This is a genomic window from Micromonospora sp. SD19, assembly GCF_054462275.1.
Window position 1 is genome coordinate 228699 of the sequence record NZ_JBTLMN010000010.1, and the last position, 43589, is coordinate 272287.

The window sequence follows — 43589 nt, forward strand, 5'->3', positions numbered from 1 at the left end:
CCGGCCGTCGCGGTGTAGAACGGCCGAGCCGCCGGGGCGCGCCAGTCCACCAGCAGTGGCTCACCGCCCTCGTCGCGGAGACCGATCCGGCCGACGTGCCGCACCGTGCCGTCAAGGCTGTCGAGGCGACCGAAGACCAGCCCGTCCTCTGCTCGCCGTAGCTCGTCGTACTGTTGGCGGAGCATGCGCTGCCGGGCCTGCTCCATCGGGTCCACTGCCGCTGTCGAAAGCTCGACCCGCAGGTGGTCGGCCAGCCTGTCCCGCCGGGCCGTGGCCAGGTCCAGAAACGTCTGTTCCTCGGCGACCGCGGATCGCAGCGCGGCACCCTCTGCGGCGGCGGTCAGGTGGCCGTCCGGCGTCTCGTCGTTGACGCCGGCGGTGCTGTTGCTCGGAGCAGACTTGCGGCGCATTCGCGAATCCCCGTATCGGTCCCCCTCGGCCCGGACGGGCCGCCGTGCATTCGGCGGCAAGCATAGAGTCGATGGCCATCACCGCCCAGGAACTCCGCCCGCAGAGACGGGAATCTCAATCCCTTGCGGGTCCCGGGGCTCAGGTGGCCTCCGTCAATAACCACCCCGCTCTGGAGACGGTGGACTGGCCCGCCCGAGCGAGGTGAGTCGATCAGCGTTCGCCGCTGTGGTCAGCCCAACGTGAAGGTCACGTCGTCGACGTCGAAGGCGGTGACGCCGTTGCCGGCCGTCTCGCTGCTGAGGAAGCTGACCGTCGCGGTGCGCTCGGTCGTCGCCGTCCCACTCGACATGGTGTACTGCCGCCACAGCGCCCCGCCGTCGAAGGCCAGCGAGAACCTCGTCTTCGGCGGTATTCCGGTGACCGCCATTCCGACGTTCAGGTAGTCGCCCCGGCTGATCTCCGTGGTGGTGGTCCGCACCCAGAAGCTGACCGTCAGGTCGCAGTTGGCCGGCACGGTGACGGTGGTACGCAGCAGGTCGCTGCGCGTCACGTCCAGCCCCGCGAAGGTGGCGTACCCGCGCCCGGTGTGTGCGGGCCGGGTCGCGTCGCCGAAGACGACGATGCGGGGGCCGGCGCTCCAGCCTGTCGCGCCGCGCTCGAACCCCGGGTTCGGGTGGATCTGCCCGGCGCAGGGCGGGTCGGCGACCGGCTGGCCGTGGGATGCGCTGCCCGTGGTCAGGAGCAGGGCCGCGGCCACTGCGGTGGTGACGAAGGCTTTCATCAGGTCTCCCCGCGTGAATACATTCGAGATGGTCGATATGTATCGACGATGCGCGATGGACGTGGGCGCGTCAAGCCCTTCCCGAGGTGGGCTCGCACGCGGGGTGACGGGCGACCGGCGCTACCGGCGGCGGCGGGCGTCAGCCTCGGTGTCGAGCAGGTCGTTGAGGGTCAGCGCGGAGTTGATCAGGGAGAGGTGGCTGAACGCCTGCGGATAGTTGCCGATCTGCTCCCCGGTGGCGGCGATCTCCTCGGCATAGAGGCCGAGGTGGTTGCTGAAGGTGAACATCTTCTCGAAGGTGAGTCGGGCGTCGTCGAGGCGGCCGGAACGGGCCAGCGCCTCGACGTACCAGAAGGTGCACATGTTGAAGGTGCCCTCGTGGCCGGGGAGGCCGTCGGGGGAGTGGACCGGGTCGTACCGGTGGACCAGGCTGTCGGAGACCAGCTCGCGTTCGATCGCCAGCAGGGTGGACTGCCACAGGGGGTCGCTCGGCGTCACGAAACCGACCGCCGGCATGGCGAGCAGCGCCGCGTCCAGCACGCTTTCGTCGTACGCCTGCACGAACGTGCCCCGGCCCCGGTGGTATCCGCGGGCCATGACCTGGTCGTAGATGCGGTTGCGTTGTTCGGTCCAGCAGGCCATGTCCCCGGGGCGGCCGGTGCGGGTGGCCAGTCGGATCGCCCGGTCCAGTGCCACCCAGGACATCACCCGGCCGAAGGTGTAGTTGCGGGGGTGGTGCCGGCTCTCCCAGATGCCGGCGTCGGGCTGGTCCCAGTTGCGGCAGAGCCAGTCGACCAGCCGGACGGTGCTCTTCCACACCTGGTGCGAGACACGGATGCCCTGCTCGTCGGCGAGGTGCATGGCGTAGAGCGCCTCGCCGTGGATGTCGAGCTGGAGCTGGTCGGCGGCGCCGTTGCCGATCCGCACCGGGCGTGATCCGCGGTAGCCCTCCAGATGGTCCAGCACCTCCTCGTGCAGGTCGGAGGATCCGTCCACCCGATACATGATCTTCAGTGGATCCTGGTGGTCGCCGGCCTCGCGGATCCGCTCGTCCAGCCAGTTCATGTACCGGCTGACCTCCTCGGTGAAGCCGAGGCCGAGCAGCGCGTGCACGGAGAAGGACGTGTCGCGTACCCAGGTGTAGCGGTAGTCCCAGTTACGGGTTCCGCCGACCAGCTCGGGCAGCGCGGCGGTGGGCGCGGCGATCATCGCGCCGGTCGGCGCGTACGTCATGAGTTTCAGCGTGATGGCCGAGCGCTCGACCATCTCCCGCCAGCGGCCGGTGTAGCGGGAACGCTCGAGCCAGCGCCGCCAGTAGTCCTGGGTCCACTCGAACATCCCCTGGATCTCTTCGGGCGGGAAAATGCGCGGTTCGCTGCCGCCCGTCTCCAGGACCACCCCTCCCGTGTCACCTTCGTTCAGCGTGCCGTACGCGACCAGGTCGCCGCCCTCAAGGTGGATGTCACCCTGCTCGGAGATCAACCGCCGCACGGGGTCGACCGGGTTGAACGTCAACGTCGCCGACCGGCTGCGGAAGACGTAGCCGTCGTGGTGGCGCTCCAGTTGATGCTCGTCGCGGGCGTAGTTGAACCGCGGTCGGCACTCCACCCGGAAGCGCATGCTGCCCCGGACCATGGTGACGAGGCGGACCAGGCGGTGCGCGTCGGTGACCCGCTCGCCGGTGACCGGCATGAAGTCCATCACCTCGGCCACACCGTCGGCGCTGATGAACCGGGTGATCAGGATGGGCGTGCCGGGGAGGTAGAGCTGCTTGGTCACGTACCGCACGTCGTGCGGCGCGATCTGGAAGTAGCCGCCCTTCTCCTTGTCCAGCAGCGCGGCGAAGATGCTCGGCGAGTCGAATCGCGGCGCGCAGAACCAGTCGACAGTTCCGTCACACGTCACCAGCGCGGCGGTCTGCAGATCGCCGATGAGCCCGTGATCCTCGATCGCCGGATAGCTGTCCACGTCTCTCCCCGGTTCGGCGGCGTCCTGCGCATCGAACCTAGGGAAAAGATTGTCGACTTAGGTGAGATTCACGTTCTGCCACCCTGTCGCGTGCGCCGGCGTGCGCCGGCCGTCCGGGCGGCCCGTGACGATCATCGGAGCGCAGGCTCTTACGGAGTGCCCGGGCTCGCCGGGGAGTCGGCGAACCTGGTGACGAGGAGGTCGATTCGTTCCTCCTGGCCGGCTGGGGGGATGCGACCGCTCTCCGACAGGACGGCGATGCCGTGCAGGGCGCCCCAGAGGACTTCGGCGAACAGCTCGCGGCGCTCGTTGGCCGGGGGAAAGCAGCTGACGAACTCGTCGAAGCAGGCTCGCAGCGGGGCCGGTGTCTCGGCGCTCGCGAACGTCAGTTCGGTGGGCAGGATGAACATGGCCTGGTAGAGGGCGGGGCGTTCGGTCGCGAAGTCAAGGTAGGCGCGGCAGACGGCGCGCAGGGCGTGCGCGGGCCCGGGGGCGGCCTGCCGTGCGCGGCGCAGGTGGGTGGCGAGTTCGCCGAACCCGTCCAGGGCGACGGCGCTGACGATGGCGTCCTTGCCGTTGAAGTGGCTGTACAGCACCGGCTGGCTGTACTCGACCCGGTCCGCCAGCCGTCGTGTCGTCACCGCCTCCCAGCCTTCGGTCTCGGCGAGCTCCCGCGCGGCCGTGATGATCAGCTGGTGGCGGTGCGCGCGTTCACGTTCACGGCGCTCGCTGATGGCGGACATGAGCGAATTCTAGCAACGCTAGACATCCTGCCGAAGGCAAACTATCTTCGCTATCGAATCTAGCGACGCTAGATATCCGTCCAGGAGGAGATGCTCATGCTCACCACCATCGCCACCGTGCTCGCCGGCCTGATCGGCGCGGGCATCATCGTCATCGGGGTGCGCGCCTTCTGGGCGCCACAGGCCGCAGTCGGCTTCGGCATCCCCGGCACGCCCACCGAGGACCGCAGCTTTCAGGCATGGCTGACCGTCAAGGCCGTGCGTGACATAGCGTCCGGGCTCTTCGTCTTCATCCTGGTGGCGGGAGCGACACCCGAGCTGCTGGGCTGGTTCATGCTGGCCGCCGCCGGCATACCTGTCGGCGACGCCCTGATCGTGTGGCGCAGCAACGGCCCCAAGGCGATCGTCTTCGGCGTCCACGGGGCCACGGCCGTGGTGATGCTGGCGGTCAGCGTTCTTCTGCTCGTCGCCTGACCACTGCCTGGCGACGGGTCCGCGCGCCCCGCGCCGGCTCGCCCCCCGCGTGGCGCAGGACGAAGCGCCGGCCGTCTGGCCGACTGGGCGTCAGCGGTGCGGGCGGCAGGAGGAGCGGATGACCAGCTCCGTCGGGAGCCGGATGTGGGTGTCGCGCTCGACGCCGGCGATCAGGTCGACGAGCAGGCGCAACGCCTCGGCGCCCATCCGCTGCAGCGGCTGCATGATGGTCGTCAGCGGCGGGTTGACGAGCGCCGACTCCGGCACGTTGTCGAAGCCGATCACCGAGAGGTCGTCGGGCACGCACAGGCCCATGTCGCGGGCCACGGCCATCGTGGATATCGCCGAGAGGTCGTTACCCGCGAAGATCGCGGTCGGCCGGTCCGCGAGGCCGAGAAGCTCCGCGGCCGGGCCGGCCGCGGTCTCGATCCGGAACCCACCGGGGCGGACGAGCCGCTCGTCCACCGGCACGCCGGCTTCGGCCATCGCACTGCGAAAGCCGGCCTCGCGCAGCTGCGCCGACATCAGGTCGGTGCGTCCGCTGATGTGCCCGATCCGGGTGTGGCCGAGGGAGAGCAGGTAGTTGGTCGCCAGCACCGCACCGGCGAAGTTGTCCGAGTCGACGGTGGGTAGGTGGGACGGACCGGTGTGCGGGTCGACGGCCACGACGTGGAAGTTGTTCTCGGTCTCGACCACTGTCGGCGTGACGATCACGGCGCCGTCGATGAGAGTGCCGGAGAGCCGGGCGAGCGAGCGCCGCTCCCATCCGACTGCCGCGCCCTCGCCGTCCCCGCTGGAGTAGGCCAGTAGCTGGTACCCACTGCCCGCGACCTCCTGGGACGCGCCCTTGAGAAGCTCGGTCGAGAACGGCTCGAACTCGGCCAACAGGATGCCGAGCACGTTGGTCCGGTGGCTGCGCAGGCTCTGCGCCCCCAGGCTCGCCTCGTAGCCGAGCTCGTGGATGACCTGTTGGACGCGCTCCACCGTCGCTCGGGCCACGCCGTATCTGCCATTGACAACCTTCGATACGGTCGCGACCGAGACGCCGGCAGTGCGTGCGACATCGGACATCTTGACGCGCTGCTGAAACACCACGTCGATGATGATAGGGCCGCAGTCGACGAGGTGTCGCCGCCGATTCGAAAACGTTATCGATACCGATTGACATCAAGTTACATGACTGTAAAACTTCGCCGCAGGCCGAGTACCGCGACTGAGTAGTCGAGGAGACATCGATGGCAACTAAGCGACGTAGAAGTGCCGCCCTGGCACTGTTGATGACAGGTGTTCTCGTTGCCGCAGGGTGCAGCGGCGGCGGCGAAGAGGCAGCCCCTCAGGGGGAGCTCTACAAGGACCCGGTGACGCTGACCTGGTGGCACAACGCCTCGCAGGACGGGCCCGGCAAGACCTACTGGGAGAAGGTCGCCAAGGACTTCTCCGCACTCCACCCCACGGTCAAGATCGAGATCGAGGCGATCGAGACCAACCAGCTCCAGCGCACCAGGATCCCCGCCGCGCTGCTGAGCAGCGACCCGCCGGACATCTTCATGACCTGGGGCGGCGGTGAGATGACCGAGCAGGTGGAGGCCGACTACCTCAAGGAGGTCACCGACCAGGTCAAGGACGAGGTCGCCAACATCGGCAGCGCCGCAGAGATCTGGCAGGTGAAGGGCAAGCAGTACGGCCTGCCGTTCCGGATGGGCATCGAGGGCATCTGGTACAACAAGGACATGTTCGCGCAGGCGGGCATCTCGGCTCCGCCGACCACCTTCGAGGAGCTCAACGCCGCTGTCACCAAGCTCAAGGCGATCAACGTCGTTCCGATCGCCGTGGGTGCCGGTGACAAGTGGCCGGCCGCGCACTGGTGGTACAACATGGCGCTGCGCGCCTGCTCGGTCGACACCCTCAAGAAGGCGGCCACGGAGAAGACCTTCGACGATCCGTGCTTCGTGAAGGCCGGCCAGGACCTGAAGGCGTTCATCGACACCAAGCCGTTCCAGCCCAACTTCATCGCCACGCCGGGTCAGAACGACCCGACCAGCGCCAACGGCATGCTCGCCAACGGCAAGGCCGCGATGGAGCTGATGGGTGACTGGAACCGCGGCACGCTCGACACCGTCGCCACGGACAAGACCAAGCTCGCCTCGTTCCTCGGCTGGTTCCCGGTGCCGGCGATCTCCGGTTCGCCGGGTGACCCGAAGGCGGCCCTCGGTGGTGGCGACGGGTTCTCCTGCTCCAAGAACGCGCCCGCCGAGTGCGTCGAGTTCCTCAAGTACATCGTGAGCCCCGAGGTGCAGAAGGGCTATGCCGAGACCGGCACCGGCCTGCCGGTGGCCAAGGGTGCGGAGGGCGCCGTGAAGGATCCCGCGCTGACGTCCATCCTGCAGGCCACCTCCGGATCGAGCTACGTCCAGCTCTGGTTGGACACGGCCTACGGCAGCACCGTCGGGACCGCGATGAACGACGCGGTCGTCGCCATCTTCGCCGGCAACGGGACGCCTGAGAAGGTCGTCTCGGCGATGAAGGCGGCCGCAAGCAAGTGACCTCCGCCAACCAGATCCGTATGCCCGCCGGCGGCGCTTCCGCGTCGCCGGCGGGCCCCCGCCAGGCTGGGCGCGCGTCCGCCCGCCGCGCCGACAACCGCCGCAAGTGGTACGAGATCATCGGCCTCACCACGCCAGCGATCCTCATCTACGTGATGTTCGTGCTGGTGCCGATGGGCTTCGCGGTCTACTACAGCCTGTTCCGCTGGCGCGGGGTCGGGCCGCCCACCGAGTTCGTCGGCCTGAGGAACTACACCCTCGCCTTCCAGGATCCGATCTTCCTCGACGCGTTGCGCAACAACGCCATCATCGTGTTCGGGTCGCTGCTGATCCAGGGCCCGATCGCCCTGGGCGTCGCCCTGCTGCTCAACCGTCGCTTCCGTGGGCGCGCCGTGTTCCGCCTGCTGGTGTTCGTGCCGTACGTGCTCGCCGAAGTCACCGTCGGCATCATGTGGAAACTGCTCCTGACCGGCGACGGCACCGTTGACGCGCTGCTGCGGTCCCTGGGCATGGGCGGGCTGGTGCAGGCCTGGCTCGCGGACCTGGACGTGGTCATCTGGACCCTGCTGGCCGTCCTCACCTGGAAGTACGTCGGCTTCGCCATCATCCTGCTCCTCGCCGGTCTGTCCAATGTGCCCGACGAGCTGACCGAGGCGGCGTCCATCGACGGCGCGAGCTGGTGGCAGATCCAACGGCACGTCACGATCCCGCTGCTCGGCCCGACGATCCGGATCTGGATGTTCCTGTCCATGATCGGTTCACTGCAGATCTTCGACATGATCTGGGTGACCTCGGTGCCCGCGGTGCGGTCCCTCGGCGCATCGGCCACCATGGCGACCTACATGGTCGACAACGGCTTCTTCGCCCGGCTGTGGGGCTACGGCAACGCCGTGGCGGTAATCCTATTCGTCATCTCCTTCGTGGCGGCGCTGCTGTTCCAGCGGTTCCTGCTCCGCCGCGACATCGAGGGCGCCATCACCGGAAGGGCGAAGTGACGATGGCCGTGAACAGCGTTCTCCCCCAGTCCAACGGGCGTCGTCAGATTTCCTGGGGCACGCCGCTCACCTACGCGATAGCCCTCGCGATCGCTGCGGTGTCGATCGCCCCGGTCATCTACGTGGTCATCGGCGGTTTCCGCACCACCCCGCAGATCGTCGCGGACCCGGCCGGCCTGCCCGACCCGTTCGTCTGGGACAACTACGCCCGGGTGCTGACCCAGAGCAACTTCTGGCGGCAGGCGTTCAACAGTGCAGTCATCGCCCTCGGCACCACGCTGGCCGTGGTCGTGTTCGGCCTGGCCGCCGCGTTCGTGCTCGCCCGCTACCGCTTCCGCGGGCGGGAGGGGCTCTACACCTTCTTCACCCTCGGTCTGCTGTTTCCGGCCGGGGCGGCGATCCTGCCGCTCTACCTCATGCTGCGGGACCTGAACCTGATCAACTCCTACTACGCGGTGATCCTTCCGCAGGTCGCCTTCTCGCTACCACTGACGATCGTGATCCTGCGTCCCTTCCTCTCGGCCATCCCGAGAGAGCTGGAGGACGCCGCCGCCATCGACGGTGCGAGTCGGCTCGGTTTCCTCTGGCGTGTCGCGATGCCGCTGTCGCGGCCCGCGCTCGTCACCGTTGGCGTGCTGGCGTTCGTGGCGAGCTGGAACTCGTTCCTGCTGCCGCTGCTCGTCCTCAGCGACGTCGACCTGCACACCCTGCCGCTGGGCGTGCAGAACTTCTCCAGCCAGTACACCACCGACACGGCAGGCGTCCTCGCCTTCACCTCGCTGGCGATGCTGCCGGCACTGCTGTTCTTCACGCTCGCGGAGAAGCAGATCGTCGGTGGCCTGCAAGGTGCGGTCAAGGGCTGAGCGGCAGCGGTACGAGCACAACCAGAGAGGCACAGCATGACTGAGGTCCACGAGGTGGTGGGCGGGCCGGCGCCGGCTCAGGCAGATCCGAACCACAGCCGACAGGGCGGGCGCGACGGAGGGGATCGCCTCCACGACCTCCTCGGCCGGATGACGATCGAGGAGAAGATCGCCCAGCTCGTCGGCTTCTGGGAGAAGGAGGACGGCGAGGCGGTCGCACCACTGCAGGGGGAGTTCGGCGACAACTCCAAGCTTGAGGACTTCTCCCGGCACGGGCTCGGTCATCTCACCCGCGCCTACGGCACCCGTCCCCAGGATCCGGCGCAACGCGCGTCCTGGCTGTGGAAGTTCCAGCGGGACCTGGTCACCGGGACCCGGCTGGGCATCCCGGCGATCGTCCACGAGGAGTGTCTCACCGGGCTGTCGGTGTGGAAGGCCGCCACCTTCCCCACCCCGCTGGCCTGGGGTGCCGCGTTCAACCCCGAACTGGTCACCGAGATGGCCGCGGCGATCGGCGCCTCGATGCGGACTCTCGGCGTCCACCAGGGGCTCTCCCCGGTGCTCGACGTGATCCGCGACCCCCGCTGGGGTCGGGTGGACGAGTGCATCGCTGAAGACCCGTACCTGGTCGGCACCATCGGCACGTCGTACGTGCGCGGCCTGCAGTCGCAGGGGGTGCACGCCACCCTCAAGCACTTCGTCGGCTACTCCGCCTCGCGCGCCGGGCGCAACTTCGCCCCGGTGCACGCCGGCCGACGGGAACTGGCCGACGTGCTGATGCTGCCGTTCGAGATGGCGATCATCGACGGCGACGCGCGGAGCGTCATGCACTCCTACACCGACATCGACGGGGTGCCCGTCGCCGCCGACCCGACGATGCTGACCGGCATCCTGCGCGACCAGTGGGGCTTCGACGGCACCGTGGTCGCCGACTACTACGGGGTCGCGTTCCTGAACCTGCTGCATCACGTGGCGAGCGACCACGCGGAGGCGGCCGGGCAGGCGTTGACGGCCGGTCTCGACGTCGAGCTGCCGACCGGCGACGCCTATCTGACCCTGCGGGAGTCGGTACGGACCGGCGGGATCGACGAGGCGATCATCGACCGCGCGGTGCTGCGGGTGCTGCGCCAGAAGCTGGACCTGGGCCTGCTCGACGCGACCTTCAGCGACGAGCCGCCGCAGGCGATCGACCTCGACTCACCCGAGCACCGGTCGATCGCCCGCCGGCTCGCCGAGGAATCGATCGTGCTGGTCGCCAACCGGGACGCGCTGCCACTGCCGGCGGGTCGGCGGATGGCCGTCATCGGCCCCAACGCCGATCGGCAGAGTGCGCTCTTCGGGTGCTACTCGTTCCTCAACCACGTCCTCGTCCAGCATCCCGGCGTGGAGACCGGCATCGAGGTGCCGACAGTGCTCGACGCCGTGCGGGTCGAGTTCGGCGACGACCTCGTCACCTGGGCCCGGGGCTGCGACGTGGACAGTGACGACCGGTCCGGCTTCGACGAGGCGGTCGCCACGGCGTCCGCCGCGGACGTCGCCGTCCTGGTCGTCGGCGACCACGCCGGCCTCTTCGGACGCGGCACGGTCGGCGAAGGGTGCGACCGGGACGACCTGGAACTGCCCGGCGTCCAGCGCGAACTGGTCGAGGCGGTGCTGGCCACCGGCACGCCGGTGGTCCTGGTGCTGCTCACCGGGCGGCCGTACACGATCGGTTGGGCGCTGACGCGCTGCGCGGCGGTGGTGCAGGCGTTCTTCCCGGGCGAGGAGGGCGCCGGGGCGATCGCGGGAGTGCTCTCCGGGCGGGTCAACCCGTCGGGCAAGCTGCCGATCACCATGCCCGGGCCGGCCGGGGCGCAGCCCTACTCGTACCTGCACCCCACCCTCGGTCAGGGCAACGAGGTGACCAGCCTGCCGGCGATACCCGTGGCGCCGTTCGGCCACGGGCTGTCCTACACGACGTTCGCGCACACCGATCTCACCGTGTCCGGCACGGTGCCGACCGACGGGGCGATCGGGGTGAGCGTGCGGGTGACGAACACCGGCGCTGTCGCCGGCGACGACGTGGTCCAGCTCTACGGTCGCGACGTGGTCGCCTCGGTGACCAGGCCGTTGGCGCAGCTGCTCGGCTACCAGCGGGTCCACTTGGAGCCGGGTCAGTCCGTCACTGTCGAGCTGACCGTCCCCACCACCCGTCTGGCCTTCTCCGACCGCACGTACACCCGGGTCGTGGAGCCCGGCGAGGTCGAGCTCTGGGTCGGCACCAGCGTGCAGCGCGACACCCAGGCGGTGACCACACTGGTCGGTGACACCGTCCCGGTCACCAACGCCTCCCCACGCTGGACCGTCACCACCATCCGCTGAGACCGGTCCGCCGGCCGTCCCTCCAGGTCGGCCGGCGGACCGCGGTCACTCGGGTGCCGGCTCGCGGCTTCGCCGATCTCGCCCGGCCGGTTCGGTCACGCCGGTGCCGGCGACCCCGCCGTCGCGGCGGTCGTGCCGCGGGCCGAGCTGGCTGATCTCGTACCCGTCGGGGTAGCTCCTGGCCCGGATGCCGTCGGCGAACAAGGCCGTCGCCCGTGGCGCGCCGAACCACCGCTGCGACAGTGAGCGCGTCTTCAGGGCCAGGTGCAACCCCGCCCGGACCGGCCAGGCCGGCGTGTCCACCCGCGTCGCGCGCCGCAGCGGCGCGTCGTACAGAGCACTGACCAGTGCGTCTCCCAGCGGCGCGAGCATCCGGGGGAGCCGGGCGAGCATCAGCATGCGGGTGGCCCGTTCGATGGCCGCCGCGTCGTCGTTGGGTTGCAGGTGAGCCGCGTCGTGCGCGTCGAACCAGGTCTCGAACTCGTCGTACGACGCGGGGATGTCGGTGATGCCCATCCGTCGGCCGAGTTCCCGGTAGAACAGGTACGTGGCGTGCCGTTCGTGGCAGCAGGGTGGGCGCCAACCGTACGCCTGCAACCACCGTGTGGGGATCACGACCAGGCAGCCGAGGACGTAGCGGAAGTCGTCGTTGCTGATGTCGTACGGGCGGTGGATCTGGTTGACGCGCCGCAACGCGTCACGGCCCCGGGGCTGCTCGAAGCCGTTGAGCACCATCTCGTACATCAGCAGGCCGGTGTCGTCGATCCGCTTCTGGGTGCGTTCGGTCAGCTCACCGGTGGCGGCGTGCACAGTGGCGATGGCGGGGACGGAGAAGGACCGGTTGAAGGCGAGGTTGAGCCCGAGCTTCATGTCCCACGGGAACTCGTGGCGCAGCATCGTCTGGTAGATGTCCAGGTAGTCGCGCTCCGGATCGAGAGCGCGGGTACGAGTCAGGTTGTCGTAGCGGCCTCTCATCGGTGGGCGTCTCCCATGGTCGGCCCTGGTGACCGGCGGTTCGGGGCCCCTCCCGGTGCCGGTTCCTCCTCCGGGAGGTGAGCACCCGTCCAGGTGACGGTGGCCAGCCGGGCGCCGAGTAGCCGCCGTGCCCGGGCGGTCTGCCGGGCGTTCGCGTTGACCAGCACCGGCTGCTGCGCGGCGCTGAGGATGGGGAGATCCGACAGCGAGTCGCTGTAGGCCACCCGCCACGGTGGCGTCACCCCGTGGGCGGCGAGCTGCGTTACCTTGGCCGACCCGTGGTTGTGCACGATCAGCTTCGGCCCGCGAATGCGCGAGGCCACGAGCTCGACCTCGGCGAGGCCGATCACGTCGAGCACCGCGCGCGCCAGGGTGTGCTCGCAGGCGGTCACCACGATGACCCGGTCGCCCGCGTCGAGGTGGGACCGGACAGTGCGCAGGCCGGGCCCGATGATCCGCCCCGGCTCTTCGCCGAGGTCCGCGCCGAAGCGTGCGAGCTCTGCGGTCAACTCGTCGGCGTTGCGGCCCGACAAGCCGATCCGGCTCACCCACCGCGCCGCCCACGGACGCGCCGCGGGAACGGCGGCGACGGGCGCGAGGAGGACCAGTAGCGCGACGGCGAGCGGCAGCCGGGCGCTGGCGAAAGCAGTGCGGCGCAGGAACAGGCCGAATGCGTCGCCGCGCAGCAGCACACCGTCAAAGTCCACGATCACCGTGCCGGCGGTCGACGCCCCTGTCGCACTACCGACCACTGTGCCACCGGCGGTTCGCCATCAGTCGAGTGTACGGGCGGCCGGCGTCGGCGGCGGTGTCCGACCGCCCGGCACTCGACGGTGAACCCGCCAGCGACGCTCAGTACGGATATCCGGGAATGTTGAGTCGCACGCTGTACAGCCCGGAGTCGCCCCACGGGCCCGACGTGATGAAGAGGGTCTGCCGGTCGGGACCGCCGAACGCGACGTTTGTCGTGCCGGTGTTACCGGGCCGGATCGTGCCGAGCGGGGTGCCGGCCGGGGAGTAGACGTGCACCAGCGAGTCCCGACCCGAGGTCCAGTAGACGTTGCCGGCGCAGTCGATGGTGCCGCCGTCCGGACCGCCGATGTAGTTCACGAAGACGCTGCGGGCGCCGACGCTGCCGTCGGGCTGGACGACGTACTTGTAGATCTTGTTCTCGGCGTAGGCGCCCACGTACAGTGCGCTCCCGTCCGGCGACAGCGAGATCCCGTTGGGTTGGCGCAACGTGTCGTCCACCAGCGACACCTGCCCGCCGGAGACGCGGAAGACGCTGGTGCGCCCACTCATCTGGTCGGGCCGGTTGCCGCGCTGGAAGTTCGGGTCGGTGAAGTAGACGACGCCGTCCGATCGGACCGCGACGTCGTTCGGCGAGTTGAACGCCCGGCCCTGGTAGTTGGCCGCGACGGTGCTGCGGGTCCGGTCGCTCAGCCGGTACGCGGAGACGCTGCGCTGGTCGTGGGTGGCCGCGACGAGCTGCTGGGCGTCGGCGGTGAGCGCGAGCCCGTTGCTGCCGGCGTTGGCGATGAACGTGTCGAAGGTCGCCGGCGGGGTGAACCGGCGGATCGTCGACGGCTGGACGTTGTACGGCCCGGTGCCGGCGGTCATGTCGGACATCAGCAGGTAGCCACCGTCAGCGACCCAGACCGGCCCTTCGAGGAAGGTGAACCCGCCCCGGATCCGCGGAGCCGTCACGGTGCTCGCCGGCAGCGGCGGACCGTAACTGACGCCGGTTGGGCAGGCCCCGGGCGGTGCGCCGGGCGGACCGGCGAGTGCGGCGTGCGCGCTGGCCTGCGCGGCGTGGACGGCAGCACCGGCGGGCACTGTGGTGGTGGTGACCGCGAGGCACAGGCCAGCCAGCGCGGCAAGGGTGGGACGCCAGGTCATCGAACACTCCAATCGGCGTCGAGGGTGGCGATGGCCGGCGTGCAAGGTCGGGGGCTGGCACGGCGTGAGGACGGGGCCGTCGACGTGAATATTCGGGAGCCTAAATCATGAAGCAGTGGTCCGCAGCGGTTTTGCCGTCAGATATTTCGAAGCGGATCCGGTTTGTAGACAAAGGCGCTGGTCAATGCGAAAAGGGGGCCGTGGAATAGTTCCGATCGGACCACAGTGGAGTGTCCGGCGGTGGTCCGGACACCGGGCCGGGACGTGGCGCAATAGGGTTGGGCCATGACCGGCCTGCTCAGTGGTGCCCGAACCGCAGCCAATCCGCTCCGTCAGCTCACGATCGACCAGCTCCGGCAGCGGACCAGCCTCAAGTGGCGGGAACACCCCGACGACGTGCTGCCGCTCTGGGTGGCCGAGATGGACGTGCCCCTGGCCGAGCCGGTCGCACTGGCGATCACCGACGCCGTCGCGCGCGGCGACACCGGCTACACCGCCGGCACGGCGTACCCGCAGGCGTTGGCGGAGTTCGCTCGGCGGCGGTGGGGCTGGGACGGGCTGGCCGTGGAGCGCACCGCACTGGTGCCCGACGTGATGCACGGCGTCGTCGAGGCGCTACGCCTGGTCACCGAACCGGGGGACGCGGTGGTCGTCAACTGCCCGGTCTACCCGCCGTTCTACGAGTCCGTGGCGCACGCCGACCGCCGGATCGTGGAGGCGCCGCTCGGCGAGACCCTGCGGATCGACCTCGGCACGCTGGAGGAAGCGTTCCGGCGGGCCCGCGCCGGTGGACGGCCGGCGGCGTACCTGCTGTGCAGCCCGCACAACCCGACCGGCGTCGTGCACACCGCGGCCGAGTTGACCGCCGTCGCCGACCTCGCCGAGCGGCACGGGGTGCGGGTGGTCGCCGACGAGATCCACGCGCCGGTGGTGGCCGGCGGAGCGCGGTTCGTGCCGTACCTCTCGGTGCCCGGCGCGGAGACCGGCCTGTCGCTGATGTCCGCCTCCAAGGGATGGAACCTGTCCGGCCTGCGCGGCGGGCTCCTCGTCGCCGGCCCGGCCGCGGCCGGGGACCTCGCTCGCGTCCCGTTCGGGGTCAGCGTCAGCACCAGCCACCTCGGCGTGATCGCCCACACCGCGGCCTTCCGCGACGGCGGCGAATGGCTCGATTCCCTGCTGACCGGCCTGGACGACAACCGTCGGCTGCTTGCCGACCTGCTCGCCGAGCACCTGCCGGCCGTCCGCTACCAACCCGGTCAGGGCACCTACCTGGCCTGGCTCGACTGCCGGGCGCTGGGCCTCGGCGACGACCCGGCCACCGTGTTCCTCGACAGTGCCCGGGTGGCGCTCAACTCCGGGTTGGCGTTCGGCACCGGCGGTGATGGGCACGTCCGACTGAACCTGGCCACCGCGCCGGAGCTCATCACCGAGGCGGTACGCCGGATGGCCGGCGTCGTCGGCTGAGACCGGCACGGATGTCGGTAGGTCGCTCTACGGACCAGCGGGGCCCGCAGGCTCACCACCGCACTGGCCGGCCGACCCACTGATCCGCGTTCCGCCGGGCCGGGACACCCCCGGCCCGGCCGAGTGGTCCGCCTTCCGACCGTACTTCGCGGGGGACGCAACCTGATGGTCGTCCGGCCCCGTCGAGCTTGCGGAGGAGGGAGCCTTGATGGTGGATGCCGAGGGTGAGTTCGTGGAGTACGTCTCCGCGCGACTGCCGCGCCTGCATCGGACCGCGTTCCTGATGTGCGGTGACGCCCATCTGGCCGATGACGTGGTGCAGCAGACGATCACGTCGCTCTACGTGAACTGGCGCCGGGTCAGCCGGGCCGACAACGTCGACGCGTACGTCCATCGGATGCTGGTGCACAAGCTCGTCGATGAGAAGCGCCTGAGCTGGGCGAAGGTCCGGTTGTTGGGGTCTGCGCCGGTGCCGGAGCGCTCACCGGCGACCCCGCATGACGACCTGGCCGAGCGGGACAGCCTGCTCGCGGCGCTCGCCCGTCTGCCGCGCGGCCAGCGCACAGTGCTGGTCCTGCGGTTCCTGTGCGACCTGTCGCTGGCCGACACGGCCGCCGCGATGGGCTGCTCCGAAGGCAACGTGAAGGCGCAGACGGCCCGGGCTCTGGCGGCTGTTCGCCAGGTGCTCGACGTCGCCGAGATGTCAGTGAGGAGTCCGAGATGACCACCGTGGACGATCAGCGGTTCGCCGCGCTGCTGCGGTCGGTGTCGGTTCCCGAGCCGCGGGTCGACGTGAGGCGGGCCGTCCGCGACGGCCGGCGCCGCCGCCAGCGGCGCCGCGTCGCCGGCGCCGCCGCCCTGACGGTGCTGGCCGGGGTCGGCGTCGTGGGTGCCGTTCAGGTCGGCGGGACCGCCAGCTCGCCGGCGCCGACCACGCCGGCACTCGCGGTGTCGCCGGCCGCTACCGGGTCGGCCGCCCCCCGCCCGCCAGTCACCTGCCAGGCGTCGTGGTTGTCGCAGCCGATCGACGGTCCGGTCGCGGTGGCCGTCGGAGTCGACCCCACCGGGCGGTACGTCGTCGGCGACATCGGCACCGGGCAGGAGGACGGGCGGGTTGTGCTGTGGACCGACGGCAGGCCGGTCGTCCTGCCGAAGACCGCGCGGCACGCGGCAGCGGTCAACGCCAGCGGCCATGTGGTGGGCACCGACGGCGACGGCACCGGCTGGGTGTACCGGGACGGGAAGCTGCGTTTCCTGGCCACCCCGCCCGGCTTTGACGCGGTGCTCGTGCACGCGGTCAACGCCCGGGGTGACATCGTCGGGACGGCCCGCAGGTCGGACGACTCGCACCAGGCCGTGCGGTGGTCGACGGCGCAGCCCCAGACGTACCGGCTGATCGGCCAGCGGGGGTCGACCGCGACCGGGATCACCGACGACGGCACGATCGTCGGCGGAATGGACCAACAGCCCTACCGGTGGACGCCGCAGGGCGTCGGTGCGGCGCTGGCGGTGCCCGAGGGCTACCCGCGGGCGTCGGTCGAATCGGCGCAGGGCGAATGGGCGGTCGGAATGGTACCCGGCGGCAGCAACGGCGGCGCCGTGCAGATGCTGCCGGTGCGGTGGAACCTCTCCACCGGGGCGGTGAGCCTGTTGCCCTTCCCCGGGGCCAGCGGCATCTCCGCCGAGGGTGAGGTGCTCATCGGCGACGGCGCGCCGCTGATCGTCGCCCCGGACGGCACCTCCCGCCGGCTGCCGGGCCGACCCGAGGTCCGCGCGACCGAGCCGGGCACGTACACGGCGGAGGGGATCAGCGACGACGGTCTGACGGTGGTCGGGGCCGTCTACGAGAACCAGGCGTACCGGCCGCTGGTGTGGCGCTGCGGACGTTGATGGGTTGAGCGGCCCCGTTCACCGTCGCGGTGGGGGACTGCCGGGGAGCGTGCCTCCGGGTCGTTTCAGCCGACCGGGCCCGTGGGTACGCTCCCACCCGCCTCAGGCGATGGTGGACGGTCGCGGTGCCCTGGTGACCACGGCGCTGGCGAGCAGAAGCGCCACCGCTGGGAGGAACGCGCCACCGATGCCCAGCCCGAGCAGCAGCCCCCAGCCGGTGATGACGAGCGCGGCCACCAGGTCGGCGGCCACCGTCAGCCGACCGAACCGCTGCGCGAGGACGGGCAGCACCGCCGCGACGACGGGGACGCCGAGCAGATAACCGGCCGCGGCGCCCGAGTCGTCCACTGTGAACGGAGCCAACGCGGCGGCCACCAGCACGGTGATCGCCAGGGCCGACCAGCGGAGCACCGACCGGGTGTCGGCCGGTCTGCGGAGCAGGACCACGAGACCGACGAGCAGGACGCCCACGACGGCCCCGACGCTCACCACACCGATCATGATGTTCTCCTCGACCGCCGCAGGTGGTGTCTCATCGAAGACGGCGGATCGTCGTCTCTGCGTCCACCATACGGCTGCCCCGGCCACCGGCACGAGGTCAGAACATCAGGCGCGTCCGTGCCGGGTCTGGGCGGTGTCAGCCGGCGTCCAGCACCTCCCGCAGCCGCGCGGCGAACTCCTCGGGTTTGCCCGCGTAGCCGAACTCGCCGCCGAGGAACCCGCCGTGGTGACTCGGGAACACCACGGCCTCCTGGCCGAGCAGCGCCGCGAGGCCCAGTGCGGTGCGCGCGGTGTACGTCCCGGCCGACTCTTCGCCGACCGCGACCACGATCCGGGTGGGCGCGGCGGTGAGCACCTCCGCGTCGGGCCGGTAGTCGGTGATCGCCCACGAGTTCTGCGACAGCAGCGGATCGTCGCGGCTGCCGTCGTCGTCGGCGGTCATGCCGAACATCGCAGGGTCAGGGGTGGGCTGGGCGAAGTAGGCGTCGGTGAACTCGCCCTGCCAGGAGGTCATCGCGATGAACGCGGCCATCCCCGCGCCCGAGCCCTTCGCCTGGTACGCCTCGTAGAAGCCGGCCCGGGCGCGCTCGGCGGCCGTGGCGTCGGGGAGCACGGCGTTGATCGGCGGTTCGTGCGCCACCAGGGTGGCGACGTCGCCGGGATGGGTGGCGACCAGTTCGAGGGCGGTCACCGCGCCGCCGCTGCTGGCGAAGAGGTCGACCGGACCGACGTCGAGCGCCTCGACGAGCGCGTGCAGGTCGGCCGCCTGCTGCTGCGGCGTGTGGTCGGACCGACCGTCAGTGCGGACGCTGCGGCCCAGGCCACGCGGGTCGTAGGTGAGGACCGTGCGGTCCGTGAAGTGCGGGGCGAGGGCGGTGAAGCCCTCCGCCGTCATCGGCTGGCCGATCAGGAGCAGCGCACGATGGACGCCGGTGGGAGGTAGCGGGCCGCGGACGTCGTAGACCAGGTCGACGCCGGGAATGTCCAGGGTGTGTGTCTGGATGTCCTGCATCCGATGAGACTACGGCCGGCCAGGGGAAATTGGCGGCGGCTGGCGGAGCGCGTCGTCGATGATGCCGGGCATCCGCCGGGCCACTCCCGCGAGGAGGTCCGCGACCTGGACGCGCGGGTCGTCGCGGGAGTCGACCATCACCAGCCCCGCCAGGGGTGACACCCCGGTCGGCAACGCGGCAGCCCGGTTGCCGCCGGCCGCCGACGCGTCGCCGTTGGCGGCCAACACCCGCTGAAGCCGGGTCAGCCGGTCGGCCGTCAGGGCACTCTGCTCGTCGTGGGTCACCAGCACCTGCCGCTGGCCGCCGCTCCAGGAAAGGACCGTTTCGGCCAGCGCCGGCAGCAGCGGCTCCAGCGGGGGAGGGACCGTGCGGTCGTCGGCGTCGAGCCTGGCCACCACGGTCCGCACCTGGTTCGGGCGGAGCCCGCCGAGGACGGCGTCGGCCACCGTGCCGAGGCCGTGTCGCCGCAGCGCGTCCCGGGCCTGGAAGAACCGCCGCACCGTCTGGTCGACCGGAAGCCGCCGCTTCATGCGGACCAGATCGACGAACGCCGACAGGAAGGCAGTCCAGTCGCTTCCGGTCGAGCGCCCGGCCGCGTACAGGGCGAGAGCGGCCGGATGGTGCTCGCGAGCCAGGCAGGTGCCTGCCGCGTACGACGGCTCGGTCAGCAGGAAGTCCACGATCCGGGTGACGAGGAAGAACTCCTTGTCGATGAGGTGGACGTGCGCGCGGCCGGCCAGCGTCGCCAGGAACCACTCCAGTGCCTCCTGCGCGCCGGAGCCGCGCAGGAACCGGCCGGACTTGAGCTCGTGCGGCGCGAACCGGAACCCGGACCGTAGGGCGGTGATGATCGCGACCGCCTCGTCGGCGGCCAGGTCGACGCTCGCGTGCGTGATCACCGGGGCGGTCGAGTGCAGCAGGTTCGTACCCGAGAATCCCGACTCGTCGCAGGCGATCCGCACGACGGCCCCGACCACCACCGCGCCGCCCGGCGGTAGTCCGCCTTGGAGGGGCGATCTCACCGCCGTCCTCCTGCCATGCCGCCCATGGTCACCCGTGATCCGGCGGAGAACAACCCGATTGTGGAGGCGAGAACGCTGGGCGGTGCCGGTGCTTGGCGCGGGGCGCAGCCGGATCGCCGTACATCTGATGTATGTCCTCCCGGGTGGGTCGTCGGCGGCAGCATCGTGGCCCATTGCCCGGCGCTGCCGCCTCGCTGCCTCGCTGCTCACCCTCCCGTGCATCTTGCTGACCGGGCACAGGGGCGCGGTGTCCACGCATTGATCGACCGTTGCCTATTCTGTGGCCCCGGAGTAACCTTCCCGAAACACATCAGATGTCTGGCGCGTCACTGCCGGGCGTCGGCCTGCTCAGGCAGGGTCCCGGTTGGCCCCACCAAGCGGATCCCCATGTCGAGTCCCACAGTTGTCACGCTTCGGGGTGGCCGGACTGGTCACCGTTTGGAGGATCGATGTCAGACCTGACCCGACGGCAAGCCCTCAAGATCGGCGCAGCCGGCGCGGGTGGCGCTCTCCTGCCGGTGCCCTGGACCGCCGTGGCACGTGCGGACTCGGTGGCGCCGCCGCAGGTGCTGGCCGCCGGTGACCTCGCGCTCTGGTACGACGAGGGGGCCGGCACCGACTGGCTGCGGGCGTTGCCGATCGGCAACGGCCGACTCGGCGCCATGGTCTTCGGCAACGTCGACACCGAGCGCCTTCAGCTCAACGAGGACACCGTCTGGGCCGGCGGCCCGCATGATCCCAGCAACACCAGAGGCGCGGGCGCGATCGCGGAGATCCGGCGGCTGGTCAACGCCAACCAGTGGACCCAGGCCCAGGATCTGATCAACCAGACCATGATGGGCAACCCCGGCGGTCAGCTGGCCTACCAGACCGTCGGTAACCTCCGGCTGGCCTTCGGATCCGCCAGCGGAGCGTCCCAGTACGACCGGACGCTCGACCTCACCACCGCCACCGTCACGACGACGTACGTGCTCAACGGCGTTCGTCACCAGCGGGAGGTGTTCGTCAGCGCGCCGGATCAGGTCATCGCGATGCGACTGACCGCCGACCGCAGCGGCTCGATCAGCTTCACCGCCACCTTCGACAGCCCGCAGCGCACCACCGTGTCCAGCCCGGACGGCACCACGATCGGCCTGGACGGCATCTCCGGGAACATGGAGGGCATCACCGGCCAGGTCCGCTTCCTCGCCCTGGCCAACGCGACAGTCAGCGGCGGCAGCGTGTCCAGCTCCGGCGGCACCCTGCGGGTGACCAACGCCAACAGCGTGGTCCTGCTGATCTCCATCGGCTCCAGCTACGTCAACTACCGCAATGTCGGCGGCGACTACCAGGGCATCGCCCGGCAGCGCCTCACCGCCGCGCGGGCCAGCAGCTACGACCAGTTGCGCAGCCGGCACGTCGCCGACTATCAGGCGCTGTTCGGCCGGGTCACCCTGGATCTGGGGCGCACGTCCGCTGCCGACCAGACGACGGATGTCCGGATCGCCCAGCACAACAGCGTCAACGACCCGCAGTTCTCCACGCTGCTGTTCCAGTACGGCCGGTACCTGCTGATCTCGTCGTCGCGGCCCGGCACCCAGCCGGCGAACCTCCAGGGCATCTGGAACGACTCACTGGCCCCGGCGTGGGACTCGAAGTACACGATCAACGCCAACCTGCCGATGAACTACTGGCCGGCCAACACCACCAACCTGGCCGAGTGTCACAACCCGGTCTTCGACATGGTCAGAGACCTTGCGGTCGCCGGAGCGCGGACCGCCCAGGTGCAGTACGGCGCCGCCAGTGGCTGGGTCACCCACCACAACACCGACGCCTGGCGGGCCACCGCCGTGGTGGACGGCGCGTTCTGGGGCATGTGGCAGACCGGTGGGGCCTGGCTGTCCACGTTGATCTGGGACCACTACCTGTTCAACGGCGACATCGAGTTCCTGCGGACGAACTACCCGGCCATGAAGGGCGCGGCACAGTTCTTCCTCAACACCCTGGTCACCGAGCCGACCCTCGGCTACCTGGTGACCAACCCGTCGAACTCGCCGGAGCTGAGCCACCACTCGAACGCCAGCGTCTGCGCCGGCCCCACCATGGACAACCAGATCCTGCGGGACCTGTTCGACGCCTGCGCCCGGGCGAGCGAGATCCTCAACGTGGACAGCACGTTCCGCGCCCAGGTTCGTGCCACCCGGGACCGGCTCCCGCCGATGAAGGTCGGGTCGCGGGGCAACATCATGGAGTGGCTCTACGACTGGGTGGAGACCGAGCCCAACCACCGGCACATCTCGCACCTGTACGGGCTGGCCCCGAGCAACCAGATCACCAAGCGCGGCACCCCGCAGCTGTTCGAGGCGGCCCGGCGGACCCTCGCCCTGCGCGGCGACGACGGCACGGGCTGGTCGCTGGCCTGGAAAATCAACTTCTGGGCTCGGATGGAGGAGGGCAAGCGGGCCCACGACCTGATCCGCTACCTCGCCACCACCGCGCGACTCGCGCCCAACATGTTCGACCTGCACCCGCCCTTCCAGATCGACGGCAACTTCGGGGCCACCGCGGGCATCGCCGAGATGCTGCTGCAGAGCCACATCGGCGAGCTGCACATCCTGCCCGCGCTGCCGCCGGCCTGGCCGAGCGGGCGGGTGACCGGCCTGCGCGGTCGGGGCGGGCACACGGTCGGCATCACCTGGGCGAGCGGTCAGGCCACCGAGATCCTCGTCCGACCGGACCGGGCCGGCACCGTCCGCCTGCGCTCCCGGATCCTGACCGGCACCGTCACTGTCGTCGACACCGCCGACGGTACGGCGGCCCGCACCACCCGGATCGAGTCCGACCTGATCGAGGTCACCGTGCAGGCCGGGCGCACCTACCGGGTCACCAGCTCCGGGGCCACCACACCGACGTTGGAGCAGAGCTTCAGCAACGTCGGCATCACCAGCGACAGCAACACCAACGTCGGCAACTTCGACGGCGGCGGGGCGTCGCTCTCCGCGCAGGCGCTGGCGCAGGCCGGTGCCAGCCCGGGAGGCACGATCAGCCGCAACGGGGTCACCTTCCGCTGGCCCAACGTCAGTTCCGGGGCCTCCGACAACGCCATCGCCTCGGGCCAGACCATCGGCATCAGCGGCACCGGCAGCACGCTGGGCTTCCTGCTCACCGGCACCTACGGCTCGGTGTCCGGCACCGGCACCGTGGTCTACGCCGACGGCACCCGCCAGACGTTCACGCTCAGCTCGCCCGACTGGTACGGCGGGCCGCACTCCGGGGGAACGGCGGCCATCGTGTCCGCGTACCAGAACCGGCCCAACAACGTCCGCCAGAACACCGCCGCGTGCATCTACTACGTCGGTGTCGGGTTGCAGAACAAGGCGGTGGCCTCGGTCGTGTTGCCCAACATCAGCGCCCGACCGGCGACGAACGTGCCGACCATGCACATCTTCGCCATCGCGATCGGGGGCTGACGGCAGGGGCCGCAGCCTCGGGGGAGCGTGACCGGGTCCGTCCCAGCTGGGACGGGCCCGGTCACGGATTTCGGGGGCGCTGTCGGGGTGGATGCGGTATGCCGCTCATCAGCACATCGACATGCCGGGCCAGCCGGAGCGCACGGTCAGCGGACGCGTTCCCCGTGGCTCTCGATGCGGAAGTAGTCGAAGGCGACGTCGAGGTCGGTGGAGGTGCCGGCCCGGTTGAAGGCCAGCAGCCCGGCCTTCGTCGGCTCGACGTTCAGCGTCTGCGAGCCGATGTAGCGGTAGACGCTCCCGTCGCTGGAGTAGTAGGCGCGGTAGCGGTCCCCGACCTTGGTCAGGCGCAGCCAGATGGCCCCGTCGGCCCCGACGATGCGCTGGGCGTCGGCACCGGTGATCTCCAGCGTCGACGCCGTGCCGTTCTGTTCACGCAGGAAGACGATCCGGGTCTTGTTGATGGCCGCAGTCGCGTTGCCCATCTCCCAGGCGAGCTTCACGTAGTTGTTGTCGTCCGCGTACCCGAGAACACCGCCCTGCTCGTTGTTGCCGGCGAGGGGACGGGAGAAGACCACCCGGGACTCGGCCGTCCAGTCGCCGTCGACGTCCTGCAGGGCCAGGTTCCTCGCGGTGTTGACGTTGCCCTGGAGGTCGCCCTGCTGGGCGGTGACGACCAGGGACCCGTCGGCCAGTCGTTGCCTGCTCTCGTCCGGCCGGACCCACTGCCACTGCGGGCCGAGCGGGGTCGACTCGAACTCGTCGCTGCCAGTGAGGGTGGTGTTCAGGTCCACCGTGTAGACCGACGACGCCGCGCCGTTCGTGACGGTGACCCGGGCCTGCCCGGTGGCGTTGGCCGCCTGCTCCACCGCGACCGAGGCGGCGGGGTCGGCGGCGCTGGCGGTGACCGTCGGCACTGTCGTGGCGCCGGCCGGCGTGAGGGCGTTGTAGCGCAGCACCGTCGGCGCGAAGGACGTCAGGCGCCTGCCGTCGACGCGCAGCGCCGTCAGCGTGGTGTCGGGCACCAGGTTGAAGACGTAGTTCTTCACGAGAGGCCCGAAGAAACTCTCGGTCGTGACCTTGACGACCGCCTGCCCGGGTACGCCGGCCGCCTGGGAGATGATCTCGTAACGGGCCTTGCGGTCGGCGGTCCGCACCTTCGTGATGGTCGGCGAGGCCCCGGCCGGCAGCGGGATGGTGTACGAGGCGTCCGAGAGGTTGAAGCCGCCGAACGTCTTCCCGTTCACGACGATCGTCGCCGACAGTGGCGCGTCGTCGACCGGGATGTCCCGCCCGCTGAACTCCTTCCAGTAGTTCACCGAGGTGTCCCGCCAGTCGGCGGCGTCCGCCTCGTGGACCGCCAGCTTGGCACGCACCTCGGCGAACCGGCGCGCGTCGATGTCGGGCTGGAGCGCGTCCCAGGTCTCCCGCATCCAGGTCACGTACTGCACGCCCATCTGGTAGCGGTAGACCAGCTCTGCCCAGAACGTCCGCCCGCTGTCCATCCGATGGCCCCACGGCACGTGGTGGAACCACATCAGCAGGTTCTCCGGGATCGAGTCGATGGTGCCGTAGCGCTGCTGCAGGCGGGGGAAGTACTGGGCGGCCAGGTTGCTGCCGGTGGGGGAGCGGTCGAAGCCCAGACCGACGCTGTCGGCCTTGTTGTAGTAGATCGGGCTCCAGTCGTCGCGGCCCGCCCAGTCGGCGGGGTCGGGACGGTAGTGGGCGCCCTCGGCGAACTGGTGACCGATGCCCAGCGGCGTCTGGTAGCTGACCAGCGACTCCCACGAGCCCATCATCATCTTCCGGATGGTGTCGACGACACGCCGGTCGTTGCTCCAGGTCATCCGCGTCCAGTCGGTCGCGATGTCCGCCGAGTCGAGGATCCAGTCCCACGCCTGACGTCCGAAGGCGAAGAGGTTCGCCTGGGCGAAGTGGTGCCCGGTCAGGTTGTCGGCGTTGCCGAGGTTCGCGACACCCACGATGGCGGTGTCCGAGTGGTGCTGCGCGGTCCCGTCGACGATGTCGCCGACCAGCCGCTCCTTGAGCAGCTTCCCGTTCGCGTCGGTCGCGTACGTGTCGGTCTTGAGGATCTCCTCGTACATCGGGCCGAGGTAGGTCAGCATCCAGTTCTGGCCGGTGTACTCCTGCGTGATCTGGAGTTCCAGGGCCTGGTTGGTGTTCTCCATCCGGCCGAACATCGGGTGGATGGGCTCGCGGGCCTGGAAGTCCAGTGGCCCGTTCTTGGTCTGCAGGAACACGTTGTCGGCGAAGCGTCCCCGGCTGCCGTCCGGCTGGATCTCGTCGTCGATCGGCCCGAACTCCAGGTAGGCTCGCTTGAGCCGGTCGTTGTCGACGTCGGCGTTGTAGACGAACGTCCGCCAGTGCACCGTCATCCCGAGCGGGGCCACCGCGGCGGCGATGGCGTTGGCGCCGTCACCGTGGTCGTACCCGAAGTCCTGTGGCCCCGGCTGGCCCTCGGAGTTGGCCTTCACGGTGAGTCCCATGAAGTCCGGGATCGCGGCCTGGATCTGCTGGGCCCGGCGGTGCCACCAGCCCCGGAAATCCGCACCGTACGGGTCGAGCTGGCTGTTGGTCAGCGTGTCCGGCGCGAACCGGCTGTCGGTGGGCGCGGTGTACCGGATCGACAGGCCCAACCTGATGCCGTACGGCCGCAACGCGTCGGCGAGGGCCGCCTCCTGCGCGATGCGGGCGCTCGTCAGGTACGCGTTGTCGGCGTTGACGTTGTTGATGGTGATGCCGTTGATGCCCAGTGACGCCAGCGCCCGGGCCATGACGAGGTAGCGGTCGAGGATGACGGGCAGGTTCCGGCCGGCGCTGGCACCGGTCGCGGCGAAGTTGAAGATCGCCCCGCTCTCCCCGTTCAGCCCGCCCAGCCCGGAGGCGTTGTTGCCCGCGTAGAGACGCTCGGTCTCCCAGTTGTTCAGCAACCGGTGCTTGATCTTCGGTGACTCCGCGACCCGGAGGTGGTCGATCGGTTTCCGGGTCTGGAGGAGTCGGAGGAAGGCGAAGGTGCCGTACAGCGCGCCGAGGTCGGTGTTGCCGGCGATGACGGTGAACCGTGCCCCGCCCTTCGAGACCGAGCGGACAAGGTAGCCCTCGTCGCCCACAGTGGCCAGATCGCGGGTCGCGACGGTACGGCCCACCAGCGGTGAGCTCGCCGGTGTGCCCACCACCACCGCGCCGTCCGGGACCGTGCCGTTGTCGGCCGGCAGCGTCGGTGTCGACTGGTCGAGCAGCCCGTTCAGGCCGCGTACCAGCTCGTCCCGAGCGGCGCCCAGCGTGGTCTCGACGAGCTTCTCGGCGGAACCGGGAGCCATGGCGAGGTCCGTGGTGTGCCGGTGCAGCGTGGTGGCGTCGGCGTTCTCGACCACGACCGCCGTGGCCGCGCGGCGGTAGTCGCGCAGCAGCTTCGCGTCGTCGACCGGCACGTAGCGCAGCCACAGGTCGGAGCCGTCGTAGTCGTCGGGTGACGCAGCCGCGGCGACCGGTGTCGCGGCGACCGGTGTCGCGGCGACCGGTGTCGCGGCGACCGGCGTCGTGGCGACAGTGAGGGTGGCCGCGACGGTGGCGAGCACCGTGCCCAGCACGATGAGGGTTCGCCGTAGCCGGGGCACCGAAGCTCGGTTCATCGCCATCTCCTCGTTCGTCCGCTGGGGACGCCGCTGCGCCCGTCCCGCGAGCGCCCGACGTTGACGGATGGATGCGCGTCGATCGTGGGCGGCGCTGCCGCGCCTCGGCAACCAGTTGTCGTTTCTTGTCGTGGGCCGGGCGGCCTCACTGCCGGCGGGCCGCCGGGTCCGGTGCGGACCGGTCCCGCGCCCACTGCGGGCGGACGCGACCCGGGCCCGGGTTACGCGTGGCCGTCGAGTCGCGCACCACGAGGCGTACCGGCAGGACCATCGGCCGGCCGGTGTGCCCGGGCGCCCCCGCGATCATCGTGAGGAGGTGCCGGGTCGCGGCCGACCCCTCCGCGTAGAGCGGCGCCGCGACCGTGGTGAGCCCGGGCGTCACGATGTCGGCGGCGAGGATGTTGTCGAAACCCACGACGCTCACGTCACCCGGAACGTTGACGCCCATCCGGCTGAGGCCACGGATGATCCCGATGGCCATCTGGTCGTTGAAGGCGAGGACCGCCGTCGCCGGGCGGGCGAACAGCTCCCGCGCGGCCCGCTCACCGCCGGCCATGGTGGGGCTGAACGGTCCGATCTGACGGACCTTGATCTCCAGCTCCATGCCCGCCTCGAGCAGCGAGCGCCAGCGGATGCCGTTGGGCCAGGACGCCTGCGGCCCCGCGACGTAGGTGATGTGGTCGTGCCCCAGCTCGCCGAGGTGCTCGGCGGCCCGCCGTACCCCGCGGGGGTCGTCGGTGACGACGCACGGCACGTCGGCGAGAGCGCGGTTGAGGACCACCACCGGCCGCTGTTTGGCGACCATCCGGATGGCCGAGTCGGACATCCGGCTGCTGGCCAGCACGATGCCGTCGACAGTCGACATGGTGCGTTCGACAGCCGCCCGCTCCAACCGGTCGGACTCCTGGGCGTCGATCAGCACTGTGGTGTACTCGCCGTCGGTCGCCGCCTCCTGCGCGCCGCGCACGATCTCCGCGTACACCGGGTTGGTGATGTCGGCGATGACCAGCGCGATCATCCGCGTGCGGGACGTGGTGAGGGCGCGAGCGAGGGGGTTGGTCCGGTAGCCCAACCGCTCGGCGACCCGTCGGATCCGATCGGCGGTCTCGGAGTTGACGCGACTCGGTCGCGAGAACGCGCGGGACACCGTCGAGGGTGAGACGTCCGCCTCGGCAGCGACGTCGTAGATCGTGACTCTCTTTTCCGGCGGCCTGGTGTGGTCGGGCATCTGCATGCTCCTCCCGGCTACGCGCAGTGATCATGGTATGGCGGCCGTGAATACTCGGCAATGCCCCCGCAACAATCCGGCCGCCCGATCGCATTCGCACGAGGCAATACATGGCAACCCGTTGCCGCCGTGGCGCGCCGGCTGAATCAATCAGCACCGATGACACCTGGCGGAGGGAACGGCTCATGGGTATGACGCGGCGCGGCGCTCTCCTGGTCACGGCATCGTCGCTGCTGGTGGGCGCGGTCGGGTGTGGAGCACCCGAGGCTCCCGGTGACACCACCGGCGACACCACTGGCGAGGTGCCACAGCGGCCCGGCAAGGCCGTCACCCTCAACGTCCTGGACGTGGCGGGCAACCTCCAGTTGACCCAGGGGATGATCGACGAGTTCGTCTCGAAGAACCCCGACGTGATCTCCCGGGTGACGTATTCGAAGGCACCGGCACCCGAGCTGGCCGGAAAGATCAAGGCCCAGCAGGGGGCGGACCGGGTGGACATCGGTCTCGTGCTGACCGGCGTCGACGGCCTGGCCGCCGGGATCGAGCAGGGGCTCTGGATCGACGTGTTGCCAACCTTCCAGGACCGCCTCGGCGGCATGCGCGACTACCTGGCACCGGCCGCCGCGATGCAGCAGCTCGCCGGCAACGCGGGGGTCACCGTCACCTACTACCCGTCCGGCCCGCTGCTCGAATACCTGCCGTCCCGCCTTCCGACGCCACCCACCAGCGCGGACGCGCTGCTCGCCTGGGCCAAGGCCAACCCCAGGAAATTCCAGTACGCCCGCCCGGCCAACTCCGGCCCCGGCCGGACGTTCCTGATGGGACTGCCCTACATCCTGGGCGACTCGAACCCCAAGGACCCCACCGCGGGATGGGACAAGACGTGGGCCTTCCTCAAGGAGCTGGGCCAGTACGTCGACTACTACCCGTCCGGCACCACCGAGACGATGAAGAACCTCGCCAACGGCACCGCGCACCTCATCGTCAGCACGACCGGTTGGGACATCAACCCGCGGGTGCTCGGCACCGTGCCCAAGGAGGCCAGGATCACCCCGATCGACGGCTTCCACTGGGTCACCGACGCGCACTACGCCGTCATGCCCAAGGGCGTGTCGACCGACACCCAGGCCGCGGTGCTGGCCCTGTTGGCGTTCATGCTCACCCCCGAACAGCAGGCGAAGGCGTACGACGAGGGTTACTTCTACCCGGGCCCGGCGATCAAGGAGGTCCAGCTCTCCTCGGCCCCGCAGAAGAGTCAGGACGCGATCCGGGAGTTCGGTCGCCCGGAGTACGACGCGCTGATCGCCGGAAACCCGACCGAGGTTCCGCTCGACGCGAAGAGCCTGGTGGCGGCGTTCAGCCGCTGGGACCGTGAGATCGGCGGCGGGAAGGTCAAGCAGGGATGAGCGCCTTCTCCCAGCTGCGGCTGGACGGGGTGTCCCGACGGTTCGGCGGCCAGGCCGCGCTCACCGAGCTGGACCTGACGATCGGGGCGGGGGAGTTCATCGCCCTGCTCGGCCCGTCCGGCTGTGGCAAGTCGACGGCGTTGAACTGCCTGGCCGGGCTGCTGCCGTTGACGGCGGGGAGCATCTGGCAGGACGAGCGCCGCATCGACACACTGCCGCCGGAGCGGCGCGGCTTCGGCATGGTGTTCCAGAGCTACGCCCTCTTCCCGCACCTGACCGTCCGGGCGAACATCGCCTTCGGGCTGCGTATGCGGCGGCTGCCCAAGGAGGAGACGCGCCGGCGTACGGACGAGGCGGTGCGGCTGGTGCGACTGGAGGACCACGTCGACAAGCTGCCCGGTCAGCTCTCGGGTGGACAGCAGCAGCGCGTCGCCATCGCCCGCGCCGTCGTGTTCGAGCCGTCCCTGGTGCTGATGGACGAGCCGCTGAGCAACCTCGACGCGAAGCTGCGCCTGGAGATGCGGACCGAGATCCGCCGGCTGCACCAGTCGCTGGGGCTCACCACCGTCTACGTGACCCACGACCAGGAGGAGGCGCTCTCCCTGGCCGACCGGCTGGTGGTGCTGCGGGAGGGGCGGGTGCAGCAGATCGGCTCGCCGCGCGAGCTGCACACCCGACCGGCGAACTGGCACGTCGCCGACTTCATGGGCTACCGCAACCTGTGGCGGGGGCGGGTGGAGCGGCGGGACGGCGCGCGGGCCACCGTCGAGTCGTCCGGGCACCGTCTGCTCGGCGAGGTGGTGGGCGACGTCCAGGCCGAGGCGGAGGCAGTGCTCGCGGTGCGCCCCGAGGACATCCGCGTCGACGGGCCCGGCGAGGCCCACAACGCCCTGTCGGCGACCGTCGAGGTGGTGGAGTATCAGGGCCGCGAGTTGGCGGCCGAGGCCCGCACCGACACCGGGCTGCTGCTGCACCTGCGCACCGAGCGGCGGATCGCCCCGGGCGACCAGGTCAGGCTCGGGGTCGACCCGCAGCGGCTGCTCGTCTATCCCGCCGACGCGGCGGCGGCGCAGACCAACCGCGTCCCGCAGGCCTCGGGGGCGACGCGGTGAGCCGGTCCGGGCGGCCGCTGACGCACTGGCAGCACCGCCTCGCCGAGCGGGGCGTCGACCGTCAGCTCTGGTTGCTGGTCCCGGCGCTGGTCTTCGTCATCGCCCTGTTCCTCTACCCGTTCTTCTACGGGCTGACGCTCTCGTTCCAGCCGACCACCGGCGGGCCGTTCAGCGACTACGCCCGGTTCTTCTCCGACTCCTACGAGCGGGGAACGATCGGCATCACACTGCGGATCGCGTTGCCCGCCGCGCTCCTGAACGTGCTCGCCGCGGTGCCGATCGCCTACCGGATGCGCGGCCGGTTCCGGGGCAAGCGGTTGGTCACCACCCTGCTGGTCGTGCCGATCACGCTCGGCACCGTCCTCACCGCCCAGGGGTTGTTGAACTTCCTCGGCCCGACCGGCTGGTTCAACCGTGTCCTGCTGGCCACCAACCTCGTCGACGAGCCGGTGCGGCTGACCCACAACTACTGGGGTGTGTTCCTCTCGCTGGTGATCACCGGCTTTCCGTTCGCGTTCCTGCTGGTGCTCTCGTACCTGTCCGGCATCGACCCGACCCTGGAACGGGCCGCCGCGACGCTGGGCGCGGACTGGCGTCACCGGTTCACCCGGATCACCCTGCCGCTGCTGATGCCCGGCCTCGCCACGACCTTCTGCCTGACGTTCGTCCTGGCGTTCAGCGTGTTCCCGTCGGCGGTTCTGGTCGGCAACCCGGCCGGTGAGACCCGGGTCATCTCCCTCGCCGCCTACCAGGCCGCGTACGAGCAGTACGACTATCCGTACGCGTCGGCGATCGCCATGATCATGGGCTTCGTCGAGCTGGTCGTCATCGCTGTGGTGCTGGCCGCCCGCAGCCGCTTCTACACCGGCTCCACCGGAGGCAAGGGCTGATGGCAACGACCACCCAGGCGCCACCGGTGCGGCCCCCCGCCCCCAGCACCGACCGGCGGCGGCGCATCGCCGCCCGGCCGGCCGCCTGGATCGTGTGGGGCGTCGTCATCTTCTTCTTCCTCAACCTGCTGGGCGTCGTGGCGTCCGTGCTGGTCAGCTCGTTCGGCAGGCGGTGGTTCGACACCTGGCTCCCGGACGGCTACACCACCGACTGGTACGTCCGGGCCTGGGACGAGTTCGCGCTGCTCCAGGTCATCGTCGTGACCCTGGAGGTCTCCGTTCTCGTCGTGGGCCTCTCGCTGGTGATCGGCGTGCCGGCCGCCTACGCCCTCGCGCGACGCTCGTTCCCGGGCAAGCGGCTGATCTTCCTGGTGTTCCTGCTGCCCATCCTGATGCCCCCGATCACGTACGGCATCCCGCTGGCGACAGTCCTCTACAAGTTCGGCCTGGCCGGGCACCTGTCCGGGGTGGTGCTGGCCAACCTCGTACCGTCGGTGCCGTTCGTCATCCTGACCATGACCCCGTTCATCGAGCAGATCGACCCGCGGATCGAGAGCGCCGCGCGGATGTGCGGCGCCGGCCTGCGCACGGTGTTCCTCCGGGTCCTCACTCCGCTGCTGGTGCCGGGCATCCTCGCCTCCGCGATCCTCGTGCTGGTCCGGACCGTGGGGATGTTCGAGCTGACCTTCCTGACCGCCGGGCCCGACTCGCAGACCCTGGTGGTGGCGCTGTACTACTCGATGTCCGCGTCCGGGATCCGGGCCCAGCAGTCGGTCGACGCCATGGCGGTCATCTACACCTCGATGATGCTGGTCCTGCTCGTCGTCGCACTGCGCTACGTGAACCCGACCCAGCTCGTGGCGCAGGTCAAGGACGAGCCGGAGCACTGAGCCCGGTGCCGGCGTCGAGGATCTCACCCAGACGACCCGCCACCGTGACGAGCGTGGGCAGCCTGGTCCGCAGACCGCGGTAGGCCGTGGCGAGCGCCGGGTCGACAGTGACGCGGTCGCCGCCGGCCCCCGGGTCGAGCTGGGTGACCGCCGCCTGGAGGTCGGCGGTGTGGCCGATCGCGAAGAGCCCGAGCGCCGCCGCGCCGAGGGTGACCTGGTCGGCCGCGCCCGCCACCTGGACGGGGCAGTCCAGGACCGCCGCCATCACCTCGCGCCACAGCGGAGACCGGAAGGCGCCCCCGGTCAGCCGTACACTGCCGATCGGCGTCAGCTCGGCCAGCCGGTCACGGACACCGCCGAGTTGCAGGCAGACGCCCTCCACGGCGGCCCGGACCAGGTGAGCGCGTGAGTGCTCGCCGCGCAGCCCCAGGAACGCGCCGGGCGGCGCGCAGCCCTCCGGCGCGGCCGGGTCGGCCCACAGGTACGGCAGCATCACGACTCCGTCGCTGCCCGGTGCGATCCGCGCGGCGAGATCCAGCAGCGCGGGGGTGGCGTTGTCGTCGCCGAGAACCCGTGCCGCCCACCGCACCACGTTGCCGCCGTTGCCGACCGACCCGCGGACGACCCACGCGTCCTCGGTCAGCGCCGCACAGGAGAAGGTCTCGGCCGCGTCGGTGCGGGGTGCCCTGACGACGGTCCGCAGAGCCCCGGTGGCCCCGAGCGTCAGGCCGCCGACGGTGTGCTCGGTCGCCGCCGCGCCCAGGCTCCGCAACGGACCGTCACCCGCACCCACCACGACGGGTGTGCCCGGCGGCAGACCGACCGCGCGCCCGGCCGCCGGCGACAGCCGCAGCACCGCCGTGGTGGGCAGCACCGGAGGCAGTTGGCTCTCGGACACTCCGGCGAGGTCGAGGACCGCGGAACTCCACGCCCGACGGTGCACGTCGAACATCCCGGTGCCGGATGCCGAGGACAACTCGGTCACCAACATCCCGGTGAGCCGATGGACCACATAGTCCTTGAGGCCGACCCACCACCGGGTCGCCGTGCAGAGGTACGGCTCGTGCCGGGCGAACCACAGGAGCTTGCAGAGCGGGTTTCTCGGGTGCACCGGCGTACCTGTCGACCGGTGCAGCTCCCGGCTCTGACCGGACGACAGCAGTTCGCGGGCCGCCTCCGCCGACCGCGTGTCACGCCCGGTCAGCAGCGGCGTCACCGGCGTCATCGCCGCGTCCAGCCCGATGAGGCCGTACCTGGCGGAACTCAGCGCGAGGGCGACCACCTCCGCCCCGGCGGTGCCGGCCACGCACGCGGAGGTGGCCGCCAGGGTGGCCGCCACGAGCACGTCCGGCTCCTGTACCCGCCAGCCGGGCACCGGCTCCACCACCGGGTACGCCCGGGTAGCGACGTGTCGGGCGGTGCCGTCCAACGTGAACGCGACCGCCCGCGCGGCGGTGGTGCCCACGTCGACTCCGACGATCACCCGACGCTCCGGCTGCATCCGCACATGGTCGAGCGGCGCTGCGCGGGCCGGCAAGCGGTTGCGCGCAGTTGTCGTCACGGCGGTGGCAGCCGCCGGTCGGGCTCGGAAGGGTCGGGCTCGGAAGGGTCGGGCTCGGAAAGACCGGGCACCGCCGACACGGGTCGTGACAGGATCGTCGGCATGTCTGCTCGGGCGCTGAGCTTCGGGATGGTGGCGAAACGGTACGAGCGGTACCGACCGGGGTACCCCGTCGAGCTTGTCGACCTGGTGTCGACGTACGCGGGTCGGCCGATCCGAACGGCCCTGGAGATCGGTGCCGGCACCGGCAAGGCGACCCGGCTGTTCACCGCCCGGGAGGTCACTGTCACCGCGACCGAGCCGGACGGGGCCATGATCGCCGAGCTGCGCCAGCACGTGCCCGCCGACGTTCGGACCGTACCCGCCGCGTTCGAGGACCTACGGCCGGGCGCGGCGAGGTACGACCTGGTCTACGTGGCGGCGGCACTGCACTGGACGAGACCGGAGGGTCGCTGGTCGCGGATGGCGGCGCTGCTGGAACCGGGCGGCGTGTTCGCCTCGTTCGGCGGACCGGTCCAGCTGACCGACCCGGCCGTGGCGGACGCCGTCCGCGCCGTCCGGGCACCGTTCCTGGACAGCGACGAGATCCCGTCTCCCGACGGCACGCCCCCGGAAGAGGCCATGCAGTGGCCGGGCACCGAACTGCGCCGCTCCGAATGGTTCACCGATGTCCAGCAGAGCGTGATCGGGCGGCGTCTGACGATGAGCGCGCGCGACTACGTCGGCTACCTGTCGACGGTCTCGGCGTACCTCGAACTGCCGAGCGAGGCGCAGGGGCGGCTCTTCCGCCAGATCGAGCAGATCCTGCCCGAGACTGTCGAGCTCAGCGCCGACATCGTCGTGCACCTCGCGCGTCGACGCACCGAGCGGTAGCACCACCGGGCGGTCAGACCAGGAACTCCTCGCGCATCCGCGCACCCAGGTTGATCCCGCCGACCGTCCGTGGACCGGCCGGATCGTGCACGGCGACGGTGTTGTTGCGACGCATCAGCTCACGGACGGCAGGTGGCAGTCGCGGCGGGTCGTCCATGGCCACCAGGACCCGCCCGGCGCTGGAGATCAGGCGATCGGCCAGGGCGGCGGCGTCGGTGTCCACCCGCACCCGGCCGTACTCCCAGCCGGAGGTGGTGAGGTCGAGCACCTCGAACACGCGGGTCAGCAACGGGTTCGGGTCGGTCACCCGGTCGAGCCGGGGCGCCCGGCTGCCGACCACCGTGACGGCGGCCGCCACCTGCGCGTACGGGTGGAAGCCGCACGGCAGCGCGAACAGCGGCCAGCGCAGGGCCGGGCCCGCCTCCTTCCACAGCGGCCGGTAGTTGCGGCGGTGCACCAGCAGCCGCCGGCCCGTCCGCCGGTGGATCTCCTGGGCCTGGGCCTGAAGGTCCACATGGGCCTCGTCGGCGACCTGACTCACGATCCGGGTCGCCACCACCAGGCCGTCGTCGCTGTCCAGCGAACCGGTGAGCGCCTCGACCTGGTCGTTGAACCGGATCCGCGCGTGGGAGCCGTACCGGGACTGGACGTCGTGCAGCAGCGCCTGCTGGCGTCCCGGGTCGAGCTGGACCCGCCTACCGCCCAGCAACCGACGGAGCCAACGCATGTCGCCTCGATTCAGCAGAGCCGTCGCGGACGGCGGCAATGCTAGTGCGTCGCCTCTTCCCGGTGTCGCCAAGGGGGTTGATCGACTCCGCTGTCCGGGACGGCGCTCACCGGCGACGGGGCGTGATCAGCCCCGACTCGTACGCCCACACGACCAGTTGGGCCCGGTCGCGGCAGTGCAGCTTCGTCATCGCCCGGTTGACGTGTGTCTTGGCGGTCAGCGGACTGATCACCATGCGCGCGGCGATCTCGTCGTTGGTCAACCCACGGGCGACCAGCTCGACGATCTCCTGCTCCCGGGCGGTCAGCACGTCGCGGCCGGCCGTCGGCTCGGCCGGCGGTGGGCCGGCCACGAACTCACTGATCAGCGTGCGCGTGACGGTCGGCGCGAGCAGCGCGTCCCCGCGCGCGACGACGGCGACGGCGTGCAGCAGGTCGGCGGGGTCGGCGTCCTTGAGGAGGAAGCCGCTGGCGCCCGCCCGCAGGGCGGCGAAGACGTAGGAGTCGAGCCCGTAGTTGGTCAGGATGAGAACCCGGATGCCGGCGAGGTCGGGATCGGCGGCGATGCGCCGGGTGGCCTCGATGCCGTCGAGACCGGGCATCTGCACGTCCATCAGGACGACGTCCGGGCGCAGGCGTCGCGACAGGTGGACGGCCGAGCTGCCGTCGGTCGCCTCGCCGACGACCTCCAGGTGGTCCTCGGCGTCGAGCAGTGCCCGGAAGCCGGCTCGCATCAGCGCCTGGTCGTCGGCGAGCAGCACCCTGATCATCGCGGCCCCGGCGGCCGGCGGGTGCCGCGCGCTCCGGCCCGGCTCGCTCGGGCCTGGCTCGATCGGCCGGTCACCGCGGGCCGTCCAACGGGAAGGTGGCCCGCACGGTGAACCCGTGGTCGTCGTGCGCGGCGGCCCGCAGGGTGCCGCCCAGTGCGCTGACCCGCTCCCGCATGCCCCGCAGACCCACGCCCGGGGTCAGCGGCTGGCCCGGTGACGCCCGACCGTCGTCGGTGACCGCGACGGTGAGCCCCGCCGGGGCGTACTCCACCTGGATGTGCGCGGTCGCGGGGCCGGCGTGGCGGGCCACGTTGGTCAGTGCCTCCTGGATGACCCGGTATCCGGCCTGGTCGACCTCGTCGGGCAGGTCCCCGCGCTGACCGGTGACGGTCACCTGCACCGGTACGCCGACCGCCCGGGTCCGCTGGGCCAGCTCGTCCACCCGGGCCAGCCCGACGCGATCGGCGTCGGTGGGCGCGCGCAGGACGTCGAGGGTGGTCCGGAGTTCCCGCATGGCAGCGCCGCTGGCCTCCTGGATCGCCAGCAGGGCGGCCGACGGCGCCTCGCCGTGTTTGCGGGCCAGGTGCACGGCGATCCCGGCCTGCACCTTGATCACCGAGATGCTGTGGGTCAGCGAGTCGTGCAGGTCGCGGGCGATGCGCAGCCGCTCCTCCCCGGCACGCCGCAACGCCATCTCCTCGCGGGTGCGTTCGGCTTCGACTGCCCGCTGCTCGACCTGCTCCAGGTACGCCCGACGCTGCCGTCCGACGAGCCCGGCGACGTTGGCGGCCACGAACCAGCCGAACAGCAGGGCCGTCCGTTCGAGGATCACCTGCCCCGGCTGGCCGGGCGGTGCCACCGAGACGTCGCGGGCCAGGAAGCCACCGAGGAAGACGACGCTGGCCAGGACGGCGGCCGACCGGTGCCCCTGCCAGGCGGCGAGGTACACCGCGCCGAGAACGGGGAACGCGGCGGACACCCCGGGGTGCACCCGGAGGTGAACGGCCAGCATGGCGACGGTGACCACGCCCAGCGCCACCACCGGGTAGCGCCGGCACGCCGCCAGGGCCACCGCCATGGCCAGGACCAGGGCGACGTCGAGCACCTCGACCGTCGCGGCGTCCGGGGTGAGCGCGGCGTTGCCGAGCAGGAGGACGCCGAGGGCGAGACCGCCGAGGGCGTACGGGAGGTCGCGGCGCATTGTCGCACTGTAGAACGGCCGCCGCCGGTGCAGCATCCCGCGAGCGTGGTACCTGCCGCGTACCACGGACGCGGTATCGGCGACCCGGCAAGTGTCTGCGCCGGAACGACGCTTTCCCGGTCTGCCGCAACAAGCATCGAGCCCATGACATACCGCTTCTTCACCCCCACGCCGACGAGGGCGGCCACCGGCCTCACCGCGGCGGTCTACCAACAGTTGCGCGACGACTTCCTCGGGCCGTTGCCGACCTTCCAGGCGCTGTCGGCGGTGCCGGAGGTGCTGGCCGCGACCTGGGCGTTGATGCGGGAGGCGCTGCTCGCCGGCGACGCTTCCCGGGTCGAACGGGAACTCGTCGCGACCGTCGTGTCCCGGGCCAACCGCTGTCAGTTCTGCGTCGACGCCCACGTGCTGCTGCTGCACGCGCTGGGCGCGTCGAAGCTCGCCGAGGCCGTTGCCCGGGGTGAGACGCCACCCGAGCCGGAACACACCCGGCTCGTCGAGTGGGCACAGGCCAGCCGCAGTCCCAGAGCCGCCGACTGGACCAGCCCGTACCGGGTGGAGATCACCGGCACCCTGCTGGTGTTCCACTTCATCAACCGGGTCGTCTCGGCGTTGCTCGACCCCGATCTGCTCCCCGGCGGCCTGCAACGCTCCCCACTGGTGCGCTCGGTCGGAGGCCGGCTCTACGCCAGGGCGGCCCGGGAGCCGAAGGAACCCGGCCGGAGCCTCCCGCTGCTCGACGCCGACGCGACGGCGGCGCCGGCCTGGGCGGGGGACAGCCCGGTGGGTGTCGCCTACGCGTCGTTGCGCGACGCCGCCAACCGTGGTGGGGAGCTGCTGGGCGAGGTGGCGCGCGAGACCGTCACGGCGACCGTGCGCTGGGAGGACGGGCGGTTCCCGGCCCGGCCCGCGGACTGGGCCGTCGACCTGGTGCGGGACGTGCCGGGCACGGACCGCATCGGGACGCGGATCGCGTTGCTGGCGGCGTTCGCTCCGAGCGCGATCAGCCCGGGCGACGTCGCGCTGTGGCGGCTCTCCCACCCGGCCGACGCCGACCTCGTGCGGCTGGTCGCGTACGGGGCGATCACGGCCACCGATCATGTCGCCCGGGCTCTCGCCTCGGCGCACCTCTAGGAGGTATTCCATGCGCAAGGCTCTCGTCGTCATCAGCGCGCTGACGCTCGTCGCGTTCGCCCTTCAGTTCATCTTCGCCGCGGTGGGCGGGTTCACGAAGCCGGCCGGCGACGGCGCGTACGCGTTGCACAGCGTCAACGGCATGGCGGTCATCCCGGTTCTCACACTGCTCACCGTCCTGTTCGCCGCGCTGGCGAAGGCGCCGGGCCGGCTCATCGGGCTGGCGGTGCTGCCGGTCGGCCTCGTCGTCCTCCAACCGCTCATCGCCATGCTCGCCAACGGGTTCGCCGACGCGTCGGGCGTCAGCACTCCGCTCGGCCTCACCATCGGCGGGCTGCACGCGCTCAACGGAATCATCGCGGTGCACGTCGTGGTCGGCGTCCACCGGGCGGCCCGGAAGCTGGCCGGCCTGGTGCCGGCCGAGGCCGGGGTTCCCGCCCGGGAAGTGGAGCCGGCGTGAGCACCGGGTCGCTGCTCGCGGTCGACCTCGTGATCGCGGTCCTCGCGGCCGGCGCCTGGTTGGGTGGTGGTGCCGCGTCCGTCGCGCGACGCCGCCCGCTCGCACTGGGACTGGCGGCGGTCGCGCTGGTCGCGACGCTCGCCCGCGCGATCACGATCACCGCCCTGGCCCGCGCCGGCTGGTGGTTCGCCGCGGAGAAGGTTCTCATCGCCGCCCCCCTGTCGCTCGCGGCGGTGGCCGTCGCCGGTCCGCGGCTGTTGCGGGCCCGGGGTGACGTCCGGGCCGTCGCGCTTGCGCTGCTCTTCGCCGGGTACGCCACGGGCAGCGCCCTGCTCGTGACGGTCCTGCACGGCTATCCGGCGTCGGCGGGGGCGGGGCTGCTCGCGGTCGCCGGGGTCGTCGCGGCGACGGTGATCTCGGGGCGTGCCCTCGGCGCGCGCCCGTCGCGGCCGGTGTCCCGGGTGGCGGTCGCGGTGGCGGTCGCGGCGCTGGTCACCGGAACCGGGCTGACCGTCGCCCCGGAGACCGCCCCCGCCGTACCGCACGATCATGGCTTTCCGGCGGCGACCCGGATCTCCGCCGAACCCACCAGACGGTTCACCCTGACGGCCGGGACCGCCACTGTGAACGCGGGCGGCCGGGACGTGGCGGCGTGGGCGTTCAACGCGCAGGTACCCGGACCGGAGTTGACCGCCACCGTCGGCGACATCCTGGAGGTGACGCTGCGCAACCGGGACATCGGGCGCGGCGTCACGCTGCACTGGCACGGGTACGACGTGCCGAACGACCAGGACGGGGTGCCCGGGGTGACCCAGGCGGCGGTGCGACCCGGGCAGGAGTTCGTCTACCGGTTCCGCGCCGACCAGGCCGGAACGTACTGGTACCACACGCACTCGGCCTCCGATGTCGGCGTCCGGATGGGTCTCTACGGTGTGCTGGTGGTGCGACCGGGGTCGGTCAGCGGCCTCGACGTCACGGTGCCGGTGCACACCCTGGCGGGGCGTCCGCTGCCCGCGCCGACAGTGCAGCGGGTGGAGGCCGGCGTGCCGGTGCGGTTGCGGCTGATCAACACCGACAGCACCACGCACCGGTACGCCCTGGCGGGGACCGCGTTCCTGGTGGCCGCGATCGACGGCGTCGACCTGCGGGGCCCGACACCGCTGGTGGACACCGCCGTGCTGATCCCCGCCGGGGGCCGCTACGACCTGGTCTTCACCGCGCCGGCGACCCCGGTGTCGCTGTTCGTCGACGGACGGGCGGTCTACTCGACCGGCCCGGTGTCGACGGCGACCGGCGCCTGGCCGGTGCTCGATCCGCTCGGCTACGGCGCTACCGCGGCGGTGCCCTGGCCCCGGTTCGACCGGACGTTCACCCTCGTTCTCGACCGCGGCCTCGACCTGCGCGGATTGCTGCCGCGCTACGCCCACACCGTCAACGGCGCGGCCGACCCGGACATCCCACCGCAGGTCGTACGCCGGGGCGACGTCGTGCTGTTCACCATCGTCAACCGGTCGCAGGTGGTGCACCCGTGGCACCTGCACGGCCACCACGTCCTGGTGCTGGCCCGCGACGGCGAGCCGGCGGTCGGCAGCCCGCTGTGGCTGGACTCGTTCGACGTCCGTCCGGGCGAGGTGTGGAAGGTGGCGTTCCGGGCCGACAACCCCGGGATGTGGGCCAACCACTGCCACAACCTGGCGCACGCCGATGCCGGGATGACGCTGCATCTCATGTACTCCTGATCACGGATGCCGGTAGGTTTCAGCCATGACTGAGGACACCTTCCGCTCGGTGGCGATCGAGCGCTCCAGCCTGGGCAACTACGTCGTGCGGAACGTCCGTGGCGGGTCGGTGTCGCTGGGCACGGGTAAGGACGGCAGTTTCACGCCGGTGGAGCTGCTGTTGGCCGCCATCGGCGGCTGCACCGCTGTGGACGTGGACCACATCACCAGCCGCCGTGCGGAGCCGACCGGTTTCACCGTCGCCGTCACCGGTGACAAGATCCGCGACGAGGCGGGCGGCAACCGGATGCAGAACCTGCGGGTCGAGTTCACCGTGACGTTTCCGGAGGGCGCGGACGGCGACCAGGCCCGTGCGGCGCTGCCCCGGTCGCTGCAGCAGTCGCACGACCGGTTGTGCACCGTCTCCCGTACCGTCGAGCTCGGCACTGCCGTGTCCATCGTCGAGTCGTCCGCGCCCACCGCGGAGTGATCGTCACTGAGCCCGGCTACTCAGGTCCGGTGCGGTCGTTCGTGTGAGGGTGACGGGATGCGTCGACTACTTGTGCCACTGCTGATCGTCCTCGCCGCGGCGGTGGCCTGCGCCGAGCCGAACGCCCGGCCGGGGCAGCCGGACCCGACGGAGGCGGAGCCGGTGCCCACCGAACTGCTCGCCGACGGCAGCGTCCCCTGGGCCGACCTGAAGATCACCGACGAGGACCTCAACGGCCGCCCCGCCGAGCCGAGGAGGCCGGCCCGCGGCAGCGAGCCGTGCCGTGCGGAGCAGCTGACCGGCCGGCTCACCAGCTGGACCCGGCCGGGCACCGGCGGTGAGAAGCCTCGCGGCTTCGACGCCGCCATCGGCAAGCTCATCGGCGAAGTGGACGTGCGGAACGCGTCGAAGAAGGAGTGCACGCTGCAGGGCGAGGTGCCCACCAGGATGCTCGTCGGCGGCCGCGAGGTCCCGATGCTCTACACCCACGGCATCAACGAGGAGGGCCGCTCCCGGGTCGTTGCCGTGCCGGCCGGTGGCCACGCCAGCCTGCGCCTGGACTGGTCCGGGCCGTTCTGCCAGCCCCTCGGGCTGTTCGAGCTCGCGATCGAGCTGCCGCACGACGGGGGCACCCTGCGCGCGCCGGTCACCGCCGATGAGCGCCCGGGCTGTCCGCAGGGGGAGGGGGTCAACCCTCGCGCCCGGGCGACGTTGTCCGCCAGTGGGTTCACCGAGCCGGTGGCGATGTCGAAGCCTCCGTCCTCGCCGCTCGACCAGCTCACCGTCGCTGTTCAGGGGCCGCCAACCGCCGCCGCCGGTTCGCGGGTCTCCTTCCGGGTGACCCTCGGCAACCCGACCGACGGTCCCCTCGCGTTGGACCCCTGCCCGGCCTACCTGATGGAACGGTTCTCGCTCGGCGACGCGACGAACGACGCGGTGAACTCGGCCCAGCTGTACCGGCTGAACTGCCGCCCGCTCACGCAGATCCCGGCCGGCGGCACGGCGGTGTTCGAGATGGTCGCCGAGGTGCCGGCCTCGATGCGGGCCGGGCGCGAGCTGACGGTGACGTGGAAGTTCTATCTGCCGCACTACGTGCAGCGCAGCGGTCAGTTCGGGGTGCTCACCCTCACTGTCGGCTGAGGAGCGCCGCTCCGGGTCCGCGCAACGGGAAAGTCGGCGGTGAACGAGAAGCAGGCATAGATGTTGTTGATGGTATGGGAGCGCTCCCGTAACATACCCGACGCGGCCTGTTAACGCTCACATTCAGTCACTGAGCAGCGACCATCACCACCGGGTAGGCCGCCGTCCCGCGAGGAGGGTGCAATATGACCAGATCCAGAGCCACCAATGCCGGTCTGGTTGTGGCCGGCGTCGGTTTACTGGTGTCGTCGACAGTCGTCGCCGCGCTGCCGGCCGGCGCTGCGGCCGAGGGTTGTTCGGTGAGCTACGCCGTGTCGTCGCAGTGGCAGGGCGGCTTCGGCGCCAACGTGGCGATCACCAACCTGGGTGATCCGTTGAGCAGCTGGACGTTGACCTGGTCCTACGGTGCCGGGCAGACGGTGACGCAGGCCTGGAACACATCGCTGACGCAGAGCGGGTCAGCGGTGACGGCGAGGAACGTGAGCTACAACGGGTCGGTCCCGACCAACGGCACTGTGTCGTTCGGGTTCAACGGGTCCTGGACGAGCAGCAACCCCAACCCGACGAGCTTCGCTCTCAACGGCGTCACCTGCACCGGTGGCACGACGACCCCGCCGACCACCCCGCCGCCGACCGACCCGCCACCCACCGACCCGCCGCCGACGACTCCACCGCCGACCCAGACGTGTGACCTGCCCTCGTCGTACCGGTGGTCGTCGACGGGTGCGTTGGCGCAGCCGAGGTCGGGTTGGGTGTCGTTGAAGGACTTCACCGTCGCCCCCTACAACGGCCAGCAGCTCGTGTACGCCACCACCCACGACACCGGGACCCGGTGGGGCTCAATGAACTTCGGCCTTTTCTCGAATTACTCGCAGATGGGTTCGGCGAGTCAGAACGCGATGAACTCGGCGACGGTGGCGCCGTCGTTGTTCTACTTCGCGCCGCGCAACATCTGGGTGTTGGCGTATCAGTGGGGTGGGCCGGCGTT

At 70.8% G+C, this 43589-nt stretch carries 37 protein-coding genes (1 of these 37 only partly in view); 20 read left to right on the top strand and 17 right to left on the bottom strand.

Features of this window, described 5'->3' with window-relative positions:
* The 4 genes from ACX27O_RS27470 to ACX27O_RS27485 all read right to left on the bottom strand — a co-directional run.
* Positions 1–410, bottom strand: partial view of a HelD family protein gene (locus ACX27O_RS27470; RefSeq protein WP_458940314.1) — the 5' portion only. 1756 nt of this gene lie to the left of the window's left edge; 410 of the gene's 2166 nt are visible here — the first part of the coding sequence; its start codon is at positions 408–410; its stop codon lies off the left edge, out of view.
* Between the two features lie 230 nt (positions 411–640).
* Positions 641–1192: a hypothetical protein gene (locus tag ACX27O_RS27475; RefSeq protein WP_458940315.1), complete on the bottom strand. Its 552-nt coding sequence runs from the start codon at positions 1190–1192 to the stop codon at positions 641–643.
* A gap of 120 nt (positions 1193–1312) precedes the next feature.
* Complete coding sequence (locus tag ACX27O_RS27480) at positions 1313–3160, bottom strand: glycoside hydrolase family 15 protein (RefSeq protein ID WP_030328284.1); 1848 nt, start codon at positions 3158–3160, stop codon at positions 1313–1315.
* A 149-nt stretch (positions 3161–3309) separates the two neighbouring features.
* Complete coding sequence (locus ACX27O_RS27485; protein WP_036410724.1) at positions 3310–3903, bottom strand: TetR/AcrR family transcriptional regulator; 594 nt, start codon at positions 3901–3903, stop codon at positions 3310–3312.
* 96 nt (positions 3904–3999) lie between these two features.
* On the opposite strand from ACX27O_RS27485, the gene ACX27O_RS27490 reads away from it, so the two are divergent.
* Complete coding sequence (locus ACX27O_RS27490) at positions 4000–4377, top strand: DUF4267 domain-containing protein (protein WP_030328280.1); 378 nt, start codon at positions 4000–4002, stop codon at positions 4375–4377.
* A gap of 90 nt (positions 4378–4467) precedes the next feature.
* On the opposite strand, the gene ACX27O_RS27495 is transcribed toward ACX27O_RS27490, so the two are convergent.
* Positions 4468–5448 (bottom strand): LacI family DNA-binding transcriptional regulator, encoded by a 981-nt coding sequence (locus ACX27O_RS27495; protein WP_357637978.1) that lies wholly within the window; start codon positions 5446–5448, stop codon positions 4468–4470.
* Positions 5449–5735: 287 nt separating this feature from the next.
* Here ACX27O_RS27495 and ACX27O_RS27500 point away from each other — a divergent pair, with 287 nt between their 5' ends.
* From ACX27O_RS27500 to ACX27O_RS27515, 4 genes are read left to right on the top strand one after another with little or no spacing between them, the layout of a single operon-like run.
* Positions 5736–6920 (top strand): extracellular solute-binding protein, encoded by a 1185-nt coding sequence (locus ACX27O_RS27500; RefSeq protein WP_458940316.1) that lies wholly within the window; start codon positions 5736–5738, stop codon positions 6918–6920.
* Positions 6917–7915 carry a carbohydrate ABC transporter permease gene (locus ACX27O_RS27505; RefSeq protein WP_030328275.1) on the top strand — a complete coding sequence of 333 codons (999 nt, stop codon included), beginning with the start codon at positions 6917–6919 and terminating at the stop codon, positions 7913–7915. Before ACX27O_RS27500 ends, ACX27O_RS27505 begins: the two co-directional genes overlap by 4 nt.
* Entirely contained in the window at positions 7912–8778 is an 867-nt protein-coding gene (locus ACX27O_RS27510) for a carbohydrate ABC transporter permease (RefSeq protein WP_036410721.1), read from the top strand. Before ACX27O_RS27505 ends, ACX27O_RS27510 begins: the two co-directional genes overlap by 4 nt.
* 36 nt (positions 8779–8814) lie before the next feature.
* Entirely contained in the window at positions 8815–11139 is a 2325-nt protein-coding gene (locus ACX27O_RS27515) for a beta-xylosidase/alpha-l-arabinosidase (RefSeq protein ID WP_387217858.1), read from the top strand.
* Positions 11140–11184: 45 nt separating this feature from the next.
* Here the strand turns inward: ACX27O_RS27515 and ACX27O_RS27520 are convergent, their stop codons facing one another.
* The 3 genes from ACX27O_RS27520 to ACX27O_RS27530 form a co-directional block, all read right to left on the bottom strand.
* Complete coding sequence (locus ACX27O_RS27520) at positions 11185–12114, bottom strand: oxygenase MpaB family protein (RefSeq protein WP_245233505.1); 930 nt, start codon at positions 12112–12114, stop codon at positions 11185–11187.
* The gene (locus tag ACX27O_RS27525; protein ID WP_458940317.1) at positions 12111–12827 is read right to left on the bottom strand and encodes a haloacid dehalogenase-like hydrolase; all 717 of its coding nucleotides are present in this window, start codon (positions 12825–12827) and stop codon (positions 12111–12113) included. The genes ACX27O_RS27520 and ACX27O_RS27525 overlap by 4 nt, the downstream gene beginning before the upstream one ends.
* Positions 12828–12966: 139 nt before the next feature.
* The gene (locus ACX27O_RS27530) at positions 12967–14013 is read right to left on the bottom strand and encodes an SMP-30/gluconolactonase/LRE family protein (RefSeq protein WP_358130138.1); all 1047 of its coding nucleotides are present in this window, start codon (positions 14011–14013) and stop codon (positions 12967–12969) included.
* A gap of 285 nt (positions 14014–14298) precedes the next feature.
* Here ACX27O_RS27530 and ACX27O_RS27535 point away from each other — a divergent pair, with 285 nt between their 5' ends.
* From ACX27O_RS27535 to ACX27O_RS27545, 3 genes are all read left to right on the top strand, one after another.
* Positions 14299–15477 carry a MalY/PatB family protein gene (locus ACX27O_RS27535; RefSeq protein ID WP_210857815.1) on the top strand — a complete coding sequence of 393 codons (1179 nt, stop codon included), beginning with the start codon at positions 14299–14301 and terminating at the stop codon, positions 15475–15477.
* 208 nt (positions 15478–15685) lie between these two features.
* A complete protein-coding gene (locus tag ACX27O_RS27540; protein ID WP_307857901.1) occupies positions 15686–16201 on the top strand; it encodes a SigE family RNA polymerase sigma factor in 516 nt (171 codons plus the stop codon).
* Complete coding sequence (locus ACX27O_RS27545) at positions 16198–17367, top strand: hypothetical protein (RefSeq protein ID WP_458940318.1); 1170 nt, start codon at positions 16198–16200, stop codon at positions 17365–17367. Before ACX27O_RS27540 ends, ACX27O_RS27545 begins: the two co-directional genes overlap by 4 nt.
* 102 nt (positions 17368–17469) lie before the next feature.
* Here ACX27O_RS27545 and ACX27O_RS27550 read toward each other — a convergent pair whose 3' ends face one another.
* The 3 genes from ACX27O_RS27550 to ACX27O_RS27560 all read right to left on the bottom strand — a co-directional run bounded on the left by ACX27O_RS27550 (position 17470) and on the right by ACX27O_RS27560 (position 19903).
* Positions 17470–17868, bottom strand: coding sequence for a hypothetical protein (locus ACX27O_RS27550; RefSeq protein WP_036410719.1), 399 nt, complete (start codon positions 17866–17868; stop codon positions 17470–17472).
* A gap of 136 nt (positions 17869–18004) precedes the next feature.
* Positions 18005–18880 carry an alpha/beta fold hydrolase gene (locus ACX27O_RS27555; protein ID WP_210866565.1) on the bottom strand — a complete coding sequence of 292 codons (876 nt, stop codon included), beginning with the start codon at positions 18878–18880 and terminating at the stop codon, positions 18005–18007.
* Between the two features lie 9 nt (positions 18881–18889).
* A complete protein-coding gene (locus ACX27O_RS27560; RefSeq protein ID WP_210866564.1) occupies positions 18890–19903 on the bottom strand; it encodes a hypothetical protein in 1014 nt (337 codons plus the stop codon).
* 449 nt (positions 19904–20352) lie between these two features.
* On the opposite strand from ACX27O_RS27560, the gene ACX27O_RS27565 reads away from it, so the two are divergent.
* Positions 20353–23352 carry a glycoside hydrolase family 95 protein gene (locus ACX27O_RS27565; RefSeq protein WP_458940319.1) on the top strand — a complete coding sequence of 1000 codons (3000 nt, stop codon included), beginning with the start codon at positions 20353–20355 and terminating at the stop codon, positions 23350–23352.
* Positions 23353–23498: 146 nt separating this feature from the next.
* Here the strand turns inward: ACX27O_RS27565 and ACX27O_RS27570 are convergent, their stop codons facing one another.
* Both ACX27O_RS27570 and ACX27O_RS27575 read right to left on the bottom strand, forming a co-directional pair.
* The gene (locus ACX27O_RS27570; RefSeq protein WP_458940320.1) at positions 23499–27002 is read right to left on the bottom strand and encodes an alpha-glucuronidase family glycosyl hydrolase; all 3504 of its coding nucleotides are present in this window, start codon (positions 27000–27002) and stop codon (positions 23499–23501) included.
* 145 nt (positions 27003–27147) lie between these two features.
* Positions 27148–28230, bottom strand: coding sequence for a LacI family DNA-binding transcriptional regulator (locus ACX27O_RS27575; protein ID WP_210857822.1), 1083 nt, complete (start codon positions 28228–28230; stop codon positions 27148–27150).
* 185 nt (positions 28231–28415) lie between these two features.
* Between ACX27O_RS27575 and ACX27O_RS27580 the strand changes: the two genes are divergently transcribed.
* From ACX27O_RS27580 to ACX27O_RS27595, 4 genes are read left to right on the top strand one after another with little or no spacing between them, the layout of a single operon-like run.
* Complete coding sequence (locus ACX27O_RS27580; RefSeq protein ID WP_030328246.1) at positions 28416–29636, top strand: ABC transporter substrate-binding protein; 1221 nt, start codon at positions 28416–28418, stop codon at positions 29634–29636.
* On the top strand, positions 29633–30748 hold the full coding sequence (locus ACX27O_RS27585) for an ABC transporter ATP-binding protein (RefSeq protein WP_030328244.1): 1116 nt from the start codon (positions 29633–29635) through the stop codon (positions 30746–30748). Before ACX27O_RS27580 ends, ACX27O_RS27585 begins: the two co-directional genes overlap by 4 nt.
* Complete coding sequence (locus ACX27O_RS27590; RefSeq protein WP_030328241.1) at positions 30745–31638, top strand: ABC transporter permease; 894 nt, start codon at positions 30745–30747, stop codon at positions 31636–31638. The genes ACX27O_RS27585 and ACX27O_RS27590 overlap by 4 nt, the downstream gene beginning before the upstream one ends.
* Complete coding sequence (locus ACX27O_RS27595; protein WP_458940321.1) at positions 31638–32528, top strand: ABC transporter permease; 891 nt, start codon at positions 31638–31640, stop codon at positions 32526–32528. Before ACX27O_RS27590 ends, ACX27O_RS27595 begins: the two co-directional genes overlap by 1 nt.
* Here ACX27O_RS27595 and ACX27O_RS27600 read toward each other — a convergent pair.
* Positions 32506–34029, bottom strand: a complete 1524-nt coding sequence (locus tag ACX27O_RS27600; protein WP_051708140.1) for a gluconokinase — start codon at positions 34027–34029, stop codon at positions 32506–32508. The genes ACX27O_RS27595 and ACX27O_RS27600 overlap by 23 nt on opposite strands.
* A gap of 162 nt (positions 34030–34191) precedes the next feature.
* On the opposite strand from ACX27O_RS27600, the gene ACX27O_RS27605 reads away from it, so the two are divergent.
* Positions 34192–34962 (top strand): class I SAM-dependent methyltransferase, encoded by a 771-nt coding sequence (locus ACX27O_RS27605; RefSeq protein ID WP_358130118.1) that lies wholly within the window; start codon positions 34192–34194, stop codon positions 34960–34962.
* A 13-nt stretch (positions 34963–34975) separates the two neighbouring features.
* Here ACX27O_RS27605 and ACX27O_RS27610 read toward each other — a convergent pair whose 3' ends face one another.
* From ACX27O_RS27610 to ACX27O_RS27620, 3 genes are all read right to left on the bottom strand, one after another.
* A complete protein-coding gene (locus tag ACX27O_RS27610) occupies positions 34976–35689 on the bottom strand; it encodes a hypothetical protein (protein WP_030328233.1) in 714 nt (237 codons plus the stop codon).
* A 106-nt stretch (positions 35690–35795) separates the two neighbouring features.
* Positions 35796–36458 (bottom strand): response regulator, encoded by a 663-nt coding sequence (locus tag ACX27O_RS27615; RefSeq protein WP_030328231.1) that lies wholly within the window; start codon positions 36456–36458, stop codon positions 35796–35798.
* Between the two features lie 70 nt (positions 36459–36528).
* Entirely contained in the window at positions 36529–37659 is a 1131-nt protein-coding gene (locus ACX27O_RS27620) for a sensor histidine kinase (RefSeq protein ID WP_247675502.1), read from the bottom strand.
* Between the two features lie 144 nt (positions 37660–37803).
* On the opposite strand from ACX27O_RS27620, the gene ACX27O_RS27625 reads away from it, so the two are divergent.
* The 6 genes from ACX27O_RS27625 to ACX27O_RS27650 all read left to right on the top strand — a co-directional run.
* Positions 37804–38793: a carboxymuconolactone decarboxylase family protein gene (locus tag ACX27O_RS27625; RefSeq protein WP_458940322.1), complete on the top strand. Its 990-nt coding sequence runs from the start codon at positions 37804–37806 to the stop codon at positions 38791–38793.
* A gap of 10 nt (positions 38794–38803) precedes the next feature.
* Positions 38804–39253 (top strand): DUF6220 domain-containing protein, encoded by a 450-nt coding sequence (locus ACX27O_RS27630; protein WP_030328225.1) that lies wholly within the window; start codon positions 38804–38806, stop codon positions 39251–39253.
* Positions 39250–40992 carry a multicopper oxidase family protein gene (locus tag ACX27O_RS27635; protein ID WP_030328223.1) on the top strand — a complete coding sequence of 581 codons (1743 nt, stop codon included), beginning with the start codon at positions 39250–39252 and terminating at the stop codon, positions 40990–40992. Before ACX27O_RS27630 ends, ACX27O_RS27635 begins: the two co-directional genes overlap by 4 nt.
* Before the next feature lie 25 nt (positions 40993–41017).
* On the top strand, positions 41018–41461 hold the full coding sequence (locus ACX27O_RS27640) for an OsmC family protein (protein WP_030328221.1): 444 nt from the start codon (positions 41018–41020) through the stop codon (positions 41459–41461).
* Positions 41462–41518: 57 nt separating this feature from the next.
* Positions 41519–42601 carry a hypothetical protein gene (locus ACX27O_RS27645; protein WP_156057257.1) on the top strand — a complete coding sequence of 361 codons (1083 nt, stop codon included), beginning with the start codon at positions 41519–41521 and terminating at the stop codon, positions 42599–42601.
* 185 nt (positions 42602–42786) lie between these two features.
* Positions 42787–43589, top strand: an 803-nt coding sequence (locus ACX27O_RS27650) for a non-reducing end alpha-L-arabinofuranosidase family hydrolase (RefSeq protein WP_458940323.1), incomplete at its 3' end; no start/stop codon positions are given.

Excerpts from the sequence above, each read along its gene's own strand:
- ACX27O_RS27515 (WP_387217858.1), top strand. The coding sequence starts at position 8,815 with ATGACTGAGGTCCACGAGGTGGTGGGCGGGCCGGCGCCGGCTCAGGCA.
- ACX27O_RS27615 (WP_030328231.1), bottom strand. The coding sequence starts at position 36,458 with ATGATCAGGGTGCTGCTCGCCGACGACCAGGCGCTGATGCGAGCCGGC.
- ACX27O_RS27485 (WP_036410724.1), bottom strand. The coding sequence starts at position 3,903 with ATGTCCGCCATCAGCGAGCGCCGTGAACGTGAACGCGCGCACCGCCAC.
- ACX27O_RS27565 (WP_458940319.1), top strand. The coding sequence starts at position 20,353 with ATGTCAGACCTGACCCGACGGCAAGCCCTCAAGATCGGCGCAGCCGGC.
- ACX27O_RS27575 (WP_210857822.1), bottom strand. The coding sequence starts at position 28,230 with ATGCCCGACCACACCAGGCCGCCGGAAAAGAGAGTCACGATCTACGAC.
- ACX27O_RS27535 (WP_210857815.1), top strand. The coding sequence starts at position 14,299 with ATGACCGGCCTGCTCAGTGGTGCCCGAACCGCAGCCAATCCGCTCCGT.
- ACX27O_RS27600 (WP_051708140.1), bottom strand. The coding sequence starts at position 34,029 with ATGCAGCCGGAGCGTCGGGTGATCGTCGGAGTCGACGTGGGCACCACC.
- ACX27O_RS27570 (WP_458940320.1), bottom strand. The coding sequence starts at position 27,002 with ATGAACCGAGCTTCGGTGCCCCGGCTACGGCGAACCCTCATCGTGCTG.
- ACX27O_RS27630 (WP_030328225.1), top strand. The coding sequence starts at position 38,804 with ATGCGCAAGGCTCTCGTCGTCATCAGCGCGCTGACGCTCGTCGCGTTC.
- ACX27O_RS27595 (WP_458940321.1), top strand. The coding sequence starts at position 31,638 with ATGGCAACGACCACCCAGGCGCCACCGGTGCGGCCCCCCGCCCCCAGC.
- ACX27O_RS27580 (WP_030328246.1), top strand. The coding sequence starts at position 28,416 with ATGGGTATGACGCGGCGCGGCGCTCTCCTGGTCACGGCATCGTCGCTG.
- ACX27O_RS27645 (WP_156057257.1), top strand. The coding sequence starts at position 41,519 with ATGCGTCGACTACTTGTGCCACTGCTGATCGTCCTCGCCGCGGCGGTG.
- ACX27O_RS27620 (WP_247675502.1), bottom strand. The coding sequence starts at position 37,659 with ATGCGCCGCGACCTCCCGTACGCCCTCGGCGGTCTCGCCCTCGGCGTC.
- ACX27O_RS27610 (WP_030328233.1), bottom strand. The coding sequence starts at position 35,689 with ATGCGTTGGCTCCGTCGGTTGCTGGGCGGTAGGCGGGTCCAGCTCGAC.
- ACX27O_RS27545 (WP_458940318.1), top strand. The coding sequence starts at position 16,198 with ATGACCACCGTGGACGATCAGCGGTTCGCCGCGCTGCTGCGGTCGGTG.
- ACX27O_RS27540 (WP_307857901.1), top strand. The coding sequence starts at position 15,686 with ATGGTGGATGCCGAGGGTGAGTTCGTGGAGTACGTCTCCGCGCGACTG.
- ACX27O_RS27640 (WP_030328221.1), top strand. The coding sequence starts at position 41,018 with ATGACTGAGGACACCTTCCGCTCGGTGGCGATCGAGCGCTCCAGCCTG.
- ACX27O_RS27530 (WP_358130138.1), bottom strand. The coding sequence starts at position 14,013 with ATGACCTGGCGTCCCACCCTTGCCGCGCTGGCTGGCCTGTGCCTCGCG.
- ACX27O_RS27520 (WP_245233505.1), bottom strand. The coding sequence starts at position 12,114 with ATGAGAGGCCGCTACGACAACCTGACTCGTACCCGCGCTCTCGATCCG.
- ACX27O_RS27555 (WP_210866565.1), bottom strand. The coding sequence starts at position 18,880 with ATGCAGGACATCCAGACACACACCCTGGACATTCCCGGCGTCGACCTG.
- ACX27O_RS27605 (WP_358130118.1), top strand. The coding sequence starts at position 34,192 with ATGTCTGCTCGGGCGCTGAGCTTCGGGATGGTGGCGAAACGGTACGAG.
- ACX27O_RS27495 (WP_357637978.1), bottom strand. The coding sequence starts at position 5,448 with ATGTCCGATGTCGCACGCACTGCCGGCGTCTCGGTCGCGACCGTATCG.
- ACX27O_RS27490 (WP_030328280.1), top strand. The coding sequence starts at position 4,000 with ATGCTCACCACCATCGCCACCGTGCTCGCCGGCCTGATCGGCGCGGGC.
- ACX27O_RS27475 (WP_458940315.1), bottom strand. The coding sequence starts at position 1,192 with ATGAAAGCCTTCGTCACCACCGCAGTGGCCGCGGCCCTGCTCCTGACC.
- ACX27O_RS27625 (WP_458940322.1), top strand. The coding sequence starts at position 37,804 with ATGACATACCGCTTCTTCACCCCCACGCCGACGAGGGCGGCCACCGGC.
- ACX27O_RS27585 (WP_030328244.1), top strand. The coding sequence starts at position 29,633 with ATGAGCGCCTTCTCCCAGCTGCGGCTGGACGGGGTGTCCCGACGGTTC.
- ACX27O_RS27550 (WP_036410719.1), bottom strand. The coding sequence starts at position 17,868 with ATGATCGGTGTGGTGAGCGTCGGGGCCGTCGTGGGCGTCCTGCTCGTC.